The sequence below is a fragment of the Bacillus sp. MT94 genome, assembly GCF_058792475.1.
The window spans coordinates 396227-453897 of the sequence record NZ_JBXAEZ010000001.1 but is presented as its reverse complement, the minus strand read 5'-3'; the positions used below and the strand labels follow the sequence as shown (position 1 = coordinate 453897).

The window sequence follows — 57671 nt, the reverse complement described above, 5'->3', positions numbered from 1 at the left end:
CGATTGTTTTCGTTTCAAGACCAATTGCAGCTGTAATTGGTTTAAATACAGAACCCGGTACCGATAATTGTGTAAAGCGATTCGTCATCGGTTTTTTCGGATCATTATTCCAAGCTTCGCGTTGCGCTTTCGATGTTCCTCGTGCAATTAAATTAGGATCATATGCTGGACTACTTACTAGTGCAATTGTTTCTCCACTTTTCGGATTGATTGCTGCACTTGAACCAGCTTCGCCCTTCATTTCATTATACGTTTTTTCTTGAACAGCACTATCAATAGTTAAAGTTACATTTTCTCCATCAACAGCATCTGTTTTTGCCAAGTTTTTAATTTCTTTTCCTTGCGCATCTTCTACAAAGACACGGCCACCTTTTTTACCGCGTAGCTTTTCCTCTAATACTTGCTCTAAACCAGCTTTACCAACTGGGTCATCAGCTTGATAGCCTTTCTTTTGTAGCGTTTTTAAATCTTCAGCATTTACCTTTCCAATATAACCAGTCAGATGAGCTGCCGCTTCCCCTAACGGATATGTACGAACATTTACAGGTTTTGTTGAAACACCTGGTAAATCAATGTACGTATTTTGCGTTGCCCCTTCAGGCAAAATTCCAATTGGTACGAGATACCCTGGTTTTACCCATTTAGCAGCTAATTTTTGATCAATTTCTTCTACAGACATATTTAATAACTTCGCTACTGTTTCTTTCGTTTGCGGAGCAGTATCGCCTAACTTTTCAGGAATCAATCCGATTTCAGAAGCTTTCCCATTCGTTGCAAGACCTTTTCCATTACGATCGTATATTTCACCACGTTTTGGCTGTGTTGTCTGCATACGCACTTTACTATCTTTCGTCATGCCAGGGAAAATAAAATCAGGAGTCCAATCTATTTTCCAAGATTCTTTATCTCCATCTTTTTCTTTCACCATTTTTGCTTCATGGCCAAAAGTAATTTTACCACCAACTGTATCCATGCTTACTTTAAAAGGAACAGGGCCTTCATCTTTTTTATCTTCTTTTACTTCCCCTATTTCTACCTTTAAGTCTTTCACTTCGATACCAGAATAAATTTTTTCATATTTCTCAGTAAACTCTTTCTTTGAAATATCTTTTTTTGCATTTTTTGATAGTTGATCATACATATCTGCAAATTTTTGTTTATTCCACGCTTTTACATATGTATCAAACGCTTCTTGTGGTTTTTCTTCTTTACCACATCCAACTAACATGAATGTTAAGCAAAGAAAAAGAATCCCCCATATCTTTCTCAATCGATTCTCCTCCTCTTTCTATATTAGTACTTTTGAAAATTTTAGCATTTTTACATGCTACCTATCATTATAGCACTATCGAATCTCATCTATAAACTTATATTGGTGAATATAAATAAAAAGATTGATGCGAATTCTCACATCAATCTTCTTTATTATTGTTGTTTCTCATATACGTGGTAATAATACGTATACGGGTTTTTTTCATCTGTTAAACCTTTTTCTACAAAAATCTCTTTCCAATTTGTCATATCCATTTCTGGGAAGAATGTATCTCCTTCAAATGCATAATGAATTTTTGTTATATACAACTTGTCTACGTATGGTAAAAAGAGATCGTAAATTTGCGCTCCGCCAAAAATAAAAATCTCTTCTTCATTTTTACATAGTTCGAATACTTCTTCTACAGAATGAACAACTTCACATCCTTCAACGTGATATCCTTCATTACGAGTTACAATAATATTACGTCTTCCAGGCAGCGGTCTACCAATCGCTTCATAGTTCTTTCTTCCCATAATAAGCGGGTGACCCATCGTTGTTTTCTTCACGTATTGTAATTCACTCGGTAAACGCCAAGGTAAATTATTATCTTTACCAATTACTCTATTTTCGTCCATTGCGACCATAAATGAAACAATCATTTTTTCATCTCCTCTACAATTATACTGCAACCGGTGCTTTAATTGCTGGATGCGGATCGTATCCTTCAATCGTTAAATCTTCCATTTCAAAATCGAAAACAGATTTCACATCTGGATTTAATGTAAGTTTCGGGAACGGACGTGGTTCACGTGCCAATTGCTTTTCTACTTGTTCAAAATGATTTGTATAAATGTGTGCATCACCAATTGTATGAACAAATTCCCCTACTTCAAGACCACATTCGTGTGCAATTAAATGTGTTAGTAGTGAATAACTTGCGATGTTAAATGGTATTCCAAGGAATATGTCACCACTTCTTTGATATAGCTGACAAGAAAGCTTTCCGTCCGCTACATAAAACTGGAATAATGTATGACAAGGGGGTAATGCCATACTTGGTACGTCTTCAGGATTCCAAGCAGAAACGATTAAACGACGTGAGTCTGGTGTTTTTTTAATCATTTCAATTACATCTTTTAATTGATCAAGTGTCTCACCAGCTGTCGTTTTCCAAGCTCGCCACTGTTTACCGTAAACGTCTCCTAAATAACCATATTTATTTGAGAAATCATCATCTTCTAAAACGTTCTTTTTAAACAATTCCATCTGCTCATCGTACTGTACTTTAAATTCTTCATCTTGTTGTGAGCGAAGACCAAAATCCGTCATGTCAGGACCAGTATACTCATCACTTTCTACCCAGCTCTTAAACGCCCATTCATTCCAAATATTATTATTATGCTGCAATAAATAGCGAATATTTGTATCACCTTTCATAAACCAAAGTAGTTCACTTGCTACAAGGCGAAATGGTACTCTTTTTGTCGTTAATAAAGGAAATCCTTTACTCAAATCAAAACGCATTTGATATCCAAATACAGATACCGTTCCTGTCCCTGTACGATCTTCTTTCTTCGTACCATGTTCCATTACATGGCGGCATAAATTTAAGTATTCATTTTCAGCATGTTTCATATGTAGGAAAACCTTCTTTCAATCGTATATGCAATTTATCATAACATGAAAAATGGTAAATTTAATAATCCTAATTAATAAAATTTCTTCCGCTAATTCTTACAAAATTATTAACTTTCCAAATTTAAAAAGGTTTTCATTTTCTATTACCGAAAGTATAGTGCGGTAGAACAAAATTTATATTTGGAGGTTAGAAGTATGTCTAAAATTGAAACGCCTGTTATGACTTCTTTACAAACAGCGGTTGAAAAAATGATGAAGGATTTAAATGTTCCTGGTGCTGCTGTCGCTGTTATAAAAGACGGTGAAGTTATTATTTCAGAAGGTTTCGGCTATCGTAATATAGAAACAAAAGAGGCTGTTACACCGAATACTCGATTCGCAATCGGTTCCTCAACGAAAGCATTTGGCACACTTTCATTAAGCTTGTTAGCACAGCAAAAAAAGTTTAATTGGGATACCCCTATCCAGTCTTATATACCTAACTTTACTTTATCTGAACTACTTGCTAGCTCACAAGTTACAGGACTGGATTTAGCTTCTCATCGAACTGGAGTGAGTCGTCATGAGGCTCTTTGGTATAGTTCTTCCTTATCTCGAAAAGATCTCGTTGAAAAAATAAAACATTTACCACTTGATGCACCGTTCCGGACTGCATTTCTATATAACAACTTAATGTATGCAACAATTAGCTACATTGTTGAAAACATTACAAATCAAACGTGGGAGCAATACACTACAGAACATATTTTAGAACCTTTAAATATGAGACATACAAACTTCTCTGTTAACGATTCACAAACTACAGATGATTATGCTTTACCTTACATTGAAAATGACGGTGAAATAAAAGCAGTTCCATTCCGTAACATCGATACAGTTGGCGCTGCTGGGTGTATTAATTCCACAATTGAAGATATGGCAAATTGGGTACTTCTCCACTTAAATGAAGGAAAATTTGGAGATCATGAATTAATCTCCTCTGAATTATTACAACAAATGTATACACCACACAATTCAATTCCAGACCAACCGGTTTTATCACTCCCTGAATCTCCATTAAATAGTTACGGTCTTGGTTGGTTTATTAGCGCTTATCGTGGTAAAAAAGTGATTCATCATGGCGGTAATATCGATGGATTTTCAGCGCTTGTTTCATTTATACCAACAGAAAACATAGGCCTTGTCATTTTAACGAATGCTGGAGGAACATTACTTCCTACTTATCTCGCTAATCAAATTTATGACGAACTACTTGAATTAGAATCCATTGATTGGCATAAACGTGCTGTAGAAGATACTAAAAAAATGAAGGAAATGATGAAAGAAGCAACTGAATCCCTCCCTGAACAAATTAAAGGGACTACACCTTCGCACAAGTTAGAGGATTATACTGGTACTTTTGAACATCCTGCATACGGAACATTACAAGTATACAAACGAGATGATTCGTTATATGTACAATTTATGGAAATGGATATTCAATTAGGGCATCATCATTACGACATCTTCTCTACAAAAGTTGACTTATTCCAAATGAAAATGAGCTTATTATTCGCTTATGAAATGAATGTAAGTGGTGAATTCCCATCCCTTCAGTTACATGTACCTGCTATGTTAAGTACACAGCCGCTTACATTTAAGAAAATTAAATAATTATTTTGATGGTAAAAAATAAAGGTAGGTGCAAATCACACCTACCTTTTCTATTTCATATCAATCTTATCTGGTTGAAACCAACTTGGTTTTGATAACTCAAAGTTTTTATGATCTTCCAATACAATAGTAAGACGCTCTAACGTATCATCCAACATATGTGGTGCTGCTCTTAATGTCCAGACAACTGATGAGAAAACTGTCATGCCAACGTACACCGCATATAATTTCCAGAACTCCTCTGGTATTCTCCTATTAAAGTATCCTTCTATTTGTCCGATTGAATACGGAATACTAATGTCCCTTGCAAATAGTGCAATTTTCACGAAATCATGCAGTGGATCGCCCCAGTCATAACCATTAAAATCAACTACACCTACATATTTCCCATCCCGTACAATTATATTTTCTAAATGAAAATCATCGTGTTGAAATCGATTTGGGCGATCCTTTACATACATTTCATTTTCATCTATAAACTTAATAATCTTATCATCATTTTTTATTTTTATTCCGCATGTTTTGTATGCTTCTAAATATTTACTATGTTTTTTCATTGCTCTTTCATGCCATGGAAGTATATCATTAGGAGCTTCATATGTATGCATTTTTGCTAAATCTTTTCCTGCCTCTATGCCAATATCATATTGTTCTTTTGGTGAATACGTAGGCAATAGCTTCTTCGCATCTTCCCCTTCTAAATATGAAAAAATACTATAGCATACACCTTCTTCTTCCAATATACCTATTTCAATTGGCCTTTGTGCCTGTACGTTACGTTTTACCATTTCATTTAAAATTTGAAACTCTATTTTCTTTCTTTCATACTCTTTTATATCTCCTGTCCGAAATAAATATTTTTCATTATTTGCATTCGTAATTACATATTTCTTATCTGGAGAGAAACCTTTAGAAATTTCTTCAATATTCGCTGCATCTTTTACAATTTGTATATTGTTTTGCCGTGCTGTAATTATCTTCATATCTATTCCCCTCACATTTCTGCATTTGGTGTATAGGCTACTTCTACAATAAATCCATTCGAATCGTAAAAATCAATCGTATAGTACCTTTTTGAATAATGATTCATTTCAATTGGACCACGTATTACCTTCACTTTCGTACTAGAAAGAAAATCTGCTACTTCATCAACTACTTCTCTATGAATAGCTTGATAACAAATATGTCTAGGACCTAACGTCCTTACGATTTCCTCATCTACTTCTTTAAAGTATATTTCACTTTCTCCCGTGCTATATGCTACTTCATTTAACTTTCTCCATCCAATTATCGGAAACAACTTATCATAATAAGAAATGGATTCCTCTAAATTTGCTACTCAAAATTCAATATGATGAATACACTCCTTGTACTACTTGCACAATTTCCATCGGCTTATGAACCATATAATCGGGTGCGTCTTTTTTCACTGTTTCAATAACATCATATCCCCAAGATACCCAAATTACATTCACCCCAGCCTTTTTACAAGCTGCTACATCTCGCTGTTCATCACCAATGTATAACATATCTTGCTCTGTTATCTTTTTCGATTTTAAAAATCTTTTTATCATTTTATCTTTACCAAACAAATTTTTAGAACAATACACTTCTTGAATATTTTCGATACCATTATTGTGCAAAAACGCCCGAATATGCTCTTCTGAGTTAGATGATATGACCGCAATACCGTATCCTGTTTTATGTAGTTCATCTAATACATCCTTCATCCCATGAAATAAAACAAGATTTTTTATAGCAGGCTGATACAATTTATAAAATTCCAAAGCTAATATCGGTAATTTATACAGTGGTACATCGAGTTGTTTACATCTCTCTGTCATCGTTAATTTACGTAAATGTTCAATTTCGTCTTCCTTTACTGCTTTATACCCATGTTTTTCAGCAAGTTGATTATAAATCGGTACAAATATATTTTGTGAATCTACTAATGTGCCATCAAAGTCAAAAACAATATATTTTTGCATCTCCATACTCCTTTTGCTTCTTTTTTCTAAACCTATGTTATTCAACAACATAGTTGTCTGTCCCTTCTATAAAAATAAAAAAGAACAAGATTTTCTCTTGTTCTTTTTAAGACAACCATTTCGGCGGTACATTCGTATTCCAATAAATATTTCCTAACTCATGATGTCCAGAGTATCCATCATCAAAACGGTGATAATGGAAATTAAAATAATAACCATCTTGCGGCGGATGATCTCTTCTTACATGGAAACGCAATAAATCATTTCCTGATTTCGTATCGTAGACGTGAAAAATCTTTTCATTATTTCCACCAGCTGGTTTTTGAGAAATCGCTAATGATTGTAGTGAATCTTCTGGTACATCACTAGCAAGCTCAGCAATTGCCTCTTCAATTTTCGGTAATATTACATCTTTAAACTCATCTTCAATTACTGGACCAATTTTAGTACCAAACTTTTGCATCGACTGCTTTTCTGCTTCTTGCATTGCATAAGTAATAAAAGTATCGGTGGTTAACCTGTCATTCGTTTCTTCATATGTATAGGACGTGCTCTCCAAACTTTGTTGCCCAGCTGTGCTCGTAGGCTTGTCCGCAGCTTTGGCATTATCAAGTAATATGGAAGGAGGCGTCACTAAACCAAATGTAAATACGGTAATTAATGCGACTAAGGTTTTTCTAAACCAATTTGGCATTTATGTTCCCTCCCCTTTCACTCATTATTTTTTTATATAACGGTGGTTTCTTCTATTATACAAAATGATTGTAATTTTTGCACTTTACAATTTTGTTAACGTTCACATATTTTTCACTTGAATATGAAATTGTAAGGTTTCATACAATAAAAATACAACAATAATAAGGAGGCGATCAGATGACTTTAGATGTCATGTATTCCGCCGCAAGCATACTCGTTTTAGTATATTTTATTTATCAATGTGTTACAGACTAGAAAAAGAGCCGTCAATGGCTCTTTTTTAATGGTAAAAATACAATCCATACAATTAATAAAATAAAAATAATGCCACCAATCACAGCTGGCAATAAATAAAACTGGGCAAGTATAACTATTCCATACAAAAGTATTGCTGGTAGTAGTAAATAACGATTTTCCTTCCATCTTAACAAAAGTAAGTTCCCTTCATCACAATATAAATGAAGAAACATCTTATTCGTAAATTCATTCCAATAATCACGTGCATAGCGAGAAATTGCAACTACAGCAAATACGAGAACAATAGCTGCAATCCACCTAGGAGTCATAATTATACTTGCAGTACTGATACATACAATTTGAATATAAAATATTCGTGCAGTACTTGTACGGAAAAATTCTTTCAAAAAAGATTCGACAATACGAGAATCAGCTTTTTTTCCTAAAAGTCTTTTAGAGTACGGAAACATCCACGGTTTTTTATTCGAACTACTCGGTTTAGCCGCATGACCACCAACTTGCATAATTCCGCTCGTCCAGCGCATGCTTTCCTCCTTTTCTTTCTCAATTTCTTTAAAAAAGAACTTTTTATAATTCATTTTCGCTTTTACTAATACACTACTTAAGAAAATTACTAAACCGATAAATAGAATTGAATAAAATGGATTTTTATAAATAAAAAATAAACTAATTCCAAAAAAGGACACGCTCATAGAAAATACTACATTTTTTACAATCCATAAAACCCATCGTTTCTCCGCATGTACATGAATAAATCTCGTTAACAACGACATCATAAATCGAAATATAGTAAAGAATACCCAAAATAATAGGACTTGTATCTCTGTTACTCCGATACTTTTCATCAACACCGGTAACATAATAACGACTAATATTATATTCGTTATCGCTATTCGAACAAATGTGTACATCATGCCATACTGGACTAATTTTTGCATATGTGTTGCATACGAAATTAAAAATAAACTATCCGCTTGCTCAAAAAATGAACGAACTCCTCTCGGATATGTTACTAGATAAAATGCGAGTAATCCTAATCCGAAATAAATCGTCTCTTCCGTTGATAATTCATTTATCCATAGTGACCTATAATAGATTCCCATAAATATAAGTGCTGGTATAATAATATATAATGCGACTGTCCAATCTGTTACCGAACGTATAGACTTCCACTTCCGCTGAAGCTCATGGCGTAATCTTTTATAAAATTGTTGTTTAATCATGTTGTTCACGCCTTACGATTACATCAAAGCAGTCTAGTAATGAGCTACCCGGCATTTCCGCTAACATTTGAATAGATTCTAAATGTCCATCTGCGACTAATGTACCTTGTGAAATGAGTAAAAATCTTTCACAAATTTTTTCAGCAGTATCCAATACGTGCGTACAAAGTAAAATTCCTGCTCCGCGCTCTTTTTCTTTATATAAATAACTTAAAAACTCTTTCGTAGCTACTGGATCTAAACCGATAAAGGGTTCATCAATGATATAAAAATCTGGCTCAGTTAAAAACGCCAATATTAGCATCGATTTTTGTTTCATACCTTTTGAAAACTTTGATAAATACTCATGTTTATGCTTATCCATTCGAAAAGTATGTAATAATTGTTCCGCTCGTTCTTCCCAGCTTCCCATTTCACTTCCACGAGCAGCCATTAATAATTCAATATGTTCCCAGAGCGTCAAGTAATCATAGTATGTTGGATGTTCTGGCACGTATGCATACGGATTTTTCTTTTCACCGAATGATATTTCACCGTCCATATTTACAAGTAATCCGAGCATCGTTTTTATCGTCGTACTCTTCCCAGCACCATTTGCTCCAATAAGAGCAACTAGTTCACCTTTTTCGATAGAAAAAGCTATATTATGAATTGTTTCTTCGCCTATTTCATATCCAGCTGAGCGGATATTTACTTCTAACATGTATTTCCCCTCTTTCCATTTCCAATACAATCAAGGAAAAGAATAACATATAACTATCTATATATCATTATAAAATATTTATTTTCATAGCAGGAAAAAACATTTTTTAACAGAATATTAAATGTTTGATTACATTTTATTGGAGTGGATAATATGTCTTTTCAAATTCGTGAAGCAACGATAGATGATATAGACGCACTTTGTTCTTTAACGAAAGAATTAAAAGGTTCCTCTATTTCCTATGAAGATATGAACAATCGATTACAATTCGTACAAATGAGTCCGTTTGATTTTTTATATGTTTACGAAGAAGAAGAAGAAGAAGAAGCTATATTTGGATTACTTGGATTTCGTATACGTGAAAATTTAGAAGATGTAACACGTTATGGAGAGATTTCAATTATTAGCGTCGATTCTAACATACGACGGAAAGGCATTGGACAAGTGTTGATGGATTATGCAGAGCAATTAGCAAAGAAACATAATTGCATTGGCACATGGCTAGTTAGTGGAACAAAAAGAGTAGAAGCTCATCCTTTTTACAAAAAATTAGGGTATGAAGTAAATGGCTACCGATTTGTAAAACATTTTTAAACTACTTATAATTGAAGGGACTATAACTATGACAAACATTAAAGCAATTTTCATTGATCGTGACGGTACAATTGGTGGTGACACTACAATACATTATCCGGGATCTTTTACATTATTTCCATTCACAAAAACATCCTTGCAAAAACTAAAAGCTAAAAATATAAAAATTTTCTCTTTCACAAATCAACCTGGTATCGCAGATGGAATAGCAACTGTAGCCGATTTTGTACAAGAATTAGAAGGCTTCGGTTTTGATGATATTTATGTATGTCCTCATAAACACGGTGATGGTTGTGAATGCCGTAAACCAAGTACAGGCATGCTGCTTAAAGCAGCAAAAAAACATGGGCTTGATTTAACACAATGTGCTGTAGTTGGTGATCGCTGGACTGATATTGTTGCAGGAGCAAAAGTAAATGCAACAACGATTCTAGTCCGAACAGGCGCTGGGTATGATGCTTTGCATACGTACCGAGACAAATGGGCACATATTGAACCAAACTACATTGCAGATAACTTTGAAGATGCAACAAACTGGGTTTTAAATCAACTATAATACAAATGAAGATTTTGATTCACTCAAAATAATTTAAAACATAGTTAAAATAGCCTTTTTGGAAAATAATTGTCTTCCATAAAACGGATCACCTCAAAAGATAGCAAGTTCCCTTTTGATACGCAAACATTGCAATTCAAATTTTATTTTTTATTAGTAACAGCAATTAACGTAAAGAAGGAATAGCTTAGTGGCTATCCCTTCTTTATTGACTTCTATTATTTACATTTGTTATCTTTTTTTATTGAGTATTCTCATCGTTTTTATACTCCAAAATATCCCCTGGCTGACACTCCAAAGCTTTACATATCGCTTCTAATGTTGAAAAACGAACCGCTTTTGCTTTCCCATTTTTCAAAATAGAAAGATTCGCCATCGTAATTCCAACCTTCTCCGAAAGCTCCGTTACACTCATCTTTCGTTTTGCTAACATGACGTCAATATTAATAATAATTGTCATATCAACCACCTCAGACTGTCAAATCATTTTCTGATTTTATGTTAATTGCTTCTTGTAGAAGGCGTTGAAGGATAGCGGCAAAAACGGCGATAACGAGCGAAGCAAAAACGATAATAAGTCCCACTAACCCAATAGGAGGGTCCATTTTTTTCGCTATAAAATGAAAAAGTGGCAAACCCAATACATACAAACCACTGATTGTAACTGCACAGTGCTTTATATTCTTTAACGCTTTTACAGATAATTCCGAGAACGCTGTGTTCTCGTCAATATACTGTAAAAGATTGAAAGCCTGATAAAGAGCAACGTAAAAAGGCACAGCTGCTCCATACATCACAATGAAAACAAGATATTTTATCGAAGCAATATTAGGATACAAATTCTCTGTGAAATCCGCCATTTCCGGCACTAAAAATATGCATAAAGCAAGTACTGAAATTCCAGCAAGAAAAATAATTACTTTTAAGAACGTTGTTGAACTTCGGTTAAGATTCATTTACAATACCTCATTTATTTAATGATAACATAATTTTATCATATTATTTATCGTTTAACAATAAATAAATATCGTTTTCTTCATGTTTAATTTAGGCAAAAATAAAAAAGAATTTCTCATTACAAAGAAATTCTTTTTCTTGAAAATGTCTCTTTCAACTTAATTTTTTAAAACGTTAATTCGTAATGGAAATAACGATTATCTCTCAAATAACCATTTTCAGCATATAATCGTTGTGCTGATAAATTATCAATCTCTGTTTGCAATTTTACACCTTTTGCTCCATTCTCTAATGCGTATTCTTTAGCAGCTTCTAATAATTTTTTACCTGTTCCGGCTCCACGCTTCGCCGCTTGTACAAATAAATCATTTAAAATCCATAATTCTTTCATTGAAATGGAAGAAAATGATGGATATAGTTGTGTGAACCCAATATATTCGCCGTCTTCAACTGCTACGAAAATAACGGACTCTTTTTTCTCAATTCGATTTCGTAAAAATACTTTTGCACCTTCTAAATCAGAATCCTGCCTATAAAACATGCGATAGTTATTAAAAACTGATGCTAGTCCATCTAAATCTGCAATTGTTGCCTCATATATTCTCATTTTACTCCATTCCCCTTCCAATACTGTCTCATTATATCCGTTGCCCATTTAGGCTGGTGTATTTCTTCTTTCGGCATAAACTCTTTCATTATTGGTTTTATATCCAATATAGGAGTACCATTAATAGCATCTAATCCCTCAACAATAATTGATTTACCTTCTCTTTTGATCACCTTTACAATTGTTACACCTATGCGATTCGGGCGATTTTTTCCGCGCTGTGCAAAAATACCTACTTCAGGATAATCTTTATTATTTCTAGGATGTCTAGCAAAATACTGAATTTGCTCGTCAGTTACTTTATGAAAATAAAAAACAACTTCAATATGGGAAAAATCTTCAATCCCTTGTATACTTTCTTCTGCATACATTTCAGTTAAAGTTATACGGGATCTTACTTCTCCCCAATCATCATCTTTTATTTCCTTTCTTTCATTATGTACAAATGCGATTGGTTGAACTGAAAACATACGCATTCCCCCTTAAATGTAACCACTTACATTATAAAATATTTTCTGAATGTTTTCCAGATATATGAATTAAGTTTACATAATATAATTATAATCTATTTATCTAAAGCTACCTTGACTGCTTCAATTGCATGTATATAAGTCGTATCAAATATCGGGACTGATACGTTTTCTTGCTTTATTAATAACCCTATTTCTGTACAACCTAATATGATTCCCTGTGCTCCTTTTTGCACTAACTCTTCCATGACTCTTTTATAATATTCTCTAGATTGAGATACTATTTTTCCTAAACATAATTCTGTATATATTACTTTATTTATTTCTTTTCTATTTTTTTCTGATGGTACTATTACTTTTATATTATTTTCTTCTATACGTGACTTATAGAAATCTTGCTCCATTGTATATTTAGTTCCAAGCAGACCAACCTTTTGAATGTCTTTTCTTTTAATTTCTTTTGCAGTTGCATCGGCAATATGTAAGACTGGAATATCAATTTTCTCCTTTATTTTTCCAACTACCTTATGCATTGTATTTGTACAAATGATTATAAAGTCCGCTCCTCCCTTCTGTAATGAATACGCCGCATTCGCTAAAACTTCACCTGCTCCATTCCAATCTCCTCTAGACTGGAATCTTTCAATCTCTTCAAAGTCCACACTATTAATCAAACATTTTGCTGAATGTAGCCCTCCTAATCTCTCTTTTATTTCTTCATTAATAATTCGATAATATTCAGAAGTTGATTCCCAACTCATACCACCTATAAGACCTATCGTTTTCATACAAACACCTACCTAAACTATTTTCATGAAACTAATAGCAATGTTTTATTATGTATATTATACATAATAAAACAAGACTTTAAGTTTGGAATATAAAGTCTTGTTTTAACGGAAAATACGGAAATATTAAAGAATAATTCTACTTTCATTTCCAAGGAAATTTTTATAGAATATTCTGAAATTAACAATCTGATGTTTTTATAAATTCTTTATACTTATAATTAAAACACTCTCGATACAGCTCTTTGATTTCATCATATGATGGAACACGTGGGTTATTAGCTGGGCTACCACTTTCAATTGCATCTGATGCCATTTTAGAAATAGCATTTTCAAATTCAATTTCATCGATTCCGTATTCTTTTAAATTTGGAATACGAAGATCAAAGCAAAGTTTTTTTATTTCACCAAGCGTGTAGTCTGCTACTTCCTCATCAGAATTCGAATACAAATCCTTATTTAAACTACGTCCAATTTTTGCTAACCTTTTCATTGCACTTGTTTTTGTAAACTCTAACACTGTAGGTAATAGTATGGCATTTGATATTCCATGCGGTACATGAAATAATGCTCCCACTGGCCTTGACATTCCATGAACTAATGTAACTGATGCATTAGAAAATGCAATTCCAGCTTGTAAGGAAGCAATCATCATCGCTTCTCTTGCCTCCATATTACGTCCATCTTCATATGCTATACGTAAATGTTTCATAATACTTTCAATAGCTGAAAGAGCTAGTACATCTGTAAGTGGTTGTGAAACTTTAGAAATATACGCTTCAATTGCATGACATAACGCATCTATTCCTGTTGCTGCCGTAATTTGTGGTGGTAATGAACTTGTCAAAACTGGATCTATAATTGCTACTTTCGGTATAAAACTAGGATGCTTCATCATCATTTTTACATCTGTTTTTTTATTCGTAATTACTGCTACGCTTGTAACTTCCGATCCAGTACCAGAAGTTGTTGGAATTGCAATAAGTGGTAGTGGGTTGTTTTCTATTTCAATATCCTTTTGGACATAATCCTCAACTTCTCCACCATTTGTATATAAAACCGCTACTGCTTTCGCAGCATCAATACAACTTCCACCACCAATACCGATAATAAAATCACACTTTTCCTCTTTACAAAGAGATAACGCTTCTAACACGTGTATATTTGTAGGCTCAGCATCTACTTTATTATATGTACTAACAGTAATACTTTTCTTATTTAGTTGTTGTATACACTTTTCAACATATCCTAATTTCTCCATAATTGTATCAGTAACTATAAAAGCTCTTTTCCCTAACTTTTTTGATTGTTCCCCCAGTTTTTCAAGCGAATTCCTTCCATATAATACCGACTTTGGCATACGAAACTCAGAAACTTCTTGCAAGTACTCCACCCCTTCTTATCCTAATTAATATTTTATGATATAAATTATCGATTTGATGAATCTTTACGATTCGAATGTTTAATAGAGTCCTGTTAAAGTATAGAACGCGATAACTAAAAATACAGCAACCGTTTTCAAAATTGTAATAGCAAATATATCTTTATAGGACTGTTTATGTGTTAATCCTGTTACTGTAAGAATAGTAATAATAGCCCCGTTATGCGGTAGTGTATCCATTCCTCCTGATGCCATTGATACGATACGGTGCATAACTTCTAATGGAATATCAAATTGATTGGCCGCTGCAATAAATTTATCTCCCATTGCACTTAATACTATTCCCATACCTCCTGATGCAGAGCCTGTAATTCCAGCTAAAATATTCGTCGTTACTGCACCATTCACTAACGGATTTGTGAAAGTAGCAGAGATACCATCTCTCATAATTGCGAAGCCTGGAAGTGCTGCAATAACACCACCGAATCCAAACTCAGCTCCTGTATTCATCGTTGCAAGTAGTGCTCCACCAATACTTGTATTCAATCCAGCTTGGAAACCTGTTACTACTCGCTTCCAATATAATAATAACGTTGTTAAGATCCCTATAATAAGTGCCAATTCTACAGACCAGATTCCTACTACTGCACTTAATTCTACTTTTCCAAATGCTTTCATACCAATTGCAGAAAAATCAAAACCGCTTGGATACCACTTCGGTATCATAATAGTAAACACTTTATTCATTACACCTACTAAAATAAGTGGTATAAATGCAATAAGTTGTTGTGCTCTTGTGATTTCAATGTTATTAATTAATGGCATATTTTTTTGTTCTAATTGCAAAGATGCTGCCATTTCAGTATTTCCATCATTAAAACCAAAATATCCTTCACCTGCTGCTTTTGCCTTCTTACGTCTACTCTCTAAATATAGTAAACCTAATGTAAGAACAAAAATTGCTCCTACAATCCCAAGTATCGGTGCAGCATAAATATCCGTTTTAAAAAATGTTGTAGGTATTACATTTTGAATTTGTGGTGATCCAGGTAGCGCATCCATTGTAAACGTTACTGCTCCAAGAACAATCGTTCCAGGGATTAAACGTTTTGGAATATTAGCTTGTCGAAACAACTTAGCTGCGAACGGATAAACAGCAAACACTACTACATACACACTAACACCACTATACGTTAAAATAGCCCCCATTAATACAATCGCTAATATAGTACGTTTTTCACCAACTAACTCAATAATCGTTTTTGCGATAGAATCTGCAATTCCTGACATTTCCACTACTTTTCCAAATATTGCTCCTAATAAAAACACAGGAAAATATAACTTTATAAATCCAACCATTTTCTCCATAAAGATATTAGAAAAGAAAGGTAATACATAACTAGGTTCTGTCAAAAATACTGCAAATAATGCAAATATCGGTGCGAATAGAATAACAGAAAAGCCTCTGTATGCTACGAACATAAGTAAACTTAGTGCTAATAATATAATAACTAACTCCAATTTTACCCCTCCATTAAACAGAATATTCTAAAATTTATTGATAAACTTCTACTAATCTTTTAATTCTGACATCCCTCCTCTTATTCATACAATTTTTTCATGCTAAAAATGTCTAATTATAAATATTCGATTACATATGAAAAATCCCTTTAAACAGAAACGAATTCCTCATCATACGTTATAAAGGGATTGCTAGCATCTATATTTACTAATTTATTAAACTTTTTTCTGCACAAAAATGATACAGTTCTTCAACATCTTTCACTATGTAAGTCGCACTAACTTCAGTCAGTTCTTTCTCACAGCCATAGCCATATAAAACACCAATTGAAGCAATTCCATTCTGATTCGCACCTATTATATCGTGCTTTCTATCACCAATCATTATCATTTCTTCTTTATTTAGTTCTTCATTTGTTTGTAAAATATGAGCAATTATTTCTTCTTTTTTTATTCTCGTACCATCTAAATTACTTCCAATGATATCTTCGAAATAATTCGTTAATTGAAAATGCTCTATAACTTGTTTCGCAAATACAGTGGGCTTTGAAGTAGCTACGAATATGCGATTTCCTGAACTTTTTAATTGTTGCAAGAGCTTCAGAATCCCCTCGTATACATTATTTTCAAACAATCCACGCTGCTTTAAATACTCACGGAAGTAAAAAACTGCACGTTCAACCTCTCCTTCACTCATATTATATCTCTCTACGAATGATTGCTGTATAGGAGGACCTATAAATGAATCTAACTCACTTATATGTACTTCTTCAATTCCTACTTTTTTTAACGCATACAAAACCGAATTTACAATCCCTTCTTTCGGATCCGTTAAAGTTCCATCTAAATCAAATAGAAATGTTTTATACATGTTTCATTCCTCCACTTAATTTGCTGTATAAATAACTGCTAACATCTCTTCCACTTCTCCCTATTATACTATCATTATCTATTTTTTCGAAAAATCAATTTCCATATGTCACATACTTTCAGTTACAAAATACGATAGATATGATAAAGTAAAAAAGTTACAATTATTTTAATAGAAACTGGTGAAACAAATGTCAATTACGTTAATTTTTATAATGGCTTTCACAATTGTAATCCACGCAGTTGAAACAAGCTCTTATAGTATTCGATTAGCCGGGGTTCGTTTAAAGAAGATTGCTGTCGCATTATCCGTCGTAGGAATCGTATTACTCATTTCAAGAACGTCAAACTTACTACAAGCCTTTTTACTTGGCGGGATTGTGGACGAAGCAAAACTAGATCCTTCTATTGATTTAGAGCATATTATACGTCTTGTACTATTATCTGCTTCTATCGGTACATTGCTTGCGATTATACTGTATCCAACTTTGACAAAACTATTTGGATATGTCATTCAAAACTTTGAAACAGACGGTTCTTTCATTCGAATGATGAAAACGAATAACATTCAAAAATTAAAGTACACAAAAAAATATGTCCGCTTTCCAAAGTTAGAAATGATTCATAGGCTGCGTATCGGCGGTATTCCAAAGCGTATAATGCTTATTAACATGTTCGCTACTGCAATTTATACAGCGGGAGTTCTTTCCGCACTATATGCTTCTTTTTTAATTCCAGCTTTCGCAACAAAAGCCACTACAGCTTCTGGTCTTATTAATGGTTTTGCTACTATTTTATTAACAGTGCTACTAGATCCACGTATTGCTCTTTTAACAGAGCGAGCTCTTCAATCAGAAGAAGGTGCTGAAGCAATGAGTAAAATGTATGCTTGGCTAATGATTTCTAGACTTTTTGGTACATTACTTGCTCAACTGTTATTCATACCAGGTGCTTACTGGATTACATGGATTATAAAGCTTATGAATTAAATTTACTCTCTAAAAAAAAGCAGGTGAGATAACAAATGACTATACAAACAGAACAAGATATCATTCGCTTAATAGAAAACGACGAATGGATGATGAATGTATTACAAATGGCAAAATCACTAGAGTTACCTGATTGGTGGGTTTGTGCCGGCTTTGTTCGTTCTAAAATTTGGGATACTTTACATGACTATGAAGCTAAAACGGCTATGCCTGATGTTGATGTAATTTATTATGATAGTCTACATCAAGATGAGATATACGAACAATCATTAGAAACGAAATTAATGAATATGGATGCTACTATCCCTTGGTCTGTAAAAAATCAAGCTCGTATGCATGTAGTGAAGAATATGCCACCATATTCTTCTTCTGTTGATGCTATTTCTAAATTTCCTGAAACAGCAACAGCTTTAGGAGTTACACTTGATGAACTAAACAACGTCATATTAACAGCCCCATGTGGTATTGAAGATGTCCTTTCCTTACAAGTGAGACCAACAGCTCATTTTCTTGAATCGAAAGAACGATTACATATGTACAAAAACAGAGTTATAAAAAAGAATTGGCAAAGTAAGTGGCCTAACATCACAATCACATATCCAGAAATATAGAAAGGGTGCCTCTCATTTATAGAAGCACCCTTTTCTTCATTTCAAAAAATGTATGACTGTTTCTGCAAACCTATCTGCTTCCTCATAATGAGGTGAATGACCGCTCTCTTCAAATACGATATACTTGCCGTTTCGGGCATCTTTATTAAATGTTTTAATTTGTTCTTCACACGTTACTACATCATGTTTTCCTACAATTAATAACATTTGATTCTGTACTTCTTTTATTTTATATAATAATGATTTATGACATGCACCCTCTAATTTTAATCTATCAAAATGAATTTGAGAACGATTTGAAAATACTTCCCACTCTTCATCACTATATAAACTATAGTCTGTTTCATCTTCCTTATAATTGTAAATCTCCATTCTTTTTTCTTCTAATTCAGCGCTTAATCTTATATAAGCTTCTAACAACCCTTCTGAACTAGCATTGCTAGATGAATAAGCAAAGCACTCTTTTGCTACTTCTTCTTTTCCATGCTTTTTTAATAAATGCCCTGTCTTTTGCAACAAAGCTCTACTTGTTAATGCAAAGTCGAAAGTTGGCCCTTCAAATATTATTTTCTCTATTGAACTTGGATATATCGACGCATATAACAATGCTACATATCCACCGAAAGAATGTCCAATTATAGACCACTTCTCAATTTGAAATACTTTTTTTAATTCCTCACAGTCTTCAATCAAATCATTTAATCCAAAAGCTTCGTCTTCAGTAATTTTTTCTGAACGACAAACACCTCTTTGATCTATCATAATTACATATAAAGAATCTTTTAAACGTTCCGCTTGGTGAAATGAAAAATCATAACAACTCTCTCCTGGACCACCATGCAAGTATAAGACTGGCTTATTTTTAGGATTTCCATGTGTTTCAACGTATAGCTTTTTCCCTCTAATATTCATATACTCTCCTGTTTCTATCCAATTCGTCATAAACATCACCATCTTCTTTTTTTACTGAATATTATAACATTTAATGTTAAATAATCCCTATTACATTTAAGAAGACGATAATTATTGCGAGTGGTGCTACAAATCGAAGTAAAAATGCCCAACAAATAAATACTTTCTTCCCATAATTTCCACCTACAAAAAACTCTGCTTCTAGTACTTTCTTTTCCATCTTGAATGATACGAAAATACTAATAAATAGTGCACCAAGCGGCATTAATATATTACTAGATAAAAAGTCTACTGCATCAAAAATATTCTTTCCAAAAATCGTAATATCACTCCATACTCCAAATGATAACGCAGATGGTATACCTACTAAGAAAATACAGAAACCGATAATCCATGATAATTTCGTTCTTCTGTCTTGTTCACCATTTGCTAATGCTGAAACAACAGTTTCTAGTAGAGAAAATGCTGATGTTAATGTCGCAAATGTAAATAGTGCAAGAAATACTGTTAAGAAAAATCCACCGAATGGGATTTGACTAAATACAGATGGTAATACGATAAATAGTAATCCAGGTCCTTCTGTTGGCTCCATTCCTAATGAAAATACGGCTGGAAAAATAGCAAGACCTGCAAATAAAGAAACAAATAAATTCAATCCAACAATTGTTATTGCTGATTTTGGTAAGCTTTCTTTTTTATTTAAATAGGAACTATACGTGACCATAATCGAAATCCCGATACTAATCGCAAAGAATGATTGCCCCATTGCGAACAAAATACTTTCCGAAGTAATCTTTGAGAAATCTGGTTGTAAGAAAAACTTCACACCTTTCATTGCATCATCAAGTGTTAACGAACGAATAATAAGAGCGACAAATAAAACGAACAATGCTGGCAACATATATTTACTTGCTTTTTCAATTCCATTTTGTACACCTTTTGATACAACCCATATCGTAATGAACATAAAAGCGAAATGTCCTATAATCGCCCAAGTGGGATTTCCAATTGTTTCAGTAAATAATGCTCCGTAATTTTGTCCCGGAGTAATAAGTTGTCCCGTTACTCCTCTGAATAAATAAATTAACACCCATCCACCTACAACGCTATAAAACGAAAGTAGTATAAAACATGTTCCAACGCCAAGTCGTCCAATCCAGTGCCATCCTGTATTTGGCGCGATACTTTTAAATGCTCCAACTGCTTGTTTCTGTGTACTGCGACCAATCATAAATTCAGCTATAAGTAGCGGTAGCCCAATTAATACAGTAAATAATATAAAGATTAAAAAGAATGCTCCTCCCCCGCTTTTCCCAGCGATATAAGGAAACTTCCATATCGCACCAAGTCCAATTGCTGATCCGGCTGCTGCCATTATAAAACCTAATTTCGAAGTCCATTGCTCCGTCTGTTTCATCTCATTTTCCTCCTAATTAAATCTTTTTATATAAATAAATAAATTTTATAGACCTATCCAAATAAACCCTCCATTTCTTCTTCCATATAATAAAAAAATGGCCTAGCATCTCTATATAAAGAGACGCTAAGCCATTTACTTAACGCGGTACCACCCTTATTGATTCCATTATGAATCCACCTTAGTAGTAATCGTTTGATTACAAACCTAATATCGAAGGTTAACCGTTAAGATTTACTAAGAATGTGATTCCGTTCCACCTTACTGCTCCTAGGCGAGTTCAGGATGTCATTTGACTATGTCGCACCAACCCATAGCTCTCTGTACAAATATACGACCTTACTACTCCTATTCAACACATTTTAATATTTAGAATATATTTTCTTTTGAAATTAATATGAAGTATATCCGTTATATTTGTAACTGTCAAGGGATATATTATTTTTTTGTCAAAAAAGATTTCTCAAGACGTTAATATTGGTCTAATAGCTCTAACATGCCATTCACCAAAAAGTCATTTGGATCATGTGTAAATACTATAGATTGTTCAATCGCCTTCACATCTACTTCATATTTCTTTAGTTCTCGTTGTATTAATACTTTCGCCATATCGGACAATAGCGCTTGTAGTCCATCACGTACTTGTCCTTCCGTTAAAACGTACTTTACGATGACTTCAAAAAATAATACACCCCTTTAGTTTTCCCTCTACTATCGTCGTACACTGTACATAGCCATTACAATCTATAAAACAACAATAAAAATTTAACACTTAATGCACTAATAAAATTATAATGCTCTTTTAAATTTCTACGCTAAAACGCAAAAAAGCACTTGTTTCCTTTAATTAACAATCAAGTGCTTTAAGTTCATATGTTTTTAAGTAGCGTAAATTTGTAAGTTTTGTAGTAACAGTATGACGCCTTTTGTACATCATGACAAATACTATGTTAAAACTTACGAGTTTGTACAAGTTCGTTAGTTTCATATACAGTCTATGTGGTTTATATTTATCCCCCGGTAAAATATCATCTCGCCTAAACTCGTACTTCTTTTTCTACTCTATCATTGCACATAGTACTCCATGATGGTACAACTTTCATGAGTTATTAATTCAATTTAGATATATCTATTACTGTAAATTTTTTAGAGGTTATTATTTTTCACTTCCTCAAACCACTCATCAGCAAAATCATCAGCCGTTTTTATATCCTCATTTGTATGTATTAAATCATACTTATATTCAGCTTTAAACTTACCACTCTTAGCATCGTATATTAATTTCATCTCAGTTGGCATATCTTTTTCGTATTCTTTGCATAATGTTTCAATTTCTTCGATATCTTCACCTATAATTTGTAGCACCTAAAACATTCGTTCTGGAGATACATCATATTTTTCTTCTCCATTTTCCAATGCATCATTAACCTTATGACACTCTACATACTTTTTGTTAATTAAATAAAAGAAACTACTAGATATCATATCAGCTTGCAATTCAATAAATCTATCTTCAAATTCTTTCATACTATCTTCTCACTCCTTAGATTAATTTTTAAGAACTTTAAGACCAGGATTACCATTAATAAGGTAATTAACTATAAATTTTTCTGGAAGTATATCATTCAGTACTGAGTAGCCTCTGAATATACGCATTTTAACATTGGCTTTTCCCTCTTTTTATTTTTTAGCATGATGCAAAAAAGCTTACTCCTCCTCAAATTTCGAGTTAGAATAAGCCTTCTACGTATGTCGATCAAGTCTGTTCAGCAAGTTTACACAGAATTCAAAATAAACCTCTATATCATTTGCAATACTTGTTCCTTAACACCTTCGTCAAACTTAGCACCTTCCACATTTGCTCCCTTCCAAACTACATTGTCAAGTTTGGCACCGGTAAAATCCGCATCCATAAAATTCCCATTTAAAAGGGTCGCTCCTGTTAAATCTGCATTTGTTAAATCCGCATTTCTAGCATCTACTTCTGATAAATTAGCATTTTCCAAATACGCTTTTTCGAAGTTACCATCAGTAAGATTGGCACTACTAAAATCCGTCCCAGTGCACTCTGCTTGTTTAGCATTGATTCCAGATAAATTTGCATGGCGAAAAGTAGCATGATTTAAAATTGTTCCAACTAATTCTCCATATGAAAAATCAACTTCGTCAAAACATGTTTCAAAACAACTACTTATATTCAATTTTGCATATTTCATATTCGATGTAGAGAAATCCGCTTCACCAAACCTACAATCTGCAATGTGTATTTCCTCTAAATTACAACTTCTGAAATCAGCAAACTCAAAATCACAATCAAAAAACGATGCTCTCATTAATGAAGAAGCTCTTAACAGAACTCGTTTTGCCATGATACGCTCTGCCATTACCTCTGACAAATCTGAAAAAGTAAGGTCTAAATCACTCATATCTAACTGATCTATAACCTCATCATTGTATTGAGATCTATTTAATATTTCCATGACTCTTATTCTATCATTACCATTACCATTACCATTCTCATTCATTATTATGATCTCCTTTCATTTAGCTTTTCAGATAGTCCTTCCAAGCAACATTTGGAGAATAAGTTACCCCCATCTGATCTTCATCAAAACTTGGTATAGCCATTACTTGTGCTTGTTCCAAATACTTCATTACTTGTAGCCAATTATCAAGTAATGTATCACTATCACTCTCTAATGGATTATTTAAAATATCAATACAAAGGCCACCCCAATCTAGCTCAGATACCACAGCTGGACTATTTTGTAATAATTCCTTATCAAACATTTCTAAAATATGACCGCTAAAGTATGTTCTAGCCCCTATCCCTAAGGGACCGTTAGGAAGAAACCTAACTGGTATTGGTTGGGAAGATATTTCCATCCACATTTGTAATCGCTCACGTTGGGTATTCCACGGATATGATAAAGGCCAAAAAATTTGAGTTACTCCATAACTTGGTTTCGCAATTTCTGCAATTTGGTCAGATAACTCAAAAAAAGCAGGCCATAATTTTTTAGGTATCGATTTATGAAACTCAAACTTCAAAAATGAGCGATGACTCCAGTTAACTTCAAAACTCCCACTATAGTTCACCGATTTATCACGATAAAGGTAAACTTCTGATACTTTATGCTCTGAAACTACTTTTTCCAGGATTTCCTGACGATTATATTCTACTCGTACCATTTCACTGTTACCCCAATGAGTAGGAGCAAATTTTTCATTTGACTCAAACACATCCAAAAGACGACCTAATACTTCTTCTTCGTTAAAAGATACTGTAGGATACATTGTAATTGAGAAAAAATCAGGTTTCATGTATATCCCCCTTAATACTAAAAAATATAGTCACATAATAATTTTTATTCATAGTTTTTTCCATCGGCCTCCACCAGGTAAACGTGAATTGCCCTCCCATTTATGAGTCACTTTTCCACTACTTGGGTCAGTATAGTAAATCTCACTCTTTTCTCCTAAAGGCCCACTTGGTCTTGGCTTAGGAGGAATCCCATTTAAATCGGGTTTGTCACTTGATATTGTCACAACATGACTCCCATTTTTATCTTCGAGCATTTCTCTTTCAGCTCGCATTTGGCTGTCGTTATGAATAGTTTGCTCTTTTTCACCCATTTTGTGTTTGTGATCATGAACTAAATCAATTTCCCCCTTATCATTACGCCCAATGCTATCTGGACGCGTAAGATGCCCTTCACTAGATGTATATGTAACAACCTCACCAGCATTATTGTCCTCTAATTGGCGATCAAGATGTTCTCCCAAAGCTTTTCTCCCTTTTATTTCTTCTTCTCTTCCACGCTCTTGGCTCTTTCTTAAATTTTCAGTCCTAGCATCCCAATCTTTACGCTCTAAAGGTTTTTTCGTTTCTTCACAATGACGATCATATCTAATATCATCTGCTGCTTTATAATCTCCTCGCGCTTTAGCTTCATCTATTTTCTTTCGATAGTATTCTTCTCGTTCTGAAGTTAGTTTAATTTTGTTTGGGTTTGTATTACTACCTTTACCCGTACCCTTAACAACCTTACTCTCCATATACTGATAAGCCTCTTTCAGAGAATACTGTCCTCCTCCTGAGACATTTCCTACTCCAGCCATGGCGAAGCCTTTTCCCTCGCCTGGGATCCATTTGTATTCCAGTAATGTTTTTACTGCGTGCTGGATTTTTTCATTCCCCTGCAAGAAGGTTGTTTTTACGGTTGTGGCGCCTTTGTTCCATAGATTTCCGATTTTGTCGGCAAATCCTTTTGCTGTGGAGGCTACAAAGTTTACACCCTCTTTTACTTTGTGGCTGGCTGTTTTTATGCCATCGACAGCTGCTTTTCCAGCTTTTCCAGCTACCATTGTTACGCCTTCGCCTAGTTTTTTTCCTGCTTTTACAATCGTCTTCCCAAAGCTAGAAGCGACATACTTTATTCCTTTTCCAGCAAGACTTGCCACTTTTCCAACAGGAACAAAGTTTAGGAGCGTCCATCCTGCGGCGATGAGTCTTTCTTTTGATGATAATTCTTTTCCTGTAATAGGGTCTTTACCGGTAACTGCACGAATTGCATCATTTACTCCAATGAATTCAGCTGCTCCTTCTACGCCCTTTTCCCACCATGATTTTTCATGTTTCTTTTCTGTTTTATGGGTTTCTTTCAATTTTTCATTTTGTTTCTTTTGATATTCTTCATCTGCTTGACGAAACTTTTGAGCGATACGCCGTAATTCTTTTTCTGTAACTTGTAAGTTACGTATGTAAGATTCCATGAGTCTCATTGATCTCATATATTCCCCATAAAAATGCTGACTCGTTGCTCCTTGCCATTGCATTTGAATACTAAACATAGATTGATTGAGATTTTGTTGTATGGTCTGGCTGTGTGTTTGCATCTCTGATATGTTTTTGGCAATTTGTTCGAGTTGTTCAGGTTTGACTTTAATCTCCAAACCTTCTCCCACCTTCCTCTATTTTATACCAAAAAGAAATAGAACTGCATTAATTTTTACTTATTCTCTTTAGAGAAAACATCAAAAATACTGTTATCACAAATCGCTTCAATTTCTTCCTTTACAAATAATTTTTGAAATTTTGTTCCTGGGTTCAATATGACATTTGCCTCTAAATCTATTGTTTTTAATAATTCAACTGCATTCATAGAGACATACGGATATTCTTCTGGAATAACCATTTCTAGATGCTTTAAATCCGAATACAGTGGTAACATTAATCCTTCTTCCATTTCAAAATAATGAATTTGTAATTGTGTATTATTAGTAGAAATCAAATTTCCTTCTTCATCTACACTTGTATCCCCTTCGACAGAAGCAACAACGAATAAATTTGATTTCTGTAATATTTCATAAAAATAGCCTCTTTTTTCTTCATTTTGCAACGCTTCCACTAACGCCTCATCTAATGGACTAATTTCTAGTAAACTCATTAACTTTCACTCCTATTTGGAATAATTTCGCCACCTTACCTAGGGTAAGATGGCGAAATTTATTCCTTTATTTTTTAGTAGTATTTTTTATCGCTTGTAGTCCATCATTTGCTTGGCTACGAACATCCTGCGGAACATGTTTATAATCTGCACGACTTACAAATTCAAAATACTGATATGCAGTATTTAAATCATTTCCCTTTAATGCATTTTTCCCCACTTTAACCATTTCCTCTGCAATTTGTCTTATTTTCGCTTTACTTTGTTCATTTGCATATCCATTTTCAATAGCTGTATTTGCATAAGCTAATGCTGTTGCAATATCTTTCACATTTGAGCTATTACCATATTTCGCAAACGATTGACTTGCTACATTGAAATCATTTAAGTAATCAATAGAATTTCTAATTACGTCTTGGAAGCCAAGTCCTTGCGCACCAGGCGTTGTATACATTAATCGGTATAAATTCATAGCCCTTGCTGGATCAGATACTTCAAATCCACGTGCTTTATTTAATAACTTATTAAAAATGTTACTCATATCTCCTGCGTCAGCTATACCACGTTCATAAGCTTGTCCATAATAATATAATGCATTCAATTGACTAGCTTCATCACTCTTACTATTTTCATAACTTGCTAAATTCAACAACTGAATACCTTCTAATTTCTTCGTTGCTTCCTTTATTTTCTCATTGAATCTTGTATCATCCACTATAGCTGGTGAAATATCTTTTAAATATACAATTAATTCAAGGGATGGTTGAACAGATTTTTTAACTTCACTTTGCCATCCAGAATTACCCTTTAAATTATTCCATTGCTCCATAGTTTGATTCCAAAGGAAGTTTGAATTTGTTTGTAATTTTTCAAATGCATGAGCATGTTTATTTTTATTACGAATAGAGTTCGCCATATATAATACAGCGTTATAATAATCTTTCTCTGCTAATGCCTGATCTGCCTTTACTTCTAACATTACAGGTAAAGATAACGATTTTGCCTCTTCTCTCTGTTCAGCAACTACATTTTTAACATTTAAGATAAAGTGATAATTTTGTAATGCCATTTCTGCAGATGTCTCTTCTGCTTTTGATTGTGTTAATAAGTTCTCAACTGCATTTTTCAATTGATCCTTCAATGTGTTTTGTTCTTCACCTTTTGTCTGATCAATGTATTGATCTGCTAGTACAATTGCTTCTTTCCACTTCGCTTCGTTCATATACGCTGTTACCTGTTCAATTGCCCATTGTCCAGGTGTTTTTACTTCATCTTGCTTTTTACCATCTTTATTATCTTTTTGTTCCTCATTCTTTTTATCTTCTTTATTATTTTGTACTTCTTCTTGTTTTACATTTTCTTTATTCGTTTGGATTTCTTCTTGTTTTACATCTTCTTTATTTGTTTTTGATTCTTCTGGCTTCGAATTTTCTTTATTCTGTTGTTTTTCTTCATCTTTTGATTGCTGTACTTCCTTTTCAGCCGTTGGTTTTTCCTCCACATTTTTATTTTGTTCTTTTCCTTGATTTAAAACTGGCACAGTTGGAACTTCAATTTTTCCTTGTACCATTTGTTCCAATTCATTTTCAAGCATTTGATTAAAAATAGCTTGCACTCGATCGTAAGCCTGCTTTTGCAAGTCTTCATCTACGCCTTGTAATACGGAAGTTAATAAATAATATTTACTTAAAGCTGCATTTACATCTCGTTTTTCTTCATTAAGCGCGGCTTTAAAAATGTCTTTAGATAACTTTTCTATAACAGATTTCTTATTTTCTTTAAAGTATTCAAATTCTTGGTCATTAAAAGCAGGCTCTTGATATAAAGTTAATTGATTTCGAATATAAAATAGTTGCTCATATTTTGAACTAGCTACTTTTTCAAATTGAGCAGAATCTTGTGCTGCTAACAATAATGCTGCTTTATTTGCTTCTGTTGGTGAAGAACTAACTTGAGAAATAAGCTGTAAATCATTACGATTCTCTGTATTTTTCATACTATCAATTAGTTTCAAATGGTTTTGTGCCTTATAAAACTCCCCAAAAAACACCGCACTAGATTTCTCCCCATTTGCTGTATACCATTCTACAAGAATATCACCCGTTTTTGGTGATACTGTAATTGTTGGGTATGTTGGTTCTGGATCTGGTTTTGGTTTTTCTGTTCCAGTTCCTCCTGTTCCAGTTCCTTCTGTTCCAGTTCCTCCTGTTCCAGTTCCTTCTGTTCCAGTTCCTCCTGTTCCAGTTCCTCCTGTTCCGGTATTAGTTTTTGGCGGTTCTACAGTAGGTGTAGGTAATTGAACATTATCATTATTTTTAACTGGCTCCACCACAGGCCCCCCCATATTAGTTGGCAGTTCCGGCTTTTGTGGCATTGGTGCGTCTGACAATTTAATCTGTGGATCTTTCTTTTCCACCGACACATCATCTGGCTTATACGTCACTGGTGTAATCGGTGATTTATTATTTCCGATTAAGTCTGCTAAATTAATGTTTGGTTTTTCTCCAGGTTTATCATCTTTTTTTGCAGGATCGGCAACTAAATTTGGGAACATAGACTGTAAATTACTTCCTGTAATACGGTCATCTTTTTTCTCTTCTGTATTACTTGCTAGTTTTACCGTTTCTCTTCCTGCTGTACTAAAGCCTTTGTCATAAACAAGATATCCTGACGTTCCAAATAAAGCCACCGACATTACTGATATAGCAACTTTTTTTCCTAGATTGTTGTTGTTTTCTTCCATGTTTCTTCCCCTTTTCACATCTTTATTGAATCCAACCGTTTGTTTTCATCTCTGTTAGTTTTTCTTGTGCTGCTCTTACTTCAGTTTCATTTTCATTTGCTTGTACCGTTTTTCTTAAGAAACGACTCGCTTCTTCATATTTTTTTTGTTTAATTTTAAACATCCCGAATGCAAAATTCACATGCGGATCTTCATCATTTTGTGAATATGCTTCCGTGAAAAATTTCTCTGCTTCATTTCCTTGTCCCACTTTGTCGTATAAAATCCCTATATTCACAAGCGTATTTGTGTCACGAGTCCCGTTGTTAACAACTCTATTGTAAGCCTCTAACGCTTGTTGATACGCTGCATTACTTTTTCCGCCATCTCGTGTTTCATAAAATTGACCAGCTTCATAATATACAATGCCTAATTGATTTAGTAACTCTATATTTTTCATATCTTTTTGGATTGCAGCTTGTAATACTTGCGATGCTTGTTGATAATTCACTTCTTTTTTTGCACTATCAATTAAATTTGTTTTATTCCAAAGTACATATAAATTCGAAAGTTCAATTGCATATATAGCATTCTTTGAATCTTGCATAATGGCTTCTTTAAAGAAAGATTCTGCTTTATCTAATTGCACAGTTGCAGTTGCTAGTTGTCCTTTTAAATACGAAACAATTGCCTTATCTTCATTTGTTTTCGTACTCATTTTGACAATAACATCTTCTGCTTTTTCAAATTCTTTCATTTTCATATGACTTACAGCTAAATCTCGCATCGCATCTTTTTTATATGGTTCAATTCCTTTTGCATTATTCGCTAATGCTTGTTCGAAATTCGGAACCGCTTCTTGATATTTTCCTATACGGAAATTCGCTGAAGCTAATAGATATGCCGCTTCATTATTTTCTTTTTCTATTTCTCTATCTTTTATTAATTTTGTAAGGTAGTCTATTGCAATTTTATTTTTCCCTTCAGCAATGTAAATCGTTGCTAGCTGAAGATGAGCTTCATCTTTTCCTTTCACTGCGATCGCATGACCAACAGCTTCTTCTGCTTTTATATATTTTTTATCATGATAGGCTTGGCGTGCTTGTCCCATAAATTTTTGGTATTTAGCATTTGTTGTATAAAAGTAAAATAGTGTTGAACCACCTATAACAACTACTACAATTGAGCCAATAATCAAAACCCGTTTTTTATTCTTGTTCCACCATATTGAGAAGGCGGACGGTTCTTTTTGTTCATGCGTTAATGTAAGAGGTTGATTCGATGCTTTTGCATTTAAAATTTCATCATCTATATCATATTCAACTTGTTTTTTTGTTTGTTTACGGCTCTGTAAAATACTATTTGGAACTGTGATTGTAGCTGCTATTTCTGGCATTGGTGGCTCTTTTTCTTCTTTTATCTCTTTAATAATGCTTTCAATTTCCTTTTTTAACGCATGATCAATGTTTGGAAATTGTACGATTCGTGAATAGACGAAACAAGCATATTCTTTATTATTTTCTCGCTCCAATTCAGTAGCTAGTTCCACATAACTTTGCAGCACTTTTTTTTGATTTATTTCAGATTCTTGATTATCTAGTAGTTGAATAATATATGCGAGTTCTTGTTTTAGAGCTGTTGATGGATTGAGTGAATTAAAAATTGTTTTATATTCATATAATGCCGCTTGTTTAAATCCTCTCTCTTCTAATAATCTTGCAATTTCCAAACATTTCGATACAAAAAGAGAGTGTTCTTCTTCTGACTGCCTTTTTGCATCAATTTTTACTATTTCTCTTGCACTATGAAATACATCGTACCATTGTGCAAAGCTTGGACATTCTGCGAAAGTGTTACTATTCCATGCTTGATTAAATAACTGTGCGATTTCCCCATTCCATTGATTATGCAATTCTTGCTGAAGTAACGTATATCTTTCACATTCCGTCTGCATTTCTTCCGTTTTAAAGTAACTGGCATCCGTCCATTTGTTATTTCGAATTTCCTCACTACACCAACTTAATACTTCACCTAATAAAATGGCGCCAGCAAAACGGTCGGCTTCTTTTTGCCATATCCCATTTTCCAAATACACTGGTGCATAACCCGCTGAACCTGCTGGCAATAATGAAGGTCTTTTACTTTTTGGTCCATACATTTGCTCAACATCAACAAGTTCAATATAATGTTGGCCTTCAATTGGATTTTCACTTAAAAAAGGTATGAGTACATTACTGGATGATAGATCATTATGAGCAACCTCATTTTCCTCCATCATTTTAAGTGTTGTAAGAAATGCTTCTGCAATAAAGAAACATTGTTCTTTTGATAACACTCGTTGTTCTTGTAAAATATCAGCCCAAGTTGGCCCTTCAATCCAAGGCATTACAATACTATTAGCAAGATCTTCTGATTTTTCGATAGCAGATGTATGTTCTTCTGTAGTAACGATATAGCGTGAGCATACTTTAAGACCAGCTAAGGATGAAAGTGGCTTTAAAAATGCTAGTTGATGTTTTTCATCACGATAGCGCTCTTTAAAAACTTTTAACGCAATTCGTTCCACACCATTTTCATGTTGTAATTGATAAACTGTTCCTTGTCTTCCCTCTTGCCCATATGGCATTTCAATCCCAATAACTGCTGGATGTTTCTCAAAACGATAAACATCTTTATTAAAAATAATTTTTTCTCCTACTTCTGGTCGGAATCCCATTTTATCCCCTTACTCTCATATGACAATTTTTAAAGAAAAGACCAGGAACAACAGCTCCTGGTCTTTTGCAATTGTTCTATTATTAATATGCGTTATCTGTGTTACGGAATTTATCAGAAATACGTTTTAATTCTGATGAAATACCTTCTAAAATTGGAATGTATTGTTGCATCGCTTGTTTAGATTGAGCAAATTCGCCTCGGAACTTCGCTTGTGTTGCCCCAGCCCATTGTCCTTCTAAACTATTAATGTCGCCTTCAAGTCTATTAATTTGGTTTTGAGCTTCCCCAGCTGCGTTTGTAAAGTTACTAGCAATTCGCTCAAGTTCTTCTGGTGTAATTTTAATTTCTGCCATTGTATATATTTCCCCTTTCAATTCTTAAATGATACAACAATTAGATTATAAACTATATTCGAACAATTTTAAAAGGGGTAAATTACAAAAAAATTCTATTTTCTTGTAATTTAACCCTTTTTTAATATTATTTAACCTTTAATTCTGACCATTTCACAATAATTTTATTTGTCATTTTGTAAAGTAAATGTGGTGGTGTATATGCACATTTTATTTTCATTGGCTTTCTACGTATACAATATCCATCCCCACTAGATAATTCTCGATCCATCTCAGTATGTGGAAGCTTTATATTAAAGAAATAGACATCACTATTTTGAGTCGTACCTAATAAATAACCAAAACTTCTCTTTCTAATTTCTGTAAACCATTTTTCATGAGAATAGCTATTTACACTAGACGTTGTAGCGGCCACAACAAAATGAATCCCTTTATTTTTACAATTTTGAACTATTTGTTCCATTTTATTTTTCGAATCAAAGTCGTTAGATAATATCGCTAACATTTGATCAATATCATCAATTGCAATAATTATTTTCTTATATGGCATTTCCACTTCTTCTTTTGAATCTAAAGATGGCATAACTACTTTTCTATTATTTATTACTTCTAGCAAATCATCTAACATTTCTTTTAATTGTATACCATCTGTAAACCTCTTCTCTACATGAGGCAAATCTCCAAGAGCTAAAATACCTGTAGGTCTTTCACCAAAATCTACTAAGTATAATTCGACTTCATCCGGAGAATATTGATAAGCAGTAGAGAACAGAAGTGTTTGTAATAATGATGTTTTCCCACCTTCTATTCTTCCACCGATAAATATATGATTCATTTCGTCCAATGAAAAACTTTGTAAACGAATATCGTCTGTTTCAACTCCTGCAGAAATTTGAGCTGGTTTTAATCGCTCAACTAAATCTTCTACAAATATTTCTTTAGGAACCATTGGAATCTCTCTTGCTTTTTCACCATTCCATTCACTGCTCATTGTTTGAATAATCGTTTTTAACTGCTGTGAATATTCTAATTCACTTTCACCAATAAACGGCAATGCTGCTTGGAACAATTCAGGCGGTTGTCCTTTCATTAACCCACGACCAGCAGGAACTTCGATTAATGGGAAATTAGGTCTACCAACTAAACTATGATATTCAGTTCTATCTTGCAATTCAAATGTAATTGCCATCGGTATATTATTACGAACACGATCAAACATATCAATTGTTTGATTAAGCGAGAAATAGAAGTACACGCCGTATGTGCTTGATTCTCGTAATAACATTTCCAATATTTCATTCTCTTTTTCGAATTCATTTTTAAATCTTATATAACCATCTACCATTACAACAATAGCAGGAACTTTCTTTCCGACCATTCGATTATACATAGAAAATGACTTTGCGCCGATGTTAGAAAAACTCTCTTTTCTTTCTGTAATTTCTTTCTTCAAAAAACCAAATAAACGTTTCATTTTTTCATATTCGTCCTCTTGTACAATCCCGCCTACATGAGGTAAATCTCTAAAATCTAAAAACATACGTCCAAAATCAATAATATAAAAATTCACTTCAGCTGGTGTATGAGATACTGCTAGGGACATAATGATCGTTTGTAACATCGTTGTTTTTCCTGTTCCTGGCATACCATATATATTTAAATGGCCTTCTTGTAAATCGAGCTTTAAAGGATACTGCGCTTGATTTCCGACATCATCAATTAATCCAACCGTAATTTGTAAATTTTCTTTCTCCTTATTCCATACATCAGCAGTCCAATTTTCCATTTCATAAAACTCTTTTAATAATAATTTTTCTGGTAAAGGTGCCAACCACGGCCCTGGCAATGCTTTAATATTTTCTTTCTCCGATACGTTCTGTATATAGTGAATAAACGCTTGTAATTGCTTTGGACTATTTGTCATTGGTTTTGGGCGCTTTTTCACTTTTATTCTTTCACCCGAAAGCTTAACTTCTGTAAAATCAACAACAGCAAGAACTTTCTCTTCATCTGGATTATAAGGTGCTCCACTCCATGCAGATTGGAACAATTCCAATATTTCATTACTTCCAACCTGTAAATAACCTCTTCCCGGTACATTAATTTTAGAGGCATCTGGAATTTTTAACATTTCACGACTATCGGCGTCATCTTGTACACGTAAACAAATTCGAAAACGTGAGTTACTCCAAATCTTATCATTTACAACCCCTGAAGGTTTTTGTGTAGCTAATAATAAGTGAACTCCTAATGTCCTTCCTATTGCAGCAACACTAATTAGTTCGTCCATAAATTCTGGTTGTTCCTTTTTCATTTGAGCAAACTCATCAATGACAATAAATAAATGTGGCAAAGGTTCTTTTTCACGCCAGCTTGTTTCATAATATTCATCTAAATGTTGAACATTTCCAGCCTGAATAAACAATTTTTGTCTTCTCTCTAATTCCGCCTTTAATGATATTCTTGCACGCTCGATTAAGTTCGGATCTTCTAAGTTTGTAATAGATGCGATAATATGTGGTAATCCTGCAAACGTGTTTGACATTCCGCCACCCTTATAATCGATAAGCATAAATGCCATCTCATGAGGATGATAGGTAGCCGCTAACGCTGCTATAATAGACTGGATCACTTCACTTTTCCCTGAACCTGTTGTACCAGCCATTAAACCATGCGGACCATGTCCTTTCTTCTCAATTTTATCGTGAATATTTAGAAACACAGGTTTACTTCCTTCTCTTACACCTATTGGAACCGGCAATGAAGTCGGATATCGATTTTTATTCCATCTCTCTAGCACCTGTAACTCTTCCATTTTTTTCACTTGGAACAAATCTAAAAAAGTTAATACTTTCGGTATGTTAGCCGCTGTAGAACTTTTCATTCGAATAGGAGCAATACTTCGCGCACCTGATTCGCATCGTTCAAATGAAAGTCGATCTACTTTAAAACTAGCACGCGTTGTCCCGCTATTTTCAGCTGAGCTTGAAAATGTTTCTACTAACTCACCATTTTCTCCGTTTAAGCTAATAACAAGATCACATTCCATCGGCAATCGTTCTCTCTGTTCTGCAAATATAAATGTAGATGCTCCGACACTTTCCCCTTCTCTAAGTAACATTGGAAGTATAGGATCATCTTCTAAAAATTCTCTCGCGGATAAGAAAAAAACATACATTGGGATTAAAGGTATTTTCGCATCTACCTGTGCAGAGGAATTATAAATTCTACGCATATTAAGTGGTGTGAACAACGCTTCAGCTAATTTCTGCGCTTCTTGTTGATTCTCAGATAAAAAACGCATGCTTCTCTGCTCATCCCACACATGAGGAATCCACCTCATCCAATCCCATTCTTTCTTCTCCTTCTCATGATAGAAGGCTGCTATTTTCACTTCATTTGGAGCGTGATGTGTCATAATTTGCGTCGTTACAATTCGAGTGAAGTTCAATCGATCTTCTTTATTGCCAACCACACCAATTACATCATTTTTTTTCAATGATATTGAAATATGCCCATTAGGGATTGTATTAAAATCTCTTTTCACATTTTGTGCTTCTGTGATTAATGGATTTTCCTCATAACCTTGCTGTTCAGGCACTTTCAATTCAACATAAAATGGTCTCTCACCTGTTCCAATACGGATATCTAAAAAGTCTGGGCTTTCAGGTGTTCGCTCCCATAAATTACTTTCTCGATTTTCAATTCTTTGTACACTCTTTAGTGGACTTGGATTTTGTGTTATTAAATATTTCGCTTGTTCAACCTTTAACGTATCTAACTCCACTCGATGCTTTTGAATTTGCTCCAAATATCTTTGTTGTAACTGCTCCACCATTTGCCTATGTTCTTTCTTTTTACGGAAATGCCCCATCGTTGTAATTGCATACGATCCTAACATTGGAATACTCGAAACCATCATAAGTGGCATATAACTTGCATTCATCTTCATAAATTTCATCATCACAAAATACAATATCAATGTTAAAATTGTCATCATCGCTGGTAATAACATTGTTTCAATAGAAAATTTAGGTTCTTCTGGTATATTTGGCGGATCATGAATAATAACATCCCCTGTTGGTATATCTACTTTCACACGCGGAGAGCGCTGAAAATATGGTGATTTTTGCACAAAGCATTTCTCCTTCCCCATTCAAAACTATTACTCAATGATTTTCCATACATAATCTTCTTCACTAGAAGATATACCTTGTTTAACAGGTTCATTATTAACTTCTTCTGCCGGTAACATTTCAAAAGAAGGGATAATCGCCCCTTTTTTATTTAGCATTACATATTGTCCATCCCAAACATCATTATCTCTCAAAGTCTCGTCATTTCGAATAGAATGCCACTCTTCTTTATCCTTTGTCACTCTAATTTCGTAAATTTCACTTAATGTTTCATCTATTTTTTCGTGATGTAAAATTGCTTCAATAATTTGTATTACTTTCACATCATTTGGGATCGCAATATCTATTTCTTCATTTGATTGTTTTATGTACGTCACAATAATCTCTTCCACGTATATTCACCTTTCCGTTGTATTCTTACCAAGAAATATCTAAAAACGAAATATCATCGCTCGTCGGTGAGCACTGTGCCCTCTCGATTTTTTGTAAGACTTCCTCAAAGTTATACTGCATAAGCGACATAAGTCCATCTGAATGAATTACAATTCTATTTACTTCTTCTCTAGATAACTTCTTTGAAAAAACATCCAATTCACCACCAATAATACCATGATGTGTAGACCATCTTTTCCCTACACTTCTCTCAAAATTCAATTCATTTAAGCACTTTTTCTGATTTTGGAACAATTGTACAAAAGAATCGCCATGTGTAACTATCGTTACATCTACTTCGTCTTGATTTGGAATGAGCTCTATTTTCCCAGCAATGAACATAGCTTCACTACCTTTTCTCCTCTTTTCTTCCAAAACATCGAGAAGTAACCATGGTGTTTCTTCTGGCAATTGAAATACCCTCACTTCCTCTGCTGCTTCTTCTTTCCACTTTTCCAACTCTTCATTTAATAGAATAGAAATATTCTTTTCCTTCAATGTTTCAAATAAATTTAATAATTTCATACCAAGAAATTTCGCAGCGATTTCACCATGAAAAGACATTCCTACACCATCACATAATGCAAAGGTAATACTAGTCCCATTATCTTGAAATATAAGAAAATCTTGTCCACTCTCATTTAAGTCTTGCGTTTCTTTAGCTCTTACGTAACTATATCGATATGTAAAATGTTCACCTTTCTTCTCTTGTAATACTGTTTCTTTTTCTTGCGACAGGATATACTTCACTATTTTTCTCCCTCCTATCGAACCGGCGTTGCAGCAGACATTTGAAATCCAAGTGATACTAAATCTGCATTTGTACCTGGAAACATCATCACTGCACCATCCCCAATATGAAAACCATACTCAGTCATCATCTCACGATAACTTTGAGGGATAGGAGAGGAAAGTCGTTGCAACTTTGCACCATATTCATCCGTAATTTCTGTATGTGGCATAATCCCTTCCCACTTCTTTATACTAGTAATTTGTTCTTGCATAATTTCATCCGAAATAAAGATATTTTCAATTAGTACATTTCCATCAGGTACAGACATATTCATAATTCTTCGCACAATTAATTCTGGATCTTCGCCAGTTGAAGCACCATCTGTCATATGACAAACAACAGGAGCTGGCCCGTCTTGTAAATTCGGTAATTCCTTTTGCAATAACTTCTCCACTACAGAGAAAGCCTTTGCTGTATCAGTTAAGCGATGCGTTTGAATTTTTTCTAGTGGACGTAGTCTTGCTACCTCATCTATTGTTTTCACCCCACCCAAAAGATCAAAAACTTGATCGCTATAAGCTAAAATAGATAACTTATATCTTGGAAGCAATCGACTACCTTTTGTCGAACGAAATACCATTTGGCGAATCGCTAAAGAAAGAGCATCCGTTACAATGTCAATTCTCCTTTTTTCTTCTCCCTCTACATCCATCATTTGATTCATTGATGCGCTTACATCAAGAAGATAGATTATATAAGCTGGTGTTTGTTGTGTTGCTTGAGTTTGATATAACATGTTTCATACCCTTCCATACATTATTATATGAACTTTTTTTATATTCACATTTCATTATAACTTATGAATTTTCTTTTTCTCAATTTATTATAAAATGTTCTCGATATAATTTACATATTTTCACACAAAATGACATTTTTCTTCTCTTTAACTTATGTTTAAATATACAAAACCCTTCTATATTCATAGAAGGGTTTTAATATTATGGTATAAGACGAGTACAATCTCTCGGAAAAGCACTCGCCTCTCGTACATTTGTTAATTCTAATAGTTTATATACAATCCTTTCTAACCCAATTCCGAAACCTCCATGCGGAGGACAACCGTATCGGAATGTATTTAAATAAGATTGAAATTTCTCTGGGTGTAATCCTTTTTCTTTAAACGAAGCGAGTAACATTTCATAATTATGAATTCGCTGTGCCCCTGACGTTATTTCTAACCCTTTATATAATAAGTCGAATGAATCAGTAATAGCTGGATTCTCTTTATTTTGCATCGTATACATCGGTCTCGCTTCTTTCGGATAATGTGTAATGAAAACAAATTCACTATTATATGTTTCCTTTACATATTTCCCTAGTAACTTTTCACCTTCTGTATCTAAATCCCCTACAGGAGATTCTTTACGATACTTACTTTTCAAAATTTCTTGTGCTTCTAACAATGTAATTTTAGGTATTTCAGTAATAACAGGTACTTCTATTTGTAATAGTTGTAGTTCTAGTTCACATTTTTTTGCTACTTGTTGAAACATATATTGTAAAACATCCGTTTCTAGTTGCATCACTTCATAAAAATCATGAATAAAACCAAGTTCTACGTCTAACGATATATATTCATTCAAATGACGGGAAGAATTATGATGTTCCGCTCTATATACAGGTGCAATTTCAAAAACACGTTCTAGTCCCCCAGCCACCATCATTTGCTTATAGAACTGTGGTGATTGTGCTAAATAAGCTTCTTTTTGGAAGTATGGAAGCTTAAAAACATTTGCTCCTCCTTCTGCCCCTTGCGAAACAATTTTCGGAGTAAATATACGTATGAAATCGTTCTCTATAAGAAATTCACTAAAGCTCTGAACGAGTGTAGATTTCACTTTAAAAATCGCTGCGGTTCGCTCATGTCTTAATGAGAGTACCCGCTCATTAAGTAGTTGATCTAAGCCAACTTGTAACTTCTTTTTATTTATTTCAAATGGAAGTGGTTCTGCACCGTTTATTACTTTCACTTCATGAGCAAGTACTTCAACACCCAATTCTGTTTTCGACGTCTCGACTATTTCACCAATTACATGAACAACACTTTCTACATCAACTTTATATCCGGCCAATTCATTTTCTAATACACATTGAATTACTCCTGTTCTGTCCCGTAATAATAAAAAACTAACATTTCCAAGGTGCCGAATTTTTTTTACCCATCCTTGAAGTAATACAACCTTTCCACTTTGCTTTGTACATTCTTTTGTGAGTGAACGCTTCATTATTGAATCCATTATTTTTCCCTCCAGTAATTTTATATTTATTTACGTTATTGTTGTCATCGTCATCATCCACGGTCACTCACCCCCTTTCAAAGAATACAAAAATCCGCCCCTATAAATAGGGACGGATTTTTTTCCGCGGTACCACCCAAATTGTCATACTGACCATCTTAGCCCTGATAACGGTAGGTACCGTTTGCTTTTACTAATAATCACGTTCAAAGCAACACTCACAGGTGTCTTTCCATCATGCGGTATCGCAACCTTCCCAGCAACCGGCTGCTCTCTGTAGACCTTTGCACCATGTACTTTTCCTAATCATCACTTTTTATATTTACAGAGTATTCTAACTCCTTACTTTATAAAATGCAAGCCTTTTTTGAAACATTCTGATTTTCTAACTCCTAAATTCTTCTAAAGTGTGAAAAGTTAATTTTGTAATACATATTCTTATGTATCAAATTCGAAATTACACCTCTAACATTTTTCCATTTTTTACATAAAAACCAATTCATTTACGCATATTAATAAAAAATTTTATAGCGAGGTGTGTATATGCAAAAAGCAATTAGTTTCTTTCTCCTATTGTTTTGCCTAATTGTAGTAAACGAAACATACGCCTATTCACCAAAATCTTTACCAATCTCTCAAAACTCTGATCAATGGCAAGTGAATATTGATAAACCGAAAAAAACAAACAAGAATATGCTTCAAGCTAAAAAAGATGAATTTCAAACATATCATTTTTCAGTAAAGAATGTTGGGAATAGTGAGGTATATAACGTAAACGTCGAAGTATTCCGCAACGAACCAAATAAGAAAACGAAATATGAACTCTTTTCCCTAAAGGAAAGTCGTTTAGCAAGTGGAAAAACTGGATTTGAACACGCTAATTTACCTGTTGCTACAAAAGCGGATGAGGTTGATGTGATTATTACATGGCAAGAACACCCATTCCGATCGATGCGAAATGGTCAAAAAGTTGAATCTAGAAAATTTAAAGAGCATTTTGTTTTTAAAGAAGCTAAAAAGTAAATGGGATCCGGATATATTCACACTAACATTGATATAGCTTTATTTACTAGTACCAGTTCGTAAGCAAATTAAAAAGTCGTGGCTTAATGCCACGACTTTTTATATTAATTCGTACTAATGCCTCTCGCTGCCCAAATGCGATCGATATCAGCAGCATGTTGTCCGCCATATAAAAGAGCATCCGCTTGCTTAATCGCTTTTGCTCCATCACTGAATTTAGAGTTTGGTGTTAATGACCAGTGTGATTGTAAAATGATTTTCGTTGCTACATCACGGCCAAAAGCTTGTGCCATTTCGTATTGACCTTGAGCCCAAATTTCACCATCATCATGCACTTCATTCGTTATATCTTTCGGATATACTTTATTCGTATCTAATCGGCGTAAGCATGTTGGATCTGAACTAGAATAAGCTGTCGCATCCCATTCTCCAACACATGCTTTACCATATCCAGTAGTCGATACTGCATCTTCATATGTAGCACCTAAGAAGTCGCCAAATCCTTCTCCCATCGCTCCACCTTCTGCTGAACTACCAAAGCCAGGAACTTGGTTATCTTGAATCGAATGCCCATATTCATGTGCGATAATACCAGCATCTTCTGCATCATCAACACCGCCAGTACCGAAAGTTAAAGCTTTTGTTGATGGAGAATAGAATGAGTTATCATCAGTTGTACCATTAACATTCACTTTTATCGAACGGTTATTAATATTTTTAAAACCTAGACTTTGAATGTAACGTTGCAATGTGTCGATATGATAGTACGACATAACATCTTCAAAGCTATCATTTGCGCGTGTATAGTTAAATTGTAAATTCGTAGATTTTGTTTTCGCTTTTGAAGAAATCGTTACATATTCTCCAATTAAAAATCCTGTTCCATCTAAACCTTTTAACGTAACAGTTTTCAGTTGGTTCGTTAGAGCTGTTGAATCTGCATCGTTATTATCTTTTAAGCCTACTTTACTACCGCTAGATACGACTGGGTTAGGTAAAAATACTTTTCCTGACCCTTCAGCTTTTCGGTTTATATCAACCTTTTTAATTAACTTTCCATTTTCTGCATCAATAAATGTTTCCCATGCACCAAATGGATTATTAGAATGGACTACAACTTTATATACTGGACGAGCAATTCCTTCTTCAACAATATATCCGAACTCTTTATCTGTAGGAGCCCATAAATTTTGCTCACTTGCTTCTCCAACATACGCCATTGATTTTTGTATTGCATCTTTTTCACTAATTTTTGTCGTTACTTCCTTCACACCTGTAACAGGCTGATAATCAGAGACAGCGAGTACTCCCTTTCCCTCTCCGTTAAGAGTAACTGTAATTTGTTTTGAGAATACAGGCGCACCGTTAACAACTTGTTGGAACCTAACATATGAAGCTACTGACGTTTCTGTTGTAGAAATATATTGCAAGTCTGAAAGGTCTGTTTTCAATCCATACTGCGCAGCATTTTCTTTTAAATATTCAGTTGCTTTTTTCTGTGGCGAATAAGCTTCTAACTTTACTTGCTGTTGTTTTTCCAATGCCGAAACCGTAGAAATCGTCCCCATTACTAACGGTACAGTCATTGCCATTGCCACCATTTTTTTATTAAACATAGAACCACTCCCCCTAATAAAGTAGCTCAACCTTATCCCATTACCACTCGGCAATCATTCCCCACAAAATGGGGGGATAAAAATTGAATCTACGAGTAATTCTCTATGGACACTTCTATTACCTTTCCATTTAGGGTAAGTGAAATTTTCTCAATATTTATGTGTAAAGTGAACACAATATTTTAGAAATATATTTCTAAAGCAATTCCTTAACTCTTAAACTTTTTAAATGACTTTGTAAAAAACAGGCCACTTTTTTTACCTAACGGTAGGTTGAAAAAAATATTAATGAATGATACGATTTATATAACCTTTTTTTAGGAGGCTTTATTATGGGCAAAAGTGAAGAAACACTCTCTTCAATTATGGAAGCAAGCTATCGATTGTTTGCCGGACATGGTATTACCAAAACGACTTATTCAATGATTGCTGAAGAAGTCGGAATTGCTAAACCGTCCATTTATTATTACTTTAAATCTAAAGATGCATTAATCGAATGTATTTTCACAGAATTATGTGCTGCGATGCAGTTTTCTTCCTTCTTCCATACAGAAGAGTTTACGAAAGAAAATTTTATTGAGAAATGCATTGAAATTGGATTCAAAATAATTGATGAACAGCAGAACGATCCTTATTTTAATCGTGTGTTGCAAGAATATGTATTACTATCTTCAAGAAATGATATGTACAAAGATCGATTACTAACTGTGCAAACAGAATATTTACAAGGGTTTGAATCACTCCTTACAAAAGCAAATGAACTGCAATTGATTGAAAATATAAATCTAGTTTCAAAAGCTCATATGTTAGCATTAGTGCTTGATAATGTCGGGAATTTTATGATGTTACATGTGGATATAGATTATAGACAAATATGGATGGAAGCTGTAAACAGTATTTTTGAAAGAAGGGATTGAATTGAATACTAAAAAACGAATTATCGGCTTAGACTTTGCTAGAGCTTTGGCGATGTTTGGTATGCTGCTTGTTAATTTTATGGTTATAACAGGTGCAGAAGGAAATGGTCCCCCATTTTTAATAACTTTCATGTCACTTTTTGAAGGTAGAGCTTCTGCCTTGTTTGTTATACTTGCTGGAATTGGCATATCTTTAATGACTAGATCATCTGTTGCTAGAAATGAAAAAATAAAAATTTCTAATAGCCGAAAGATCATATGGAAACGGGCACTATTCTTATTTATTTTAGGATTACTTTTATACGTAATGGAGTGGACTGGGGATATATTACACTACTATGGTGTTTACCTTTTCGTTGCTGCCTTACTCATTACAGTCCGAAAAAAAGCATTACTCTTCTTATCTATTATTATCCTACTCTTGGCACAATCTCTTCAGCTTACTTTCAATGCTTTCGAAGGTTGGGGAGGCCCTACTCCATTTATAAACTATGTAGACTTCTGGACAGTTAACGGTTTTCTTCGCAATTTATTCTTTAATGGTTATCACCCTTTTTTCCCATGGTTTTCATTCTTCTTAATCGGTATGATAATTGGCAGATTAGATCTTCATAATAAAAAGATTAGAGATAGGTTGCTCTTGCTCGGTATTACATTCACCATACTGATAGAACTTTTATCAAAAGGGCTCACGTACTACTTCATTCCACACATTAGCAAAGCAACTGCTACATTTTTGTTTAATACAGGACCCATTTTACCAAATGTATTGTACATTTTATCTGCAACAGGATCTGCTATTGCTATATTAATACTTTGCCTCTATATCACTGAAAAATATGAAAATAATTGGTTTGTTACTTCCATTATACAAACAGGTCAATTAACATTAACTCATTATGTAAGTCATGTATTTATCGGGATTGGGACATTAATTCTATTCAATAGAATGGAACATCAAACACTACTTTTCGTTTTATTATTTGCTACTATATTTTTCATTTTCAGTATTTTGTTTAGCGTATTATGGAGAAAGAAATTTTCTAGAGGACCTATCGAATGGATTATGAGGAAATTAGCTAGTTAATTTACCTCCATACGAAAAAGGAAGTTGGAATCATTCCAACTTCCTTTTTTCTTTAATTAGCTGCACTTAATTTAATTCTAAGTTTTGTTTCACCTAAAGAAAGTTCATCGTCTTCGTTCGTTAAGTGACCAAATGTAAATTGTTTTACGAGTAAGTTTTCTTCCAATAAATCTTTATGGTTCGTTAACGTTCGTTGTAGTTCTTCTTCTGTATCGAGAATAACATCGACTCGTAAATTAACTGGTAAATTCAACTGTTTACGATATTCTTGAACCGCACGAATGAATTCACGCGCTACTCCTTCTTGTAACAATTCTTCCGTTACATTCGTATCTAACATAACCGTATATTGTCCGTTAGTCGTATTAGAGAATCCTGATTTTGCAACTTTCTCAACTAACACATCTTCAGCAGTTACAACTACTTTTTCTCCTGGTGTTGCTTCGTAAACTACTCTTTCTGTTGATACAAAGTTTTGTACTTCTTCTTGTGATAATTGTTTTAGCCAACCATTCACTGCATTCACATTTTTACCGAATTTCGGCCCCGCTGTTTTAAAATTGAGCTTCAATTGATATGATGTGTATTTTGTTTCATCGAGTTCAACATGGAACGCTTTTACATTTAACTCATCCATAACGATATCACGATAAGATTCCCAATCCATATCATTCTCGTTATGCTCAAGTAATACAAGTTCTGCTAGCGGCTGTTTTACTTTTAAAGAATGCTGATTACGGTTACTTCTTCCAAGTTCAACAACTTGTAAAACAGCATCCATTTCCGCTTCTAATTTCGGCTGAAGTAGTGATTCATTTACAACTGGATAATCAGCTAAATGAACGCTACTTCCTTCTAAATTAAGATGAATGTCTTCCGCGACAAACGGTGTGAATGGTGCAATTAATTTACTAATTGTTACAAGTACTTCATGAAGTGTCTCATACGCAGCAGCTTTTTCAGCGTTCATACCAGATTCCCAGAAACGATTACGTGAGCGTCTTACATACCAGTTACTCACTTCATCTACAAGTACTGCAATTTCACGAGCTGCATTCGTAAATTGATAATCATCAAGTGCTGTTCTCACTTTTTTCGTTGTACTATGCAATCTTGATAATACCCATTCGTCTAATTTCGTACGCTTTACATCATACGTTTCTTTCGGGTTATACTCATCTAAATTTGCATATAAAACGTAGAAGCTATACACATTGACTAATGTATCTACAAATTTAGATTTCGCTTCCAGTACGGTTCTTTCAGAAAAACGCTTCGCATTCCACGGAGCACTATCAACAAGTAAAGCCCATCTTAGCGCATCTGCACCAAACTTATCTACTAAATCAACTGGATCTAGTGCATTCCCTTTACTTTTAGACATTTTCTGACCTTCTTCATCTAAAACATGCCCTAGTGATAACACTCGTTTATACGGTACTTTTCCTGTATACAGTGCTGAGACTGCTAATAAACTATAAAACCAGCCGCGTGTTTGATCAATTCCTTCTGCAATAACATCAGCTGGAAACTGCTCTTCAAATAACTCTTTATTTTCAAATGGGTAATGATATTGTGCAAATGGCATGGAACCACTATCAAACCAAACATCAATTACTTCTGGTGTACGATTCATTGTGCCTCCGCATTTTTCGCAGCGGACTTGAACTTCATCTACATAAGGCTTATGCAATTCTAAATCTTCCGGTGTTTCTTTCGTACTATGCTTTCTTAATTCGGCAATGCTTTTCGGCGCAAACTGATGATCACAACTTTCACATTCCCACACGTTTAATGGCGTTCCCCAATATCTATTTCGGCTAATATTCCAGTCCACCATATTTTCTAAAAACTTACCAAATCGTCCATGTTTCATATGATCCGGATACCAAGTAACTGAATCATTATTTTGTAAAAATGTATCTTTAATTGCAGTTGTTCGGATTAACCAACTTTCTCCTGCATAATAAAGTAGTGGTGAATCACAACGCCAGCAATGTGGGTAGCTATGTTCATATTTTTCTTTATGATATAGCAAACCTTCTTTCGCTAAATAACGAACAATGTCAACGTCACAATCTTTTACAAATTTACCTTTCAAAAATGGTACCGCTTCTGTATACTCACCTTTTTCATCTACAACGTGCAAGAATGACAATCCTTCACTTTGAACAACTCTATAATCGTCCTCTCCATATGCTGGAGCAATATGAACAAGTCCTGTACCACTATCTGCCGTTACAAAATCTGCTGCGATAACGCGGTAACCGTTTGTAACTTCTTTCATCGGAAATGGTGCTGTATAAGATGTGTTTAATAATTCTTCGCCTTTATGAACAGATAATACTTCATAGTTTTCTTTTAATACTTCTTGTACACGTTCTTTCGCAACAATGTATACATGACCTTCTTGTTTTGCTTTAACGTATTCCATATTTGGATGTACAGCAAGCGCAACATTTGCTGGAAGTGTCCAAGGCGTTGTTGTCCAGCCTAAGAAATACTCATTTTCACTATCTTTCACTTTAAACTTCACTGTTGCACTTAAATCTTTTACTGTTTTATACCCTTGTGCCACCTCATGTGAGCTCAATGAAGTTTGGCAGCTTGGGCAGTATGGTGAAACTCTATGTCCTTTATATAACAATCCTTTTTCATGGATTGTCCCCAAAATATGCCATACACTTTCAATATATGGATTCTTTAAAGTTACATATGGATCATCCATATCTACCCAATAACCAATACTTTCAGTGAATTCACGCCACTGCTTTTCATATGTGAAAACACTCTCTTTACACTTTTGAATAAATGGTTCAATGCCATATTCTTCGATCTCATGTTTACCAGAAATACCAAGTTGCTTCTCAACACCTAGTTCTACAGGTAAACCGTGTGTATCCCATCCTGCTTTTCTTACTACTTTATAACCAGCCATCGTTTTATATCTTGCTACTAAATCTTTAATTGCCCGACCAAGTGCATGGCCGACGTGTGGTAAACCGTTCGCCGTTGGTGGCCCTTCATAAAATACGAAAGACTGTGCGCCTTCTCGATTCTGAATTGATTGTTCGAAAATATTTTGTTCGTTCCACTGTTTGCGAATTCGCATTTCTCTTCCTACAGCTGATTCTTTTACATCTACTTTTTCCATATACAATCACTCCTTTGAATATTTTAAAGCACACAAAAAACCCATCCCTATAAAGTAGGGACGGGTTTACCCGCGATACCACCCTAATTCTATTAGCTTTTTCACTAATAGCACTTAGCAACGTACTATCATACGTGTTCTTTGTAACGGTAGACATCCGTCCGGGCTTACTTACTTTCAGCCTCGGCTCCTCGGAGATGATTTTCAAATAACGTCTGCCCACCGGCTTTCAGCAATATACCGGCTCTCTGGAGAACAGTTCACTATTTTACTCTTTCTCGTCTTCAGATTTGTATACTTTATTAAAAGTTATTTTATGCCATTTGACAACTAATTGTCAACTAATTCAAAATATATGCTTATCCTTATCCCCTATTCTTATACAATTACTTTTCAAATTCTCGCAATGCTGCTAAATTTTCATCATCCTCAATAAGTTCAGCAAAAAATCCCGATTCATCCTCACGAAGGACAATTTCAAGCTCTTCCTTCGCCTCTTCATTTCTATTTAACTGTGCTAAATAACAAGCACGATCATATCTTGCTAACAAATCATTTGCATCCATTGTTAATACTTCATTTGCTATTTTTTCTGCCTTTACTGTTTGGCCGGCACCATGATATGAAGACGCTAAAGAAAGGAGAATTGCTGTTTCATTTGGATGATGTATAGAAGCATTTTCTAATACATGAATTGCCTCTTCAAACCTTTCTTGACTTTGATATATTTCTCCTAAAGCAAGAAATGCTCTACTTACGAACGGTGTTTGCTCCGTTAATTGTAAGGTAATCTTTTCTGCTTTTCTTTCTTCCCCTGCTTTAAAAAATACTTGTGCTTGCAGAAGAAGAGTATCATAATCATCTGGTAGTTCTCGAACCATTTGCTTCGTTAATTCCAAAGCATCTCTTAACATATCTTCTTCCTCACACTCAACGAAAAGATTTACAAGTTGCTTCGCTACTTCATAATCCCATCTATTTTCTAGTGACGTGTGCAAAATCTCTATTGCTTCTCTATTCATCTCTACATTCTCATAAAATAGCGCAAATCGCTGTGCTGCCATACTATTTTTCGGATTTAACTTTAAAGAGATTTCATATAAATCAATTATCATAGTAACCATTGAAATTTCTTTCGCACGATTTTTCATACGATAAAAAGCCCTCGTAATGATAGATCGTTTCGGCTGTTCATGCAGCTGGCGTTCAATCCATATTTCCGTAACCGCAGCTGCAGCATACATGAATGCTGTACTTCTTTCTGCTTTTTTCACCTTTAATGTATGAAGAAAATCTCGTATGTTAGACAATTTTTTATGTTGCTCTACTGCTTTTACATAAACATCAAATATACGTTCATTATCAAAATCTTTTTGTATTACTTTCATTGCAACTTCAATTGCTTTTACATTTCTTTTTTTCACTAATACTTTTGCATAATGATATAGTACTTCTATATGCTCACCATCTAATTGTAGCGCGTATTCAATCTGTGCTTGTTCTTTATCTATTTCATTCATCGCTCCGTACACATATGCAATCGCATCTAAACGCCATATTTCAGGTACTTCGTCCGCTAATTGTTCTAGTTCAATCAGCAATTCTTCCTGAAGGTTCATTTCTACTGAAAGCTGTGCCAAATATTCCATATTAATATGCAACGGCTCTTCTTTCATCGCCTGAACCATATGACTTTGTTCTTTAGAACGGTTTTCTTCTTTTTCGTATATTTCCGCAAGCTGTAAATGTACACCTACGAAATTCCCATCAAGCTCTAAACATGTTTCATACGCTTGTTTTGCTTCCGTCAATTGCCCTAATGCCATAAGTGTTTCACCAATTCGGTAATACGGTAATGCCGTTTCCTTTTGTTCTATCGCCTTATTATATCTTTTCATCGCTTGGCCATACTGTCCAATAGATTCATATAAAATACCTGCATAACAACCGTACTCACTTACTTCATTACTTTCTTTGTGTAACGTTCTTAAAAATGCTATACCTCGTTGTACAAATTCCGTTCCTTTAATTCGATTCACATATTCATCTAACGCACTTGCTACATTATAATCGCTTTTCTTTATACCATTTTCTAACTTAGATAGCGCTACTTTAAACCCTTCTTCATTTCCACCAAGTTCAAGTTCAGCATCCCATAAAACCATTCCTGCATTCATGAGGAAATCTTGGCTCTTTTCAATTTGCTTCTCAAGACCAAGAATGTATTCTTTTGCTTCCTTGTATTGTTCTCTTGCCATATACACTTGTGTAAGTCCGAAGTGAGAATAAACATCCTCATCGTTTTCTTCTAAAGCACGCTTATACAATACTTCTGCTTCTTCCAAGCTATCATTTTGAAAATGATAGTCCCCTAATTTTACGTAAAGAGGTGCTTTATCATCACAATTCTCAATACCGTTTAATAAAATTTCTTTCGTACTTTCCTCATCCTTCAAATCAGATTCGTATATTTCTGAAAGTTTCGTATAAATGTAAGATGCATTACTATCCAAATGAATCGCTACTTTAAGCCCTTTTATTGCTAAATATAATTTTCCTAGTTGATGTGCACATCTCGCTCGTTCATACCATACATGTGCTTCATATTTATACTCTTTTAACAAGTCATTAAAGATTTCATATGCTTCTTCATATCTTTCTAAATCTATTAATATTAAACCGTGATTCGTTAAAGTGAACCTTTCAGGACTGCGCTCTAACGCAACTTGAGAGTATTGCAATGCTTTTTCAGATTGATCAATATACATATAGGATAAAGCGAGAAAACTCCAAGCAATAGGCTGATCTGCGTCTAATTGTAACGATGAACGAAAGCTTGAAATTGCTTCTATATAACTTTCCTGCTCAAAAGCATATCTTCCATTTATCAAATGATATAATGCACGATTATTTTTCTTCTCAACGCTTGTCAGCATTTGCTCCGCTTTCTCTACTTCCTGAAGACGAATAAAACACTGTGCACCATGCAATTTAACAAAGTCCGAGTTCGGAAACTTTTCCATTAACTTATCGATACAATATAAAATAAATTCTTTATCTACTTCAACATCTAAGTGCTTTATCGTATATAGCCACGTATTTGGATTATCGCTCCTTTCTTTTAAAAATTGTACTAAGTTACTAATTCCCTCTTTGTCATGTTCATCTAAATGATCCGTAAGAGAAAAAATAGATTTAAAATAACGATTTTCTTCCTCACTTAGAAACGCTAGTTGCGCCTTCTTTTCTTTCGGAACAAACGTGATTGCTAAACAGCCTGTATAACGATATTTTTCTTGTAATTTACTATATTCTACAAGAACTGGTTCTATAAAGTTTGGATCTTGAACATAGAAAGCTTGCAATGTATCATCATATCCAGATAGAACTTGTACGTGTGAAGCATGCTCAATATCTATACTTAATAAAACAGGAATTCCTTCATCAATCAGTCTCTTATAATTCTCTTCATTCCCTTTAAAATAACGATATTCATAACCTAATTCTTCTAAATAAGAAACAGTATCTGAAAACTTCGATCCTGTCATATCAAAAATAAACTCTGCTATTTCATCTTGTGTACGTGTCTCTCCCCATATACGCAACATCATCTCTAAACTTGTCGGAACACAATAATTATCCTTTTGTACAATAGGAACTATCGGCAAGTGAACCTTTTTTCCATCCGGATTTTTTTCTAAATTATGATATAAAGATTCTTTTAAACTCTTTTCTTTTTTTAATAGCTTTTGTAAATCTGCAAATTTATTCATTTTGTAAAGCGCTTCTGCACGTAAATGTACAAAGTAAGTATTATAGGCATGATATGGCAGCTGAGTATTTATGTTATCTATTACCGCTAACATCTCTTCATATTGCTCTAAATCTAATAAATACTTTACCTTCTCAAAATGAAAATATGGTACTTGTGGGAACTTTACAATCGCATCATCAATTAACTGTATCGCACGTTTTTGTTCTCCTTTATTTGCATACAATTGTGATAATAAATAGGTAGATAACTCTTCACAATCTTCATGCTGCATGCCAGCAATAAATTGTTCTTCCGCTTTCTCCCATTCGCCTGTATGCATATAAACGTAGCCCCATTTATCAAACACTACGCGCGTACTATATTCCTCTGCTTTTTGCATATACATTAGCGCTTCTTCATTTCTTTTCATTTCTAAAAGACATCGTACTAATGTAAAATATGTTTTCGCTAAAAAATCTGCATCTATTTCTTCTTTACTTAACTCTTCTAAAGAAGATTTTAACAACTGCTCTGCTTCAAGAATTTTCCGCTCATCAATTAACTCATCACAATATAAAGAGAGCGTTCTCATATTTGGGAATTTTTTATAAGCGTAACGAATGAGGAATGAACTGTATTGGTGCATAAGCCCTTCATCAGTAAGGCGAATTAATATATCGAACTCCTTATGCGAAATAATATTGGCAAGCCAATTCTTCACATAGGATAAAGTATTCGTTTCTTTTATATATGCAATTTCATTATTTATTTCCTGTAATCCATCTACAAATCTCTTGTCTTTTAAACAAGTTTCTAACTGCTTAAAATCTAGCATGCATTCACCTCGAATTTATATTTATACTGCTACTTGCTTAGATTTTACACACCATATAGTATGTATTCAACTAAAATCTCTTATAATGGATGGTATTAATTAATATTATTCAAATTTATAACAAAATATAGTAAAAATGATTGTTTTTCTCCGTATTTTGTTTAATTATATGGAATAACGTAACATGCGGTTTTAATCTTGTAGAAGCTGAAATTAGTACATAAAATTATATCAGCGATAATTCAAATATATCGGCGATTTTCAAATTATATCGACATTAAACGACGATCCTTATATATCATGACTTTTAACATACTATGTCACCAAATGTAATTTTCATATTCGGAGCGTATACTAAAGAAGAATGCACCTGAAATATTTTAAAAAATCGTAGTTCAGCTTCATATTGAGCTAGCGCATCATCATATGTTAATCCTCTAGCCATTAAACGTTCTACAAATTGTTGCTTATCACCCGGATCACCTGCAATCCCCTCTTCTTTTAATGATTGATACAAATCGTTTTTATCATTGTGATGCATATTTGAATCTAAAAAGTTCACTTTATCGCTTACTCTACATTCAATATTTTTCACACCTAATTCACTTAAATATATTGGTATTTTCATACCAATATTTCCATCTTTTCCACTCCTCTGCGTGTCACTTTCAAATAAATTCTGCAAAATGCCTAGCTGGATAATTTCCGATTGGTTCTCTCCATCCAAAGTGTATGAAGACATATTTGATATCCAATGTGGTTCAAAACAGATTATTTTCCCGCCACTTTTAACTGAATGAATCATTTTTTGTAGCATCGTTTTTGGTGAACTCATATGTAATAAGAAGGCATGACAAATTGCTATATCGTATGTATCGTTCAATTCAATTTCTATAGCATCTCCCTCCAGAAATTCTGACTCGTACGGAAGTGAACGAAACAACTCTCTCGCTTCAGCTAATAATGTTTCTCCACTATCAATGCCTGTATACTTTGATCCTTCTGGAAGTAAAGGCATTAATAATAAGCCTAAATAACCATATCCACAACCATAATCAACAACATGGACTGGCTCAGAAATCTTCCAAACTGAATTCACTAGAAAACTTACATAATCGCTATTGTAATATAAATCTCTCGTATTTTTTAAATACGCTAGTTTACTGTTCCAATCGTATGTTTCCAACCTCTAACGCCTCCTTTTATATACACCCCTTACAATTCTCCATTTAACAAAACATTCCTACATTTTTAACAATTACCCAAGAAATTGGTTTTAATAAGGTGAGATTACTGCTTACATGACTCCTATACCAAATAAAAAGGCATACATATCTGTAATGATACATACACCTTTTATGCTACATCTCCTCAGGAGCCTCCACCCCAAGTAAACGTAATCCTTCTTTTAATACAACCGTCACAGCATAAACCAATGCGAGTCTGCTGTCTTTTTCTTCACTCTCTTCTAATATACGAACATTACCGTAATATTTATTGAACGATTGTGCTACATCTAATACATATTTCGAAATAATCGATGGCTCATTTTTATTGAAAGCTGCTTCAATTACTTGTGGGAATTTGTTTAGTAATTTTACGACACTCCAGCTATGATCGTCTTTTAAAGCAAACGTACATGTTTCAAATTCTACACTTTCTTTTCTTAAAATAGAGCAAGCACGTGCATGTGTGTACTGTACGTAAGGGCCTGTTTCTCCTTCAAATTTCAGCATGTTTTCTAATGAGAATTCAATATTGTGCATACGCTCATTTTTTAAATCGTGGAAGATGATTGCACCAACACCGACTTGCTTTGCTACTACTTCTTTTTGTTTTAAGTTTGGATTTTTCTCTTCAATATTTTGTTTTGCAAGTTCGATTGCTTCTTCGAGTACTTCTTCAAGTAAAATAACTCTTCCTTTACGTGTCGACATTTTCTTACCATCTTTTAAAATGAAGCCAAACGGTACGTGTTCCATACCATCAACCCAAGTATAGCCAAGTTTTTTTAATACGGTGAAAAATTGATTGAAATGTAAGCTTTGTTCTGGACCAACAACATATAGCGCTTTATCAAACCCATAAGTGTTTTGACGATATAAAGCTGCCGTTAAGTCACGCGTTGCATAAATCGTCGCACCATCTGATTTTCTAATTAAGCAAGGCGGCATTCCTTCTTCTTCTAAATTAACGACTAATGCACCTTCTGATTCTTCAAGCAACTCATGTTCTTCTAAAATCCCAATAAAATCTTCCATTAAATTATTATAAAATGCTTCTCCCTGAAAATTAGTAAATTCTACGCCGAGAAGTTCATAAATGCGCGAAAATTCTTTAAGGGACTCATGACGGAACCAATTCCAAAGCTCTACCGCTTCTTCATCACCTTCTTCTAATTTCTTAAACCAAGCACGTCCTTCTTCTTCTAGTTCTTCGTCGTCTTTTACCTCTTCATGGAATTGGACATATAACTTAAATAGCTCACGTATTGGATCTTCTTTAACTACTGCTTCATTTCCCCATTTTTTATAAGCCGTAATTAACTTTCCAAACTGTGTTCCCCAATCTCCTATATAATTAATCCCTACAACTTCATAGCCACATTTTTCAGCGATATGTTTCAGCGAATTTCCTATCATTGTAGAACGTAAATGCCCCATCGAAAAAGGTTTCGCGATATTAGGAGAGGAATAATCAATTACTACTGTTTTTTCACAGCCAAAGTGGTTTTGACCGAACTCTTCTTTCTCCGCTAAAACTGTTTTTAATACTGCATCACTTACAGTTTCACGATTGAAAAATACATTTACATACGGACCAACGGCTTCTACTTTCGTAAAAAACGGATCATTTAATTTCTCAGCAACTTCCTTTGCGATAAGAGCTGGTGCTTTTTTATATTGCTTCGCTAATGAAAAACATGGGAACGCTGCATCTCCAAATTCATCTTGTTTCGGTGTTTCAATTAAATCTAAAATTTGTTTTTGCGTTAATTCATTCGTGAAAATATTAGATAAACTTTCCGCAAACTGCATTTTATAATCCATGATACAACCTCCTTATTTTTTAAAACACAAAAAACTCGTCTCTAAAAAAGAGACGAGTTTTAACCCGTGGTACCACCCTTGTTGTTCGTTACGAACCACTTTCCCGTTTATAACGAGGACAGGGGGGCCTCGGCTTTCTCTACTATTCGTTCAAGAAGCATCTCCGAAGTGCGCTTCATCTTTTTCTTCCGTACTAGGCTCACACCATCCCTAGCTCGCTTTCCTTCTAAAAAAGACTACTCTCTTCATCACAGACAGTATATTTAATTAATTATTGCTTATTATACATCTTTTCAAACAATTAGCAAGGGTCAATTACACCAAAATGAAACTTAGCACTTTTTCTTTTGTATACATGAAAATTGTGTTTTTCAAATCTAGAACTACGAAAATGATCTTTTAAAACAACACGTTTTCTCGCCACTCGTTTTGCCTCCGCAATTGTTTCGTCAGTAATATCATGATACAAAGCGAAGTGTTTTAATCCTTTAATTCCATCGGATTCTATGACAGTTTCTTCAAACATCGGATCAAGGTAAACGACATCATAACTATTGTCTTCACATTGCGCTAAAAATGAAAAATGCTCCGTTTGCTTTACTTGGATTCTTTGCATTGCTTCATCGATTTCAGAAACAGATGAAGACCATGTTTTCAAACCATTTTCCATAATATAAGCCATATATTCATTGCCTTCAAGTCCTGTTACTGTTCCACTTTCACCAACAACATAACTAGCTACAACACTATCTGATGCCATACCAAGCGTACAATCTAACACTCTCATTCCGCTCTCTAATTTAGCAGCTTGTACAAACGGATCGTGCTCTCCACGCATTAACCTTTTCACACGAAACATCGCTGAGTTCGGATGAAAGAAAAATGATTCTTCCGTACCTTTCGGATAAATAGCTAATCGGTTCTTTCCTACGACAAGTACATCTTGTTCATACTGTTCATGCAGCTTATGTACTGGTATGTCATTACGTTTAACGAAAGAAGCATTTAATTCTGCTGCTACCTTGTTTGCATAATCTGTCATTTCTTTGTTCGTTCTTCCTGCTGTTGTTACTATCATTCTTTCACCTCTATATAAAGAAAAGAGGGAGATTTACTCTCCCCCTTCTTTTAGCAATTCTTTTCGAAAGCTTGCTCTAAGTTCGTAATAATTTCGTCCATAGTTGCACCTTCAATTTCATGACGGTGAATGAAGTGAACAACTTCTTTTCCTTTTAATAATGCCATAGATGGTGAAGATGGAGGAATTTCTCCGAAGTATTCACGCATTTTTGCAGTAGCATCTTTATCTTGACCTGCGAATACAGTTACAAGATGATCAGGTTGTTTTTCAGCACGAACAACCGCTTGACCTGCTGATGGACGTGCTAAACCAGCTGCACAACCACAAACAGAGTTTACAACTACTAAAGTTGTACCTGATGTATTTTCCATAAATTCTGTTACAGCTTCTTCTGTAGTTAACTCTTCAAACCCAGAACGCACTAACTCTTGGCGCATTGGGATTACCATTTGGCGCATGTATTCTTCATAAGCATTTGACATCTTGTAATCTCTCCTTCAACTTTCATTCCAAATTCATCATATCACGCTCTATTAATAGGTGCAAAAGAAAGATAACGATGATTTCATTTTTTTGTAGGGATTTCACAAACCCCACCGCGGCAATGTCCCACTGGAACAAGTTTTCTATTATTAGCGATATAATCGTATACTTTACTTCCAAAACCAAGTACGATGGATAGCTTTATAAAAGGAACGGCAAACCAATAAGATGGAACGGCCTTTGCTAATACATCTATGCTCTGAATGCCGTCATACCACTTATTATTTTTAAAAATATACAGTCTTTGTTCCATCTTACTTTGTAGTTCTTGAGAAAGCTTATATTTCTCAACTACATCTTCATTTCGAAATGAAACAAATTTCATCTTACCCTTTTTATCTAATTTTTTCGTACGTTCTGCAACGGCCGTACACATCGGACACCAACTATCATAGAAAACAATCATACATTATTCCCCTTTACGAGACTCCGTCATTTGTTTCCATACAGAACCTTTTGCTTCTTCTCCGCCTTCAATACGCTCTAATGCTAGACGTGCTTGCATCGCTACTTCAAACTCTGGATCATCTTGCGCTGCTTTTAATGCTGGAATCGCACTTTCATCTCCAAGTTCAAATAAGAACATCGCTGCACGCCAGCGTACTAATTTACTTGGATCTTTCAGAGATTTAATCATAACGAACATCGCTGCCGGATCACCTACATCTGATAAACAATCTCCT

The 57671-nt window shown here is 34.2% G+C and carries 47 protein-coding genes, 3 pseudogenes and 4 other annotated features (2 of these 54 running past the window's edge); of the genes and pseudogenes, 8 read left to right on the top strand and 42 right to left on the bottom strand.

Annotated features, from left to right (window positions below):
- The 3 genes from pbpC to AC1Q51_RS02210 all read right to left on the bottom strand — a co-directional run.
- Positions 1–1270: the 5' portion of a penicillin-binding protein 3 gene (gene pbpC / locus AC1Q51_RS02220; RefSeq protein ID WP_090976451.1), read on the bottom strand. It extends 716 nt beyond the left edge of the window; the window shows 1270 of its 1986 coding nt (coding positions 1–1270); the start codon lies at positions 1268–1270; its stop codon lies off the left edge, out of view.
- Positions 1271–1425: 155 nt separating this feature from the next.
- The gene (locus tag AC1Q51_RS02215) at positions 1426–1914 is read right to left on the bottom strand and encodes a dihydrofolate reductase (RefSeq protein ID WP_000637207.1); all 489 of its coding nucleotides are present in this window, start codon (positions 1912–1914) and stop codon (positions 1426–1428) included.
- Positions 1915–1933: 19 nt separating this feature from the next.
- Entirely contained in the window at positions 1934–2890 is a 957-nt protein-coding gene (locus AC1Q51_RS02210) for a thymidylate synthase (protein WP_000679600.1), read from the bottom strand.
- A gap of 198 nt (positions 2891–3088) precedes the next feature.
- Between AC1Q51_RS02210 and AC1Q51_RS02205 the strand changes: the two genes are divergently transcribed.
- Positions 3089–4546, top strand: coding sequence for a serine hydrolase (locus AC1Q51_RS02205; RefSeq protein WP_000034316.1), 1458 nt, complete (start codon positions 3089–3091; stop codon positions 4544–4546).
- Between the two features lie 50 nt (positions 4547–4596).
- Here AC1Q51_RS02205 and AC1Q51_RS02200 read toward each other — a convergent pair whose 3' ends face one another.
- The 6 genes and pseudogenes from AC1Q51_RS02200 to AC1Q51_RS02175 all read right to left on the bottom strand — a co-directional run bounded on the left by AC1Q51_RS02200 (position 4597) and on the right by AC1Q51_RS02175 (position 9414).
- Entirely contained in the window at positions 4597–5529 is a 933-nt protein-coding gene (locus AC1Q51_RS02200) for an aminoglycoside phosphotransferase family protein (RefSeq protein WP_000692072.1), read from the bottom strand.
- Positions 5530–5540: 11 nt separating this feature from the next.
- Positions 5541–5906: pseudogene (locus AC1Q51_RS02195) on the bottom strand (VOC family protein).
- A complete protein-coding gene (locus tag AC1Q51_RS02190; RefSeq protein ID WP_001174995.1) occupies positions 5893–6534 on the bottom strand; it encodes an HAD family hydrolase in 642 nt (213 codons plus the stop codon). Before AC1Q51_RS02190 ends, AC1Q51_RS02195 begins: the two are co-directional and overlap by 14 nt.
- A gap of 106 nt (positions 6535–6640) precedes the next feature.
- Entirely contained in the window at positions 6641–7228 is a 588-nt protein-coding gene (locus AC1Q51_RS02185) for a YpjP family protein (RefSeq protein WP_001134421.1), read from the bottom strand.
- A 268-nt stretch (positions 7229–7496) separates the two neighbouring features.
- Complete coding sequence (locus AC1Q51_RS02180) at positions 7497–8711, bottom strand: ABC transporter permease (protein WP_492331338.1); 1215 nt, start codon at positions 8709–8711, stop codon at positions 7497–7499.
- Positions 8704–9414 carry an ABC transporter ATP-binding protein gene (locus AC1Q51_RS02175; protein ID WP_053564612.1) on the bottom strand — a complete coding sequence of 237 codons (711 nt, stop codon included), beginning with the start codon at positions 9412–9414 and terminating at the stop codon, positions 8704–8706. The genes AC1Q51_RS02180 and AC1Q51_RS02175 overlap by 8 nt, the downstream gene beginning before the upstream one ends.
- A 153-nt stretch (positions 9415–9567) precedes the next feature.
- Between AC1Q51_RS02175 and AC1Q51_RS02170 the strand changes: the two genes are divergently transcribed.
- Together AC1Q51_RS02170 and AC1Q51_RS02165 are read left to right on the top strand one after the other, a co-directional pair.
- Positions 9568–10008 (top strand): GNAT family N-acetyltransferase, encoded by a 441-nt coding sequence (locus AC1Q51_RS02170; protein WP_097911824.1) that lies wholly within the window; start codon positions 9568–9570, stop codon positions 10006–10008.
- Positions 10009–10036: 28 nt separating this feature from the next.
- A complete protein-coding gene (locus tag AC1Q51_RS02165) occupies positions 10037–10564 on the top strand; it encodes an HAD-IIIA family hydrolase (protein ID WP_000181782.1) in 528 nt (175 codons plus the stop codon).
- Between the two features lie 241 nt (positions 10565–10805).
- Here the strand turns inward: AC1Q51_RS02165 and AC1Q51_RS02160 are convergent, their stop codons facing one another.
- The 8 genes from AC1Q51_RS02160 to AC1Q51_RS02125 form a co-directional block, all read right to left on the bottom strand.
- On the bottom strand, positions 10806–11024 hold the full coding sequence (locus AC1Q51_RS02160) for a helix-turn-helix domain-containing protein (protein WP_000152534.1): 219 nt from the start codon (positions 11022–11024) through the stop codon (positions 10806–10808).
- 10 nt (positions 11025–11034) lie between these two features.
- Positions 11035–11520 carry a DUF2975 domain-containing protein gene (locus AC1Q51_RS02155; protein WP_097925466.1) on the bottom strand — a complete coding sequence of 162 codons (486 nt, stop codon included), beginning with the start codon at positions 11518–11520 and terminating at the stop codon, positions 11035–11037.
- A gap of 167 nt (positions 11521–11687) precedes the next feature.
- On the bottom strand, positions 11688–12128 hold the full coding sequence (locus AC1Q51_RS02150) for a GNAT family N-acetyltransferase (protein ID WP_001223866.1): 441 nt from the start codon (positions 12126–12128) through the stop codon (positions 11688–11690).
- The gene (locus AC1Q51_RS02145; protein WP_072938307.1) at positions 12125–12598 is read right to left on the bottom strand and encodes an SAM-dependent methyltransferase; all 474 of its coding nucleotides are present in this window, start codon (positions 12596–12598) and stop codon (positions 12125–12127) included. The genes AC1Q51_RS02150 and AC1Q51_RS02145 overlap by 4 nt, the downstream gene beginning before the upstream one ends.
- 95 nt (positions 12599–12693) lie before the next feature.
- Positions 12694–13386: an aspartate/glutamate racemase family protein gene (locus tag AC1Q51_RS02140; RefSeq protein ID WP_492331337.1), complete on the bottom strand. Its 693-nt coding sequence runs from the start codon at positions 13384–13386 to the stop codon at positions 12694–12696.
- 181 nt (positions 13387–13567) lie between these two features.
- Complete coding sequence (locus AC1Q51_RS02135) at positions 13568–14770, bottom strand: iron-containing alcohol dehydrogenase (RefSeq protein ID WP_069355518.1); 1203 nt, start codon at positions 14768–14770, stop codon at positions 13568–13570.
- Between the two features lie 78 nt (positions 14771–14848).
- The gene (locus AC1Q51_RS02130; RefSeq protein ID WP_000424326.1) at positions 14849–16288 is read right to left on the bottom strand and encodes a GntP family permease; all 1440 of its coding nucleotides are present in this window, start codon (positions 16286–16288) and stop codon (positions 14849–14851) included.
- 208 nt (positions 16289–16496) lie between these two features.
- Complete coding sequence (locus AC1Q51_RS02125) at positions 16497–17159, bottom strand: HAD family hydrolase (protein WP_069355516.1); 663 nt, start codon at positions 17157–17159, stop codon at positions 16497–16499.
- A 190-nt stretch (positions 17160–17349) separates the two neighbouring features.
- Here AC1Q51_RS02125 and AC1Q51_RS02120 point away from each other — a divergent pair, with 190 nt between their 5' ends.
- Both AC1Q51_RS02120 and AC1Q51_RS02115 read left to right on the top strand, forming a co-directional pair.
- Positions 17350–18147, top strand: a complete 798-nt coding sequence (locus AC1Q51_RS02120) for a lipid II flippase Amj family protein (protein WP_000028911.1) — start codon at positions 17350–17352, stop codon at positions 18145–18147.
- Between the two features lie 35 nt (positions 18148–18182).
- Positions 18183–18758: a nucleotidyltransferase family protein gene (locus AC1Q51_RS02115; protein ID WP_090976445.1), complete on the top strand. Its 576-nt coding sequence runs from the start codon at positions 18183–18185 to the stop codon at positions 18756–18758.
- A 36-nt stretch (positions 18759–18794) separates the two neighbouring features.
- Here AC1Q51_RS02115 and AC1Q51_RS02110 read toward each other — a convergent pair whose 3' ends face one another.
- From AC1Q51_RS02110 to aspS, 16 genes and pseudogenes are all read right to left on the bottom strand, one after another.
- Entirely contained in the window at positions 18795–19700 is a 906-nt protein-coding gene (locus AC1Q51_RS02110; RefSeq protein WP_492331336.1) for an alpha/beta fold hydrolase, read from the bottom strand.
- A 46-nt stretch (positions 19701–19746) separates the two neighbouring features.
- A complete protein-coding gene (locus tag AC1Q51_RS02105; RefSeq protein ID WP_097925469.1) occupies positions 19747–21087 on the bottom strand; it encodes a sodium-dependent transporter in 1341 nt (446 codons plus the stop codon).
- Positions 21088–21203: 116 nt separating this feature from the next.
- Positions 21204–21452: a binding site (T-box leader), on the bottom strand.
- Positions 21453–21561: 109 nt separating this feature from the next.
- Positions 21562–21726, bottom strand: a pseudogene (locus AC1Q51_RS02100) (recombinase family protein); the annotation flags it as partial.
- Positions 21727–22233: 507 nt separating this feature from the next.
- Positions 22234–22614 (bottom strand): annotated as a pseudogene (locus AC1Q51_RS02095) (DUF600 domain-containing protein).
- A 272-nt stretch (positions 22615–22886) separates the two neighbouring features.
- The gene (locus AC1Q51_RS02090; protein WP_257142723.1) at positions 22887–23612 is read right to left on the bottom strand and encodes a pentapeptide repeat-containing protein; all 726 of its coding nucleotides are present in this window, start codon (positions 23610–23612) and stop codon (positions 22887–22889) included.
- 19 nt (positions 23613–23631) lie between these two features.
- Entirely contained in the window at positions 23632–24411 is a 780-nt protein-coding gene (locus tag AC1Q51_RS02085; protein WP_090976435.1) for a hypothetical protein, read from the bottom strand.
- Positions 24412–24459: 48 nt separating this feature from the next.
- A complete protein-coding gene (locus tag AC1Q51_RS02080) occupies positions 24460–26043 on the bottom strand; it encodes a WXG100 family type VII secretion target (RefSeq protein WP_141549175.1) in 1584 nt (527 codons plus the stop codon).
- Positions 26044–26099: 56 nt separating this feature from the next.
- Positions 26100–26537: an SseB family protein gene (locus tag AC1Q51_RS02075; protein ID WP_492331335.1), complete on the bottom strand. Its 438-nt coding sequence runs from the start codon at positions 26535–26537 to the stop codon at positions 26100–26102.
- A gap of 67 nt (positions 26538–26604) precedes the next feature.
- Entirely contained in the window at positions 26605–29280 is a 2676-nt protein-coding gene (locus tag AC1Q51_RS02070; protein WP_492331334.1) for a hypothetical protein, read from the bottom strand.
- 22 nt (positions 29281–29302) lie between these two features.
- Positions 29303–31975 carry a tetratricopeptide repeat protein gene (locus AC1Q51_RS02065; protein WP_098360834.1) on the bottom strand — a complete coding sequence of 891 codons (2673 nt, stop codon included), beginning with the start codon at positions 31973–31975 and terminating at the stop codon, positions 29303–29305.
- 82 nt (positions 31976–32057) lie between these two features.
- Positions 32058–32330 (bottom strand): WXG100 family type VII secretion target, encoded by a 273-nt coding sequence (locus tag AC1Q51_RS02060; RefSeq protein WP_053564631.1) that lies wholly within the window; start codon positions 32328–32330, stop codon positions 32058–32060.
- Between the two features lie 127 nt (positions 32331–32457).
- Positions 32458–36465, bottom strand: a complete 4008-nt coding sequence (essC, locus tag AC1Q51_RS02055; protein WP_140155656.1) for a type VII secretion protein EssC — start codon at positions 36463–36465, stop codon at positions 32458–32460.
- 30 nt (positions 36466–36495) lie between these two features.
- Positions 36496–36858, bottom strand: a complete 363-nt coding sequence (locus AC1Q51_RS02050) for a ubiquitin family protein (protein ID WP_000391135.1) — start codon at positions 36856–36858, stop codon at positions 36496–36498.
- 25 nt (positions 36859–36883) lie between these two features.
- Complete coding sequence (locus tag AC1Q51_RS02045) at positions 36884–37651, bottom strand: hypothetical protein (RefSeq protein WP_098255407.1); 768 nt, start codon at positions 37649–37651, stop codon at positions 36884–36886.
- Between the two features lie 11 nt (positions 37652–37662).
- Entirely contained in the window at positions 37663–38427 is a 765-nt protein-coding gene (locus tag AC1Q51_RS02040; RefSeq protein WP_000966848.1) for a vWA domain-containing protein, read from the bottom strand.
- A 202-nt stretch (positions 38428–38629) separates the two neighbouring features.
- Positions 38630–39928: an aspartate--tRNA(Asn) ligase gene (aspS, locus tag AC1Q51_RS02035; protein ID WP_000377348.1), complete on the bottom strand. Its 1299-nt coding sequence runs from the start codon at positions 39926–39928 to the stop codon at positions 38630–38632.
- 105 nt (positions 39929–40033) lie between these two features.
- Positions 40034–40247: a binding site (T-box leader), on the bottom strand.
- Positions 40248–40471: 224 nt separating this feature from the next.
- Here aspS and AC1Q51_RS02030 point away from each other — a divergent pair.
- Positions 40472–40951, top strand: a complete 480-nt coding sequence (locus tag AC1Q51_RS02030; protein ID WP_001167912.1) for a YozF family protein — start codon at positions 40472–40474, stop codon at positions 40949–40951.
- 104 nt (positions 40952–41055) lie between these two features.
- Here the strand turns inward: AC1Q51_RS02030 and AC1Q51_RS02025 are convergent, their stop codons facing one another.
- A complete protein-coding gene (locus AC1Q51_RS02025) occupies positions 41056–42567 on the bottom strand; it encodes a M36 family metallopeptidase (protein ID WP_000482274.1) in 1512 nt (503 codons plus the stop codon).
- A gap of 332 nt (positions 42568–42899) precedes the next feature.
- Here AC1Q51_RS02025 and AC1Q51_RS02020 point away from each other — a divergent pair, with 332 nt between their 5' ends.
- Both AC1Q51_RS02020 and AC1Q51_RS02015 read left to right on the top strand, forming a co-directional pair.
- On the top strand, positions 42900–43484 hold the full coding sequence (locus AC1Q51_RS02020; protein WP_097925474.1) for a TetR/AcrR family transcriptional regulator: 585 nt from the start codon (positions 42900–42902) through the stop codon (positions 43482–43484).
- Position 43485: 1 nt separating this feature from the next.
- Positions 43486–44571 carry a DUF418 domain-containing protein gene (locus AC1Q51_RS02015; protein WP_142340909.1) on the top strand — a complete coding sequence of 362 codons (1086 nt, stop codon included), beginning with the start codon at positions 43486–43488 and terminating at the stop codon, positions 44569–44571.
- 52 nt (positions 44572–44623) lie between these two features.
- On the opposite strand, the gene ileS is transcribed toward AC1Q51_RS02015, so the two are convergent.
- The 8 genes from ileS to AC1Q51_RS01975 all read right to left on the bottom strand — a co-directional run.
- The gene (ileS, locus tag AC1Q51_RS02010; protein ID WP_492331333.1) at positions 44624–47725 is read right to left on the bottom strand and encodes an isoleucine--tRNA ligase; all 3102 of its coding nucleotides are present in this window, start codon (positions 47723–47725) and stop codon (positions 44624–44626) included.
- Between the two features lie 53 nt (positions 47726–47778).
- Positions 47779–48019: a binding site (T-box leader), on the bottom strand.
- 92 nt (positions 48020–48111) lie between these two features.
- The gene (locus tag AC1Q51_RS02005) at positions 48112–52314 is read right to left on the bottom strand and encodes a bacteriocin-processing peptidase family protein (RefSeq protein ID WP_097925477.1); all 4203 of its coding nucleotides are present in this window, start codon (positions 52312–52314) and stop codon (positions 48112–48114) included.
- A 307-nt stretch (positions 52315–52621) separates the two neighbouring features.
- Positions 52622–53500 carry a class I SAM-dependent methyltransferase gene (locus AC1Q51_RS02000; RefSeq protein ID WP_492331332.1) on the bottom strand — a complete coding sequence of 293 codons (879 nt, stop codon included), beginning with the start codon at positions 53498–53500 and terminating at the stop codon, positions 52622–52624.
- 175 nt (positions 53501–53675) lie between these two features.
- Positions 53676–55364 (bottom strand): arginine--tRNA ligase, encoded by a 1689-nt coding sequence (argS, locus tag AC1Q51_RS01995; protein WP_097911856.1) that lies wholly within the window; start codon positions 55362–55364, stop codon positions 53676–53678.
- Between the two features lie 45 nt (positions 55365–55409).
- Positions 55410–55625, bottom strand: a binding site (T-box leader).
- A gap of 40 nt (positions 55626–55665) precedes the next feature.
- Positions 55666–56442 carry a class I SAM-dependent methyltransferase gene (locus AC1Q51_RS01990; RefSeq protein WP_000637461.1) on the bottom strand — a complete coding sequence of 259 codons (777 nt, stop codon included), beginning with the start codon at positions 56440–56442 and terminating at the stop codon, positions 55666–55668.
- 50 nt (positions 56443–56492) lie between these two features.
- Positions 56493–56927, bottom strand: coding sequence for a BrxA/BrxB family bacilliredoxin (locus tag AC1Q51_RS01985; protein ID WP_000063706.1), 435 nt, complete (start codon positions 56925–56927; stop codon positions 56493–56495).
- A gap of 83 nt (positions 56928–57010) precedes the next feature.
- Positions 57011–57394 carry a thiol-disulfide oxidoreductase DCC family protein gene (locus AC1Q51_RS01980; RefSeq protein WP_000634891.1) on the bottom strand — a complete coding sequence of 128 codons (384 nt, stop codon included), beginning with the start codon at positions 57392–57394 and terminating at the stop codon, positions 57011–57013.
- A 3-nt stretch (positions 57395–57397) separates the two neighbouring features.
- A protein-coding gene (locus AC1Q51_RS01975) for a conserved virulence factor C family protein (RefSeq protein ID WP_069355503.1) crosses the window boundary here: on the bottom strand, positions 57398–57671 show its final stretch. It continues 854 nt past the right edge of the window; 274 of the gene's 1128 nt are visible here — the last part of the coding sequence; its start codon lies off the right edge, out of view; it ends in the stop codon at positions 57398–57400.

Bases quoted from the DNA above. Each gene is read 5' to 3' on its own strand.
- AC1Q51_RS02215 (WP_000637207.1), bottom strand. From the start codon at position 1,914: ATGATTGTTTCATTTATGGTCGCAATGGACGAAAATAGAGTAATTGGT.
- AC1Q51_RS02210 (WP_000679600.1), bottom strand. From the start codon at position 2,890: ATGAAACATGCTGAAAATGAATACTTAAATTTATGCCGCCATGTAATG.
- AC1Q51_RS02205 (WP_000034316.1), top strand. From the start codon at position 3,089: ATGTCTAAAATTGAAACGCCTGTTATGACTTCTTTACAAACAGCGGTT.
- AC1Q51_RS02200 (WP_000692072.1), bottom strand. From the start codon at position 5,529: ATGAAGATAATTACAGCACGGCAAAACAATATACAAATTGTAAAAGAT.
- AC1Q51_RS02190 (WP_001174995.1), bottom strand. From the start codon at position 6,534: ATGCAAAAATATATTGTTTTTGACTTTGATGGCACATTAGTAGATTCA.
- AC1Q51_RS02185 (WP_001134421.1), bottom strand. From the start codon at position 7,228: ATGCCAAATTGGTTTAGAAAAACCTTAGTCGCATTAATTACCGTATTT.
- AC1Q51_RS02180 (WP_492331338.1), bottom strand. From the start codon at position 8,711: ATGATTAAACAACAATTTTATAAAAGATTACGCCATGAGCTTCAGCGG.
- AC1Q51_RS02175 (WP_053564612.1), bottom strand. From the start codon at position 9,414: ATGTTAGAAGTAAATATCCGCTCAGCTGGATATGAAATAGGCGAAGAA.
- AC1Q51_RS02170 (WP_097911824.1), top strand. From the start codon at position 9,568: ATGTCTTTTCAAATTCGTGAAGCAACGATAGATGATATAGACGCACTT.
- AC1Q51_RS02165 (WP_000181782.1), top strand. From the start codon at position 10,037: ATGACAAACATTAAAGCAATTTTCATTGATCGTGACGGTACAATTGGT.
- AC1Q51_RS02160 (WP_000152534.1), bottom strand. From the start codon at position 11,024: ATGACAATTATTATTAATATTGACGTCATGTTAGCAAAACGAAAGATG.
- AC1Q51_RS02155 (WP_097925466.1), bottom strand. From the start codon at position 11,520: ATGAATCTTAACCGAAGTTCAACAACGTTCTTAAAAGTAATTATTTTT.
- AC1Q51_RS02150 (WP_001223866.1), bottom strand. From the start codon at position 12,128: ATGAGAATATATGAGGCAACAATTGCAGATTTAGATGGACTAGCATCA.
- AC1Q51_RS02145 (WP_072938307.1), bottom strand. From the start codon at position 12,598: ATGTTTTCAGTTCAACCAATCGCATTTGTACATAATGAAAGAAAGGAA.
- AC1Q51_RS02140 (WP_492331337.1), bottom strand. From the start codon at position 13,386: ATGAAAACGATAGGTCTTATAGGTGGTATGAGTTGGGAATCAACTTCT.
- AC1Q51_RS02125 (WP_069355516.1), bottom strand. From the start codon at position 17,159: ATGTATAAAACATTTCTATTTGATTTAGATGGAACTTTAACGGATCCG.
- AC1Q51_RS02120 (WP_000028911.1), top strand. From the start codon at position 17,350: ATGTCAATTACGTTAATTTTTATAATGGCTTTCACAATTGTAATCCAC.
- AC1Q51_RS02115 (WP_090976445.1), top strand. From the start codon at position 18,183: ATGACTATACAAACAGAACAAGATATCATTCGCTTAATAGAAAACGAC.
- AC1Q51_RS02110 (WP_492331336.1), bottom strand. From the start codon at position 19,700: ATGACGAATTGGATAGAAACAGGAGAGTATATGAATATTAGAGGGAAA.
- AC1Q51_RS02105 (WP_097925469.1), bottom strand. From the start codon at position 21,087: ATGAAACAGACGGAGCAATGGACTTCGAAATTAGGTTTTATAATGGCA.
- AC1Q51_RS02090 (WP_257142723.1), bottom strand. From the start codon at position 23,612: ATGAATGAGAATGGTAATGGTAATGGTAATGATAGAATAAGAGTCATG.
- AC1Q51_RS02085 (WP_090976435.1), bottom strand. From the start codon at position 24,411: ATGAAACCTGATTTTTTCTCAATTACAATGTATCCTACAGTATCTTTT.
- AC1Q51_RS02075 (WP_492331335.1), bottom strand. From the start codon at position 26,537: ATGAGTTTACTAGAAATTAGTCCATTAGATGAGGCGTTAGTGGAAGCG.
- AC1Q51_RS02070 (WP_492331334.1), bottom strand. From the start codon at position 29,280: ATGGAAGAAAACAACAACAATCTAGGAAAAAAAGTTGCTATATCAGTA.
- AC1Q51_RS02065 (WP_098360834.1), bottom strand. From the start codon at position 31,975: ATGGGATTCCGACCAGAAGTAGGAGAAAAAATTATTTTTAATAAAGAT.
- AC1Q51_RS02060 (WP_053564631.1), bottom strand. From the start codon at position 32,330: ATGGCAGAAATTAAAATTACACCAGAAGAACTTGAGCGAATTGCTAGT.
- AC1Q51_RS02040 (WP_000966848.1), bottom strand. From the start codon at position 38,427: ATGTTATATCAAACTCAAGCAACACAACAAACACCAGCTTATATAATC.
- aspS (WP_000377348.1), bottom strand. From the start codon at position 39,928: ATGGATTCAATAATGAAGCGTTCACTCACAAAAGAATGTACAAAGCAA.
- AC1Q51_RS02030 (WP_001167912.1), top strand. From the start codon at position 40,472: ATGCAAAAAGCAATTAGTTTCTTTCTCCTATTGTTTTGCCTAATTGTA.
- AC1Q51_RS02025 (WP_000482274.1), bottom strand. From the start codon at position 42,567: ATGTTTAATAAAAAAATGGTGGCAATGGCAATGACTGTACCGTTAGTA.
- AC1Q51_RS02020 (WP_097925474.1), top strand. From the start codon at position 42,900: ATGGGCAAAAGTGAAGAAACACTCTCTTCAATTATGGAAGCAAGCTAT.
- ileS (WP_492331333.1), bottom strand. From the start codon at position 47,725: ATGGAAAAAGTAGATGTAAAAGAATCAGCTGTAGGAAGAGAAATGCGA.
- AC1Q51_RS02005 (WP_097925477.1), bottom strand. From the start codon at position 52,314: ATGCTAGATTTTAAGCAGTTAGAAACTTGTTTAAAAGACAAGAGATTT.
- argS (WP_097911856.1), bottom strand. From the start codon at position 55,364: ATGGATTATAAAATGCAGTTTGCGGAAAGTTTATCTAATATTTTCACG.
- AC1Q51_RS01990 (WP_000637461.1), bottom strand. From the start codon at position 56,442: ATGATAGTAACAACAGCAGGAAGAACGAACAAAGAAATGACAGATTAT.
- AC1Q51_RS01985 (WP_000063706.1), bottom strand. From the start codon at position 56,927: ATGTCAAATGCTTATGAAGAATACATGCGCCAAATGGTAATCCCAATG.
- AC1Q51_RS01980 (WP_000634891.1), bottom strand. From the start codon at position 57,394: ATGATTGTTTTCTATGATAGTTGGTGTCCGATGTGTACGGCCGTTGCA.